At 39.8% G+C, this 57,671-nt stretch carries 48 protein-coding genes and 1 pseudogene (1 of these 49 running past the window's edge); 29 read left to right on the forward strand and 20 right to left on the reverse strand.

Annotated elements, in window-relative coordinates:
- Positions 1 to 328 precede the first annotated feature (328 nt).
- The 14 genes from leuS (at position 329) to ACTRWE_RS09715 (ending at position 13,449) form a co-directional block, all read left to right on the forward strand.
- Positions 329 to 2,917: a leucine--tRNA ligase gene (gene leuS, locus ACTRWE_RS09650; RefSeq protein ID WP_462879919.1), complete on the forward strand. Its 2,589-nt coding sequence runs from the start codon at positions 329 to 331 to the stop codon at positions 2,915 to 2,917.
- A gap of 1 nt (position 2,918) precedes the next feature.
- On the forward strand, positions 2,919 to 3,410 hold the full coding sequence (locus ACTRWE_RS09655; protein ID WP_262976810.1) for an LPS-assembly lipoprotein LptE: 492 nt from the start codon (positions 2,919 to 2,921) through the stop codon (positions 3,408 to 3,410).
- A complete protein-coding gene (gene holA / locus ACTRWE_RS09660) occupies positions 3,410 to 4,450 on the forward strand; it encodes a DNA polymerase III subunit delta (RefSeq protein ID WP_033103795.1) in 1,041 nt (346 codons plus the stop codon). The genes ACTRWE_RS09655 and holA overlap by 1 nt, the downstream gene beginning before the upstream one ends.
- A 10-nt stretch (positions 4,451 to 4,460) precedes the next feature.
- The gene (gene nadD / locus ACTRWE_RS09665; protein ID WP_128583213.1) at positions 4,461 to 5,090 is read left to right on the forward strand and encodes a nicotinate-nucleotide adenylyltransferase; all 630 of its coding nucleotides are present in this window, start codon (positions 4,461 to 4,463) and stop codon (positions 5,088 to 5,090) included.
- Between the two features lie 62 nt (positions 5,091 to 5,152).
- Positions 5,153 to 5,470 (forward strand): ribosome silencing factor, encoded by a 318-nt coding sequence (gene rsfS / locus ACTRWE_RS09670; protein ID WP_013465348.1) that lies wholly within the window; start codon positions 5,153 to 5,155, stop codon positions 5,468 to 5,470.
- 37 nt (positions 5,471 to 5,507) lie between these two features.
- The gene (gene rlmH, locus ACTRWE_RS09675) at positions 5,508 to 5,978 is read left to right on the forward strand and encodes a 23S rRNA (pseudouridine(1915)-N(3))-methyltransferase RlmH (protein ID WP_002958522.1); all 471 of its coding nucleotides are present in this window, start codon (positions 5,508 to 5,510) and stop codon (positions 5,976 to 5,978) included.
- Between the two features lie 9 nt (positions 5,979 to 5,987).
- Complete coding sequence (gene mrdA, locus ACTRWE_RS09680) at positions 5,988 to 7,868, forward strand: penicillin-binding protein 2 (protein ID WP_028834085.1); 1,881 nt, start codon at positions 5,988 to 5,990, stop codon at positions 7,866 to 7,868.
- Entirely contained in the window at positions 7,865 to 8,971 is a 1,107-nt protein-coding gene (gene rodA, locus ACTRWE_RS09685) for a rod shape-determining protein RodA (protein WP_462879920.1), read from the forward strand. Before mrdA ends, rodA begins: the two co-directional genes overlap by 4 nt.
- Complete coding sequence (locus ACTRWE_RS09690; RefSeq protein WP_028834084.1) at positions 8,971 to 9,732, forward strand: septal ring lytic transglycosylase RlpA family protein; 762 nt, start codon at positions 8,971 to 8,973, stop codon at positions 9,730 to 9,732. The genes rodA and ACTRWE_RS09690 overlap by 1 nt, the downstream gene beginning before the upstream one ends.
- A gap of 53 nt (positions 9,733 to 9,785) precedes the next feature.
- Entirely contained in the window at positions 9,786 to 10,946 is a 1,161-nt protein-coding gene (locus ACTRWE_RS09695; RefSeq protein WP_029609897.1) for a serine hydrolase, read from the forward strand.
- A 210-nt stretch (positions 10,947 to 11,156) separates the two neighbouring features.
- Positions 11,157 to 11,435 carry a DUF493 family protein YbeD gene (ybeD, locus tag ACTRWE_RS09700; RefSeq protein WP_016898950.1) on the forward strand — a complete coding sequence of 93 codons (279 nt, stop codon included), beginning with the start codon at positions 11,157 to 11,159 and terminating at the stop codon, positions 11,433 to 11,435.
- 19 nt (positions 11,436 to 11,454) lie between these two features.
- Complete coding sequence (lipB, locus tag ACTRWE_RS09705; RefSeq protein ID WP_016898951.1) at positions 11,455 to 12,108, forward strand: lipoyl(octanoyl) transferase LipB; 654 nt, start codon at positions 11,455 to 11,457, stop codon at positions 12,106 to 12,108.
- The gene (lipA, locus tag ACTRWE_RS09710) at positions 12,105 to 13,070 is read left to right on the forward strand and encodes a lipoyl synthase (protein WP_013465357.1); all 966 of its coding nucleotides are present in this window, start codon (positions 12,105 to 12,107) and stop codon (positions 13,068 to 13,070) included. The genes lipB and lipA overlap by 4 nt, the downstream gene beginning before the upstream one ends.
- Before the next feature lie 139 nt (positions 13,071 to 13,209).
- Complete coding sequence (locus tag ACTRWE_RS09715) at positions 13,210 to 13,449, forward strand: RNA recognition motif domain-containing protein (RefSeq protein ID WP_008109433.1); 240 nt, start codon at positions 13,210 to 13,212, stop codon at positions 13,447 to 13,449.
- 105 nt (positions 13,450 to 13,554) lie between these two features.
- Here ACTRWE_RS09715 and ACTRWE_RS09720 read toward each other — a convergent pair whose 3' ends face one another.
- The 5 genes from ACTRWE_RS09720 to ACTRWE_RS09740 all read right to left on the reverse strand — a co-directional run bounded on the left by ACTRWE_RS09720 (position 13,555) and on the right by ACTRWE_RS09740 (position 17,522).
- Complete coding sequence (locus ACTRWE_RS09720) at positions 13,555 to 14,628, reverse strand: phosphotransferase enzyme family protein (RefSeq protein WP_138687336.1); 1,074 nt, start codon at positions 14,626 to 14,628, stop codon at positions 13,555 to 13,557.
- A gap of 475 nt (positions 14,629 to 15,103) precedes the next feature.
- Positions 15,104 to 15,979 (reverse strand): nucleotidyltransferase family protein, encoded by an 876-nt coding sequence (locus ACTRWE_RS09725; RefSeq protein ID WP_090494292.1) that lies wholly within the window; start codon positions 15,977 to 15,979, stop codon positions 15,104 to 15,106.
- A 15-nt stretch (positions 15,980 to 15,994) separates the two neighbouring features.
- The gene (locus ACTRWE_RS09730; RefSeq protein ID WP_013465361.1) at positions 15,995 to 16,444 is read right to left on the reverse strand and encodes a flavodoxin; all 450 of its coding nucleotides are present in this window, start codon (positions 16,442 to 16,444) and stop codon (positions 15,995 to 15,997) included.
- Positions 16,445 to 17,209, reverse strand: coding sequence for a tRNA pseudouridine(65) synthase TruC (gene truC / locus ACTRWE_RS09735; RefSeq protein WP_262976816.1), 765 nt, complete (start codon positions 17,207 to 17,209; stop codon positions 16,445 to 16,447). It abuts the gene before it with no gap.
- The gene (locus ACTRWE_RS09740; protein ID WP_138562183.1) at positions 17,202 to 17,522 is read right to left on the reverse strand and encodes a YqcC family protein; all 321 of its coding nucleotides are present in this window, start codon (positions 17,520 to 17,522) and stop codon (positions 17,202 to 17,204) included. Before ACTRWE_RS09740 ends, truC begins: the two co-directional genes overlap by 8 nt.
- A 103-nt stretch (positions 17,523 to 17,625) precedes the next feature.
- Here ACTRWE_RS09740 and ACTRWE_RS09745 point away from each other — a divergent pair, with 103 nt between their 5' ends.
- Both ACTRWE_RS09745 and ACTRWE_RS09750 read left to right on the forward strand, forming a co-directional pair.
- Positions 17,626 to 18,654 carry a DUF3549 family protein gene (locus ACTRWE_RS09745; protein ID WP_262976817.1) on the forward strand — a complete coding sequence of 343 codons (1,029 nt, stop codon included), beginning with the start codon at positions 17,626 to 17,628 and terminating at the stop codon, positions 18,652 to 18,654.
- A complete protein-coding gene (locus tag ACTRWE_RS09750) occupies positions 18,655 to 18,954 on the forward strand; it encodes a DUF3301 domain-containing protein (protein ID WP_013465365.1) in 300 nt (99 codons plus the stop codon).
- Positions 18,955 to 19,551: 597 nt separating this feature from the next.
- Here the strand turns inward: ACTRWE_RS09750 and ACTRWE_RS09755 are convergent.
- The gene (locus tag ACTRWE_RS09755) at positions 19,552 to 20,208 is read right to left on the reverse strand and encodes a GNAT family N-acetyltransferase (protein ID WP_028834078.1); all 657 of its coding nucleotides are present in this window, start codon (positions 20,206 to 20,208) and stop codon (positions 19,552 to 19,554) included.
- 295 nt (positions 20,209 to 20,503) lie between these two features.
- On the opposite strand from ACTRWE_RS09755, the gene ACTRWE_RS09760 reads away from it, so the two are divergent.
- The 3 genes from ACTRWE_RS09760 (at position 20,504) to ACTRWE_RS09770 (ending at position 21,891) form a co-directional block, all read left to right on the forward strand.
- On the forward strand, positions 20,504 to 20,740 hold the full coding sequence (locus ACTRWE_RS09760; RefSeq protein WP_013465367.1) for a DUF2789 domain-containing protein: 237 nt from the start codon (positions 20,504 to 20,506) through the stop codon (positions 20,738 to 20,740).
- A 97-nt stretch (positions 20,741 to 20,837) separates the two neighbouring features.
- Positions 20,838 to 21,104, forward strand: coding sequence for a hypothetical protein (locus ACTRWE_RS09765; RefSeq protein WP_016898957.1), 267 nt, complete (start codon positions 20,838 to 20,840; stop codon positions 21,102 to 21,104).
- A 13-nt stretch (positions 21,105 to 21,117) separates the two neighbouring features.
- Positions 21,118 to 21,891 (forward strand): Zn-ribbon-containing protein, encoded by a 774-nt coding sequence (locus ACTRWE_RS09770; RefSeq protein WP_064662909.1) that lies wholly within the window; start codon positions 21,118 to 21,120, stop codon positions 21,889 to 21,891.
- A gap of 56 nt (positions 21,892 to 21,947) precedes the next feature.
- On the opposite strand, the gene syd is transcribed toward ACTRWE_RS09770, so the two are convergent.
- Positions 21,948 to 22,487, reverse strand: coding sequence for a SecY-interacting protein (gene syd, locus ACTRWE_RS09775; protein WP_350314715.1), 540 nt, complete (start codon positions 22,485 to 22,487; stop codon positions 21,948 to 21,950).
- Between the two features lie 59 nt (positions 22,488 to 22,546).
- Between syd and queF the strand changes: the two genes are divergently transcribed.
- Positions 22,547 to 23,392, forward strand: a complete 846-nt coding sequence (gene queF / locus ACTRWE_RS09780) for an NADPH-dependent 7-cyano-7-deazaguanine reductase QueF (protein ID WP_350314714.1) — start codon at positions 22,547 to 22,549, stop codon at positions 23,390 to 23,392.
- 43 nt (positions 23,393 to 23,435) lie between these two features.
- Here queF and ACTRWE_RS09785 read toward each other — a convergent pair whose 3' ends face one another.
- From ACTRWE_RS09785 to ACTRWE_RS09795, 3 genes are read right to left on the reverse strand one after another with little or no spacing between them, the layout of a single operon-like run.
- Positions 23,436 to 24,320, reverse strand: coding sequence for a peptidylprolyl isomerase (locus ACTRWE_RS09785; protein WP_350314713.1), 885 nt, complete (start codon positions 24,318 to 24,320; stop codon positions 23,436 to 23,438).
- A gap of 25 nt (positions 24,321 to 24,345) precedes the next feature.
- Entirely contained in the window at positions 24,346 to 28,032 is a 3,687-nt protein-coding gene (gene tamB / locus ACTRWE_RS09790; protein WP_350314712.1) for an autotransporter assembly complex protein TamB, read from the reverse strand.
- A complete protein-coding gene (locus ACTRWE_RS09795) occupies positions 28,032 to 29,759 on the reverse strand; it encodes an autotransporter assembly complex protein TamA (protein ID WP_262976821.1) in 1,728 nt (575 codons plus the stop codon). Before ACTRWE_RS09795 ends, tamB begins: the two co-directional genes overlap by 1 nt.
- A gap of 192 nt (positions 29,760 to 29,951) precedes the next feature.
- On the opposite strand from ACTRWE_RS09795, the gene ACTRWE_RS09800 reads away from it, so the two are divergent.
- The gene (locus tag ACTRWE_RS09800) at positions 29,952 to 30,284 is read left to right on the forward strand and encodes a ribonuclease E inhibitor RraB (RefSeq protein WP_138686877.1); all 333 of its coding nucleotides are present in this window, start codon (positions 29,952 to 29,954) and stop codon (positions 30,282 to 30,284) included.
- Between the two features lie 36 nt (positions 30,285 to 30,320).
- Here ACTRWE_RS09800 and ACTRWE_RS09805 read toward each other — a convergent pair whose 3' ends face one another.
- From ACTRWE_RS09805 to ACTRWE_RS09825, 5 genes and pseudogenes are all read right to left on the reverse strand, one after another.
- Complete coding sequence (locus ACTRWE_RS09805; RefSeq protein ID WP_462879931.1) at positions 30,321 to 32,072, reverse strand: DEAD/DEAH box helicase; 1,752 nt, start codon at positions 32,070 to 32,072, stop codon at positions 30,321 to 30,323.
- A 398-nt stretch (positions 32,073 to 32,470) separates the two neighbouring features.
- Positions 32,471 to 32,713, reverse strand: a pseudogene (locus ACTRWE_RS09810) (2OG-Fe(II) oxygenase family protein); the annotation flags it as partial.
- A 5-nt stretch (positions 32,714 to 32,718) separates the two neighbouring features.
- Complete coding sequence (locus ACTRWE_RS09815) at positions 32,719 to 33,588, reverse strand: class I SAM-dependent methyltransferase (protein WP_462879923.1); 870 nt, start codon at positions 33,586 to 33,588, stop codon at positions 32,719 to 32,721.
- Positions 33,589 to 33,647: 59 nt separating this feature from the next.
- Entirely contained in the window at positions 33,648 to 36,263 is a 2,616-nt protein-coding gene (locus ACTRWE_RS09820) for a TonB-dependent receptor domain-containing protein (RefSeq protein WP_462879924.1), read from the reverse strand.
- 417 nt (positions 36,264 to 36,680) lie between these two features.
- A complete protein-coding gene (locus ACTRWE_RS09825) occupies positions 36,681 to 39,029 on the reverse strand; it encodes a DNA polymerase II (protein WP_462879925.1) in 2,349 nt (782 codons plus the stop codon).
- A 60-nt stretch (positions 39,030 to 39,089) separates the two neighbouring features.
- Here ACTRWE_RS09825 and dinG point away from each other — a divergent pair, with 60 nt between their 5' ends.
- The 6 genes from dinG (at position 39,090) to ACTRWE_RS09855 (ending at position 44,175) form a co-directional block, all read left to right on the forward strand.
- The gene (gene dinG / locus ACTRWE_RS09830) at positions 39,090 to 41,165 is read left to right on the forward strand and encodes an ATP-dependent DNA helicase DinG (protein WP_008467466.1); all 2,076 of its coding nucleotides are present in this window, start codon (positions 39,090 to 39,092) and stop codon (positions 41,163 to 41,165) included.
- Positions 41,165 to 41,941: a TSUP family transporter gene (locus ACTRWE_RS09835; RefSeq protein ID WP_008467467.1), complete on the forward strand. Its 777-nt coding sequence runs from the start codon at positions 41,165 to 41,167 to the stop codon at positions 41,939 to 41,941. The genes dinG and ACTRWE_RS09835 overlap by 1 nt, the downstream gene beginning before the upstream one ends.
- A gap of 1 nt (position 41,942) precedes the next feature.
- Positions 41,943 to 42,551 carry a primosomal replication protein gene (locus tag ACTRWE_RS09840; protein ID WP_008467469.1) on the forward strand — a complete coding sequence of 203 codons (609 nt, stop codon included), beginning with the start codon at positions 41,943 to 41,945 and terminating at the stop codon, positions 42,549 to 42,551.
- A 349-nt stretch (positions 42,552 to 42,900) separates the two neighbouring features.
- Entirely contained in the window at positions 42,901 to 43,704 is an 804-nt protein-coding gene (locus ACTRWE_RS09845) for a histone deacetylase family protein (protein ID WP_008467470.1), read from the forward strand.
- A gap of 50 nt (positions 43,705 to 43,754) precedes the next feature.
- A complete protein-coding gene (locus tag ACTRWE_RS09850) occupies positions 43,755 to 44,027 on the forward strand; it encodes a late competence development ComFB family protein (RefSeq protein ID WP_013465384.1) in 273 nt (90 codons plus the stop codon).
- A complete protein-coding gene (locus tag ACTRWE_RS09855; protein ID WP_076916060.1) occupies positions 44,020 to 44,175 on the forward strand; it encodes a YbaM family protein in 156 nt (51 codons plus the stop codon). The genes ACTRWE_RS09850 and ACTRWE_RS09855 overlap by 8 nt, the downstream gene beginning before the upstream one ends.
- Before the next feature lie 13 nt (positions 44,176 to 44,188).
- Here ACTRWE_RS09855 and ACTRWE_RS09860 read toward each other — a convergent pair whose 3' ends face one another.
- The gene (locus ACTRWE_RS09860) at positions 44,189 to 46,354 is read right to left on the reverse strand and encodes an exonuclease domain-containing protein (protein WP_462879926.1); all 2,166 of its coding nucleotides are present in this window, start codon (positions 46,352 to 46,354) and stop codon (positions 44,189 to 44,191) included.
- A gap of 189 nt (positions 46,355 to 46,543) precedes the next feature.
- On the opposite strand from ACTRWE_RS09860, the gene ACTRWE_RS09865 reads away from it, so the two are divergent.
- Entirely contained in the window at positions 46,544 to 47,968 is a 1,425-nt protein-coding gene (locus tag ACTRWE_RS09865; protein WP_008110937.1) for a sugar porter family MFS transporter, read from the forward strand.
- Between the two features lie 156 nt (positions 47,969 to 48,124).
- Here the strand turns inward: ACTRWE_RS09865 and ACTRWE_RS09870 are convergent, their stop codons facing one another.
- The 4 genes from ACTRWE_RS09870 to ACTRWE_RS09885 all read right to left on the reverse strand — a co-directional run bounded on the left by ACTRWE_RS09870 (position 48,125) and on the right by ACTRWE_RS09885 (position 57,103).
- The gene (locus ACTRWE_RS09870) at positions 48,125 to 50,881 is read right to left on the reverse strand and encodes a response regulator (protein ID WP_008110938.1); all 2,757 of its coding nucleotides are present in this window, start codon (positions 50,879 to 50,881) and stop codon (positions 48,125 to 48,127) included.
- A 473-nt stretch (positions 50,882 to 51,354) separates the two neighbouring features.
- Positions 51,355 to 55,125, reverse strand: coding sequence for a hypothetical protein (locus ACTRWE_RS09875; protein ID WP_462879927.1), 3,771 nt, complete (start codon positions 55,123 to 55,125; stop codon positions 51,355 to 51,357).
- A gap of 701 nt (positions 55,126 to 55,826) precedes the next feature.
- Positions 55,827 to 56,414: a hypothetical protein gene (locus ACTRWE_RS09880; protein ID WP_138585164.1), complete on the reverse strand. Its 588-nt coding sequence runs from the start codon at positions 56,412 to 56,414 to the stop codon at positions 55,827 to 55,829.
- Positions 56,411 to 57,103: an AHH domain-containing protein gene (locus ACTRWE_RS09885; RefSeq protein ID WP_212747815.1), complete on the reverse strand. Its 693-nt coding sequence runs from the start codon at positions 57,101 to 57,103 to the stop codon at positions 56,411 to 56,413. Before ACTRWE_RS09885 ends, ACTRWE_RS09880 begins: the two co-directional genes overlap by 4 nt.
- 204 nt (positions 57,104 to 57,307) lie before the next feature.
- On the opposite strand from ACTRWE_RS09885, the gene ACTRWE_RS09890 reads away from it, so the two are divergent.
- Positions 57,308 to 57,671, forward strand: the 5' portion of a protein-coding gene (locus tag ACTRWE_RS09890; protein ID WP_273608825.1) for an antitoxin Xre/MbcA/ParS toxin-binding domain-containing protein. Its footprint extends 128 nt past the window's final position; 364 of the gene's 492 nt are visible here — the first part of the coding sequence; its start codon is at positions 57,308 to 57,310; its stop codon lies off the right edge, out of view.

The following is a 57,671-nucleotide window of genomic DNA, read 5'->3' on the forward strand; positions in this document are numbered from 1 at the left end:
GAAGCTTTGCTCGGTTTTTACTTAGCCCACTAGGTTACAAACCTCGCGTCGCGATTAAATCGCCCCTAGTTTGAACAAATTGTAATCCACAAAGATCAACAGACCCTAGCTTAAACCTCAAATACTTGCGTGTAAACTTAACTAAAAAGATTAACAAACGCTAAGTTAAAACTGACTCCTAACATAGATAAGTATAGGTTAACCTGCACTGAAAACTAATTTAGCGGCAAATTTATAAAAAGCGCCGCTTTGGCGCTGTGAATAACGCTTTATTTGGGGTATCCTATCGACAATTTTTTATTAGTATGCAAGAAGTTTGGAAACGTAAATGCAAGAGCAATATAACCCACAAGACATAGAGTCAAAAGTCCAACGCTACTGGGAAGAAAACCAAGTATTTAAAGTCACAGAAGACGAGAGCAAAGAAAAGTACTACTGCCTCTCAATGTTTCCTTACCCAAGTGGTCGACTGCATATGGGTCATGTGCGTAACTACACCATTGGTGACGTGGTTTCTCGCTTTCAGCGCTTGCAAGGCAAAAACGTAATGCAACCTATGGGTTGGGATGCGTTTGGTTTACCTGCAGAAAACGCGGCTATTAAAAATAAAACAGCCCCTGCAAAGTGGACTTACGAAAATATTGATTACATGCGTAACCAACTTAAGCAATTAGGGTTTGGCTACGACTGGGATCGCGAAATTGCGACATGCCACCCAGAATATTATAAATGGGAACAATGGTTCTTCACTAAGCTTTACGAAAAAGGCCTAGTGTACAAAAAAATGTCAACGGTTAACTGGGATCCTGTGGATCAAACAGTATTAGCTAACGAACAAGTAATTGATGGTCGTGGTTGGCGTTCAGGTGCGGTAGTGGAACAAAAAGAAATTCCACAGTGGTTTATAAAAATTACCGACTATGCTCAAGAGCTATTAGACGACTTAGACAAACTAGAAGATTGGCCTGAGCAAGTTAAAACCATGCAGCGCAACTGGATTGGTCGCTCTGAAGGGTTAGATATCGAGTTTACGCGTACCGACAATAACGAAAAGTTTAGTGTATACACCACTCGTCCAGATACGTTTATGGGCGTGACATACCTAGCCGTTGCCGGTGGCCACCCAATCGCGCAAGAAGCGGCTAAAAACAACGACGCGATTGCGATGTTTGTTGAAGAGTGTAAAAACACTAAAGTTGCCGAAGCGGATATGGCAACCATGGAGAAAAAAGGCATTGCAACGGGCTTTTACGCCACGCATCCATTAACGGGCGAGCAAGTGCCTATTTGGGTTGCAAACTTTGTATTGATGCATTACGGCTCAGGCGCGGTAATGGCAGTACCAGCGCACGACCAACGTGACTTTGAATTTGCCACCGCTTATGGCCTCGATATTAAACAAGTTATTGCCCCTGCTGAAGGTTCAGAGCTTGAAGTAAACCTAAGCAAAGAAGCATTCACCGAAAAAGGCGTACTGGTTAACTCAGGTGAATTTGATGGCCTTGATTTTGAAAACGCCTTTAACGCTGTTGCCGACAAATTAGAAGCATTAGGTGTAGGTGAGCGTAAAGTAAACTTCCGTCTTCGCGATTGGGGCGTAAGCCGCCAACGTTACTGGGGCTCTCCAATCCCAATGCTGAGCGATGAAAACGGGAACGAGCTTGCTGCCACTGAAGATATGCTCCCTGTGCGTTTACCAGAAGATGTGGTAATGAATGGTGTTACATCGCCAATTAAAGCCGATCCAAATTGGGCTAAAACAACTGTAAACGGTGTACCCGCTACTCACGAAACAGATACTTTTGACACCTTTATGGAATCATCGTGGTATTACGCTCGCTACTGTAGCCCACGCCATGACGAAGGCATGTTAGACCCTGCAGCCGCTAACTACTGGTTACCAGTAAACCAATACATTGGTGGTATTGAGCACGCTATATTGCACTTATTATATTCGCGCTTTTTCCACAAATTATTACGTGACTTTGGTTTAGTTAATTCAGACGAGCCATTCGACCGCTTACTTTGTCAAGGTATGGTACTTGCTGAAACATTTTATCGTAAAGATGAAAAAGGTGGCGACATTTGGATTTCGCCAAGTGATGTAAACACCGAAACCGACGACAAAGGTCGCGTAACTAAAGCATGGCATAAAGATGATGGTGAACCGGTGTTCTCATCTGGCATGAGCAAAATGTCTAAGTCGAAAAACAACGGTATAGACCCACAAGAAGTTATTGCCCAATACGGTGCAGATACAGTGCGTTTATTTATGATGTTTACAGCACCACCAGAGCAAACACTTGAATGGTCAGATTCAGGCGTTGAAGGCGCACATCGTTTCTTAAAGCGTGTGTGGAAATATGCGGTAGATGTTAAAACAGTAGGTTACCAAGCACTTGATAAATCGGCGCTTACTAACCCGCAAAAAGTACTACGTCGTGAGCTACACAAAGCAATCGCAAAAGTGAGCGATGATGTAGAACGTCGTCAAACCTTTAACACCGCTATTGCCGCAATTATGGAGCTTTCTAACAAGCTATTAAAAGCGCCATTAAGTGACATACAAGATGTTGCCATTGCTAACGAGGCACTGGAAGCATTAATAATTATGCTGGCACCTATTACACCGCATTTATCGCATCAATTATGGCAAGACCTAGGTAAAGAAGGTGATATTTTAGATGCGGCATGGCCAAAAGTTGATGAATCTGCTCTTGTTGAAGATGAAAAACTAATCATCGTACAAGTAAACGGTAAGCTGCGTGCAAAACTAACAGTGGCTGCTGATGCTACGCAAGAGCAAGTAGAAGCTTTGGCATTTGCAGAGTCTAACGTGACTAAATTTACTGATGGTGCAACGATACGCAAAGTCATTTATGTACCAGGTAAATTACTTAACGTGGTAGCTAACTAATATGGCTGCTTTAAACGCCATTAAAAACGGACTAGCCTTAGTGCTAGTCTGTTTTTTGTTATCGAGCTGTGGCTTTCATCTTAAAAAAGCATCAAGCCTACCCGATGATTTAAAACAGCTAACGCTTGTGGGGGATGATCAAAAATCTGCTTTATTTAGCTATTTGCAAACCGAACTGGCTATGAGCGATGTCACTTTAGTGCCTGCAAGTAAACAATCAGCGCAGCTTTATTTATTTAAAGAACAACTAGAGCGTCAAACCTTATCGTTGTTCCAAAATGGACAAGTAGCTGAGTACGAACTGGCATACAGCGTAAGTTATGTAGTAAAACGCCCGAAACAAAAAGCCATCGAAAAACGCTTTGAGTTATACCGTAACTACCAAGACGACCCAGATAACGCACTAGCAAAAGCAAAAGAACTTGAGCTGCTAATTAGCGAAATTCGCCAACAAGCGAGTCGTCGTATTGTTAGAGAGTTGTCGCAACTATAATGCGTTGTTATGCAAATCAGCTATCGAGTGAATTAAAAAAAGGCTTAAAACCTTTTTATTTGGTTTTTGGCGAAGAGCCTTTTCAAGAAGCGCAATGTGTACAGCTCATTCGCGACACGGCAAAGGCACAAGGATTTGATGAAGTAATTAAATTCACTTTAGCTCAGGGCTTTGATTGGCAAGAAATAATCGCGCAATACCAAAGTATGTCGTTGTTTAGCGCGCGCACTATTATTGAGCTTGATTTAAACCAGCAAAAACCGGGAACACCCGGCGCAAACACCTTTAAAAAAATAGTAGAGCTTGAAAACCCTGATACGATCTTAATCGTAAAAGGCGCTAAGGCCAGTCAAGATGTTCAGCGCGGCGCGTGGTTTAAAGCACTTGATAAGCATGGGTTATTTGTACCCTGTTACCCACTTAGCGGAAATCACTTAAAGCGTTGGCTTGATGAGCAGTGCCAACGCTTGTCACTAAATATTCAAAACGAGGCCAAACTCAGTTTAATTAATGCCACTGAAGGCAACTTACTTGCGTGTTACCAAGAGCTTGAAAAACTAGCATTAATACACGGTGACGCTCTGATCACGCAACAACTGGTGATGCAAGGACTACTAAACCAAGCTAAGTTTGATATTTTTGATTTAAGTGATGCGCTTTTAAACGGCCACACCGCTCAGGCTATAAAAGTACTTAACAAACTTGCCAGTGATAACACTGAGGTTGTGAGTATCTTATGGGCCATCAATAAAGACCTTAATACATTATTGAGTGTGCAGCAGGGATTATTGCAAGGTGAGTCATTAGCAACCTTATTTAAACAAAAAGCGATTTGGAAAAATCAACAAGCACCAGTACAAACAGCCATTAACAGGCTAAACATTCATACCCTAGAGAATATTAGCAGTGAACTGGCATTGTTTGATGCAAGTTACAAGCAAGGCGCATTGATTGCCCCTTACCAAGCATTGGCGCATATTTGCATTAAGTTCTGCCAACCGCTCGATATTCCACTTCCCTGCCATAGTAACCGTCAGTAAAGGGAAATACATGATTGCAATTTTTGGTGGTACTTTTGATCCCGTTCATTTGGGACACCTTAATATGGCGCAGCAATGCGTTGCGACCTTTAAATTACACTCACTCTATTTTATGCCCTGTGCAATACCCGCGCACAAAGCGGCACCGGGGATCAGCACCGAGCATCGTATAGCAATGCTTAAAGCCGCAATTACACCTTATGCGCAGTTCAAGCTTGATTTACGAGAACTGCAACGCAGCGGCCCGTCGTATTCTTTATTAAGTTTGCAAGAGCTAAGAGCAGAAAACCCCGATACCCCTATTTTATTTTTAATTGGCATGGACTCATTCAACAATTTCGATAAATGGTATCAATGGCAAACAATAACTCGCCTTTGCCATATAGTGGTATATCAACGCCCAGGTCAAAGCTGCCATGTACTGGGGGAACTTAAAGACTATAAACAGCAAGCTGTGACCAACGATTTTTCTCTGCTCAACAAAACAAATGCCGGACACCTTTACTTTTTAGAGGGAGAACAGCTGGACGCCGCATCCAGCGAGATCCGTCAAGCCCTTAAAAAAAGTACTAAAAAGAGTGAACTATTACCCGACGCCGTGAGTCACTATATTAAGCAGCACCAGCTTTATCAAGAGTGATTGGTATAAACCCCTCAGCGTGTTAAAATAACCGCTATTAAATTTTAAATTGAGACAAAACCTTGGATTCGAAACAACTACTCGCTTTTGCACTAGACAAAATTGACGATATGAAAGCACGTGATGTGATTCAACTTGACGTAACTGGCAGCTCAGACGTAACCGATTACATGATTGTATGTTCAGGCACATCAAGACGTCATGTATTGTCAATTGCTGATAACTTAGCAAAAGAAGCTCGCCACGCTGGTGAAGAGCCATTAGGGTATGAAGGCCAAAGCGATGGTGAATGGGCACTCGTTGATTTAGGTGATGTGATTGTTCACGTTATGCAAGATCAAGCACGTAGCTATTACGATCTAGAAAAGCTTTGGGGCTAATTGCTCCCTATTTTAGACAACGCTTGGAAGTAACGTCGTGAAAATACAAATGATTGCTGTTGGTACAAAAATGCCAGCATGGGTAGAGACAGGTTTTGCAGAGTATCAACGCCGCTTTCCCAAAGATATGGCATTGGAACTCATTGAGATCCCTGCTGGTAAACGTGGAAAAAATGCCGATATAAAGCGTATTTTGCACATTGAAGGTGAAAAAACCTTAGCCGCCATACCTAAAGGCAATCGTATTGTCACACTAGAAGTAACCGGTAAAGCACTGGATACTCATCAACTAGCAAAAAACATGGAAAAGTGGCAACTAGATGGTCGCGATGTCAGTTTATTAATTGGCGGACCTGAAGGCTTAGCCCCAGAGTGTATTGCTGCCTCTGAGCAAAAATGGTCGTTATCAAATTTAACGCTCCCACACCCTTTAGTACGCATTATTGTTGCTGAAAGCCTCTACAGAGGCTGGAGCTTAAATAACAACCATCCTTATCATCGCGAGTAGTTTCTTGCTATGCTAAAACGAAGACCCACAATTCGCGACCACTCAGCAGAAGCTAATTTATTTGCTCGGCGTGCATTCGTGGGTTTTATTTTTATATTAGTCCTTGTAGCAATATTGCTGTCTAACTTGTATAAAATCCAGGTAGATGATCATCAAGATTATCAAACTCGTTCTAATGATAACCGTATAAAAGTTATACCTATAGCCCCCAATCGCGGTTTAATTTACGACCGAAACGGTGTTTTACTGGCCGAAAATAAGCCCGTTTATAACCTTGAGGTGATCCCCGAAGAAGTTGATGATTTAACCGCCTCTTTGAAGTCTATCAGCAAAATCATTGAAATAACCGAGCAACAACAAGCTGATTTTCTTGATGATATAAAACATACTCGACGTTTTAAAAGTCAAGTCCTCAAAGCCCGTTTAAATGAAAACGAAGTAGCGATGTTTTCAGTAAACCAACATAAGTTCCCAGGCTTTAGTATTGAGGCGCGTCTAGCGAGATATTACCCCTTTGGCGATACTTTAACCCATGCATTAGGCTATGTCGCAAAGCTCAATAGAAAAGAGTTAAACAAGCTTGAACAACAAGATGAAGCCACAAACTACCGAGCCACGCATGATATTGGTAAGCTGGGTATCGAAAAGTACTACGAGCCGTTATTACATGGTCAAGTTGGCTCACAACGAGTTGAAGTTAATAACCGCGGCCGAATTATCCGCACTTTAAGTATGGATCCACCGCAAGCGGGTGACGACTTAGTACTTACTCTCGATATTGGTTTACAACAAATAGCCCAACATGCACTTAAAGATATGCGCGGCGCTATTGTGGTAATGGATGCAAAAGATGGCGGCGTTTTAGCGCTGTATTCAAACCCAAGTTATGATCCCAATTTATTTGTGCACGGTATTAGCAGTAAAGACTACAAAGCCTTACTCAACCCTGATCGTCCACTGATCAATCGCACGACTCAAGGTCGCTACGCACCAGCATCTACTGTTAAACCACACATGGCTATTTTGGCATTAGAAGAAAATATAGTGCAAGAAACCACCAGTATGTGGGATCCCGGCTTTTTTCAAATTCCCAACGTAGAGCATAGATGGCGTGATTGGCGACGTTGGGGCCATGGCCATGTGGATGTTTATAAAGCAATAGAAGAGTCATGCGATACCTACTTTTATGACGCAGCCTATCGAATGGGGATCACAAAAATAAGTAACTTTATGGCTCGCTTTGGCTTTGGTGAATTATCCGGTATTGATATTCATGAAGAAACAACCGCTATTTTACCCTCAAAAGAGTGGAAAGAAGCCCGTTTTAAAGAGTCTTGGTGGCCTGGAGATACTATTTCTGTAGGAATTGGCCAAGGTTATTGGACTGCCACCCCCATTCAAATAGCGAATGCCACTAATATTTTAGTTAACAGAGGGATAAATCACCCTCCTCATTTAGTGCAAGTTGCTAAAAAAGAAGATCAAATTACTCAGCTCAATAATGAAGAAAAACCACCGGTTGTACTTAATAACGAAGATAACTGGCGCATCGCGATTGATGCCATGCATAACACCGTTAAAAAAACTACCGGAACTGCCCATCGTGCATTTAAAGGGGCTACTTATGACCCTGCAGGTAAAACCGGTACTGCCCAAGTGGTGAGTATTGCTCAGGGCGAGCGTTACGACGCCGATGCACTCAAAGAGCGCCAACGCGACAACGCCATTTATATAGGTTTTGCCCCGTTTAATAACCCACAAATTGTTGTCTCTATTGTGGTAGAAAATACCGGTGGGGGAAGCTCAGTAGGTGCGCCCATTGCGCGCCAATTAATGGATTACTATTTTGCAGCTAACCCAATCCAATCTTCAGGGGACAAAGCACCATGACAGCTTTACATGATAAGCGCTCTATTTGGCTGCGACTGCATATTGATTTGCCACTTTTTATTGCGTTATTGCTGATGATGGCCGGTAGTATCACCATTGTATACAGCGCCTCAGGGCAAGACGCTGCCATGATGGTTCGCCATATTACGCGAATGGCTGGCGCCATTATAGGTATGTTTGTACTTGCTCAAATTCCACCAGCGACTTTAAAACGTTTAGTTATTCCCATGTATTGCCTAGGATTACTCATGCTGGTTGGGGTACTGCTATTTGGTGTAAGTTCTAAGGGAGCTCAACGCTGGTTAGATTTAGGCATTACTCGCTTTCAACCCTCAGAGCTAATGAAACTAGCGGTTCCGATGATGGTTGCTTGGTATATTGGCCGCCACCATTTGCCGCCGCGTCCGTTACATTTAGTCGTTGGCTTTGCCATTGTTATGCTGCCTACCCTACTAATTAAAGAACAACCTGATTTGGGCACCTCAATTTTGATTGCCAGTTCCGGTGTATTTGTATTGTTTTTATCAGGCTTGAGCTGGCGTTTAATCGGCTTTTTAAGCTCGGTTGTTGCTTTGGCAGCATGGCCATTTTGGCACTACGGTATGCACGATTATCAAAAGCAAAGGGTACTGACCTTTTTAGACCCTGAGAGCGATCCGCTGGGTTCTGGCTATCATATTATTCAATCAAAAATTGCCATTGGTTCAGGCGGTATCGAAGGAAAAGGCTGGCTGCAAGGCACGCAATCGCAGCTAGAGTTTTTACCTGAACGACATACTGACTTTATTTTTTCAGTACTGAGTGAAGAGTTTGGCTTATTTGGTGTGTGTGTTTTACTTAGCCTGTACTTATTCATCATTGGCCGTGGATTATTTATTGCAGTTAACGCACAAGATGCGTTTGGTAAACTATTAGCCGGCTCACTCACACTTACATTTTTTGTTTATATTTTTGTAAATATTGGCATGGTATCGGGTTTGCTGCCTGTTGTAGGTGTACCGTTACCATTAATTAGTTATGGCGGTACCTCAATGGTGACCCTGATGGCTGCATTTGGCATTATTATGTCGATTGCCACAGATAAAAGGATGCTCTTAAAATAATGCGCCTTTACAAACAACTTATAATTATTATTCTCGTTAGCCTCTTTTTAAGTGCATGCAGCAGTTCAAATAGTCGTTACAGCATGCGCCATGATGCGGCCCCGCTTCGTGCACCGACCGAATTAGAAATGCAAGATGCCATTGTTACTCAAGTTATTAAAAGTGCGAGTACCACGCGCCCCTACGAAGTGCTTGGCAAACGTTATACCCCGATGCTCGATGAAACCGGCTATTCAGAAACGGGCATTGCTTCGTGGTATGGCCGTAAATTTCATGGGTATCACACCTCTAATGGCGAAATTTACGACATGTTCGCTATGACCGCAGCCCATAAAACGTTGCCTTTACCTAGTTTTGTGCGGGTAACAAATACGGCTAATGGCAAATCAATTATTGTTCGTGTTAATGACCGTGGCCCCTTTCATGATAATAGAATTATTGACCTTTCTTATGCCGCTGCATACAAACTTGGATACCATAAGTATGGTACAGCAGAGGTTAAGCTAGAAGCCATTACTCTAGCCGATACCCATGCACGAAAAACCTACGTTCAAGTTGCCGCGGGCAGTACCTTAGCCAACATAGAAGCGTTAGCAAGTACACTGCGAGAACAGTATAAGTTACCGACAAATATCGTTGAAAAAGACGCTATTTATAGATTGCACTTAGGGCCAATAAAAGATGCCCAACATGCGCAACAAGTACTAGAAACATTAAAACAAAATCAATTTCAAAACGCGTTCTTGCTTTACACTCAGTAAGCCCTTTAGAATGGGAATACGCATATTTTTAACTTTAACCATTAATGAGTATGATGAAATCTATTAAACATAAAATTCTTACTGGTGTTTGCGGCTTAGTCTGTTCTGCCGCCGTATTTTCAGCCACCGCCCAAATTATTCCAGCGCCTCCTCAAGTTAATGCAAAAGGTTACTTTTTGGTGGACTTCACCACAGGTAAAGTCATTGCACAAGGCGAGGCTGATACCAAACTCGCACCGGCCAGCTTAACTAAAATGATGACCAGTTATGTAATTGGTACCGAAATTAATGCTGGTAATATTGCGCCTACCGATATGGTTACTGTTAGTGAAAAAGCGTGGGCAAAAAACTTCCCTGAATCATCAAAAATGTTTATTGAAGTCGGTAAACAAGTTAGTGTCGATGATCTTAACCATGGCATTATTATTCAATCAGGAAATGATGCATGTGTTGCTATGGCAGAGCATATTGCTGGTAGCGAAAGCGCGTTTGCAGATTTAATGAATGCTCACGCCGAAAAAATAGGCATGACTAATACGCATTTTGTTAATAGTCATGGCCTTGATACTGATGCGCATTATACAACGCCACGCGACATGGCAACATTAGGGGCTGCACTTATCAGAGATGTGCCTGATGAATACGCTCTATATAAACAAAAGTCTTTTACCTTCAATGGCATAAAGCAATATAACCGCAACTCTTTGTTGTGGGATGAAAGCCTAGATGTAGATGGTATTAAAACGGGTCACACATCTGATGCCGGTTACAGCTTAGTCACCTCTGCAACAAAAAACGACATGCGTTTAATTGCCGTTGTAATGGGCACCTCAAGTGAGCGCGCGCGTAAGGTAGAAAGTAAAAAACTACTAAACTACGGTTTTCGCTTTTTTGAAACAATTACCCCGTATAAAGCCGGCGACAGCTTTGCTGAGCAACGTGTTTGGATGGGCAATAAAGAGAATGTTTCTTTAGGAATTTTAGAAGATACACCTATTACTATTCCTCGTGGTCAGCATAAAAACCTTAAAGCAAACTTTGAGCTAGACGATACCCTTGAGGCACCTTTAGCTAAAGGCACAAAAGTAGGTACTTTATTTTTACAGCTTGAAGGCGAAGATATTGCACAATATCCGCTAGTTACACTTGAAGAAATACAAGAAGGTAGCTTCTTTAGTAAAATATATGACTACTTACGCTTACAGATTATGTAATTGCGAGTAAAGTAATATGAACGCCTCCACTGTGAGGCGTTTTTTTTTGCTTGAAAAGTGCTAGAATGCGCCCCATATATACCAATCGTATTGAATGACTATCATTGGCTTGGGTCAACAATAGCATCATTTCAAGATTGCCATTAGCCTGTCAGTTTTAAGCTTCGCGTTTTAGCAAAGCCTACACTTTTTGTTTGAGGAGTTCCCGTCGTGGTTGAACCTGTTAAAGACACTAAATTTGATGAGTACTTAGAGTACCCTTGCCCATTTACATTTAAAATTATGGGTCTAGCTAATGTAAACTTAACTGATCAAATTTTAGCTAAATTACAACCTATTGCTCCAGGTGATTATGCGCCAAAAGTAAAACCAAGCAGTAAAGGTAATTACGAGTCTGTAACGCTAGTAGCTACTGTAACAAGCGGCAAACACATTGAAGAAATTTACAACGTGATCAGCAACATCGATGACGTACGCCATATGCTTTAATCCATAGTTGAGATTTGTTGTGAGCGAAAACACCCTAATCGTACGCCAACTGGGTCGTCAGCGTTACATGCCGATTTGGCAAAAAATGCAAGACTTTACCGACACCCGCGATGAAAATACCCCAGATGAAATCTGGCTGGTAGAGCACGAAAGTGTATTTACCCAAGGCCAAGCCGGTAAAGATGAGCACTTGCTCGCCCCAGGTGACATTGAAGTGATTAAAGTGGACCGTGGCGGACAAGTAACTTACCACGGCCCAGGTCAGCAAATGATGTATGTATTATTTAACTTACGTCGTTTAAAGATTGGCGTACGAGAGCTAGTAACATGGCTTGAGGAATGTATTATTGAATCCCTTGCTGAGTACGGTATTGATGCATACGCAAAAGCCGATGCACCCGGTGTTTACGTGAACGACAGCAAAATTGCCTCTTTAGGCCTAAGAGTTCGTCGTGGCTGCTCATTTCATGGTTTAGCATTAAATGTTAACATGGACCTAAGTCCATTTTTACGCATTAACCCTTGTGGTTATGCGGGCATGAATATGGTGCAAACTAAAGAATTAAATGGCCCTCAAAACCTTGAAGCTGCAGGTCAAGGGCTGGTAAAACACATGATCAAAAAGCTTAATGCAACACAGGTTAAGCATACTGAAGGGTTTGAAAACGAATGAATAAACCAGTCAAAATGGAACCAGGTGTAAAACTACGCGACGCAGAAAAAATGGCGTTGATCCCCGTTAAAGTTTTACCAACTGAAAAAACCGAAATGCTCCGTAAGCCAGAGTGGCTTAAAATCCGCTTACCCAAGTCAACCGAGCGGATTGACGGCATAAAACAAGCAATGCGTAAGCATGGTCTTCACTCGGTATGTGAAGAAGCCTCGTGCCCTAACTTATCAGAATGTTTTAACCACGGTACGGCGACCTTTATGATTTTAGGCGCTATTTGTACACGTCGTTGCCCATTTTGTGATGTTGCACATGGCCGTCCATTAAAGCCCGATGCAGCAGAGCCGGAAAAGCTTGCACTGACCATTAAAGACATGAAGCTAAGCTACGTAGTGATCACTTCGGTAGACCGTGATGATTTACGTGACGGTGGCGCTCAGCACTTTGCCGATTGTATCCGTGAAATTCGCAAACATAATCCAGAAATCACCATTGAGATATTAGTCCCTGATTTTCGTGGTCGTATGGACAGAGCGTTGGAAATTTTAATTGAAACGCCGCCTGATGTATTTAACCACAACCTAGAAACAGCACCTCGTTTGTACAAATTGGCGCGTCCAGGTGCTGATTACAAATGGTCACTTGAATTATTACGCCGCTTTAAAGAAGCGCATCCTGAGGTTAAAACTAAATCGGGGTTAATGGTTGGTTTAGGTGAAGAAATTAGCGAAATTGAAGAAGTGCTGCGTGATTTACGTGAGCACAACGTTGATATGCTAACCGTAGGCCAATACCTACAACCCTCTAAGCATCACTTACCAGTAAAACGCTACGTGCCGCCTGCTGAGTTTGATGCGCTAAAAGAGTATGCTGATGAAATTGGCTTTACACACGCAGCTTCTGGCCCGTTTGTACGCTCAAGCTATCACGCCGATCAACAAGCAGCGGGTAAAGAAGTAAAATAAACCTTGCTGATAAACAAAAAGCTGCCAACGAGCAGCTTTTTTTGTTTATGGGCGTTATTTTCAGCAAATGTAAAATAAAGTTAGGTTAAAGCGGGGTTACTTGAGATAATTACCGCTGATACCCTTAATTAGGTTCATTATGAAACTATTAGTTCGCAACTTATCTCGTGCTACCACTGAGCATGAGCTTCGTACTTTATTTACAGCGCACGGAAAAGTGACCACCTGTAACTTAGTACTCGATAAAGAAACTGGCCAATCAAAAGGTTTTGCTTTTGTAGAAATGCCAAACGACATTGAAGTTAAAGGCGCTATTAAAGCCCTTAATCAAACAACCGTTGATAAAAGCAAAATCCGCGTAAAACTAGCCGATGCTTAATAACGATTGAGGGGTTGGAGGTTTATACGTATTTTCAGCGTTTAACCTCGCTTTATATTGCTCAAAGCTTAGCTTTAACACTTTGAGCAATATAACCAATTGGGCTTATATCTGAGTTAACATCGCCTTTAATACCTGCTGCTTACTTACTATATCCCTGTACAACGCAAATTGATTTTTTGCGCGATCTAAATTGTGTCTCTCATATTTAACACTAAAGTAATTATCGCCGTCTATATAGTCGGTTAAAAAGCGTAAGCCAATCATAAAAGGCATTACTTTAGCACCTAACCAAAAGCTTTGTTTTTCTGCGGCCGTTAATACTGACTTTAATGGTTCAACGTAACCTTTAACAATTGCTGCAAAAATGTCTTCACGAACACCTACTTTTTCAAGCGCTGTTGAATCTTCTTGCTCTGCAGAGCAGAATGTTCTGACCATATCGCCAAAGTCATTAAGCCAATAACCTGGCATACAGGTGTCTAAATCAATCACCGCTTTTGCATCATTTGAATCTGAACAAAATAGCATGTTGTTTATTTTAGTATCGTTATGACACACGCGAATAGGGACTTTTCCAGCTAATGCATTGAGCTCATCAATGAGTGAGAACTGCGACAAGCAAAAATCAACCTCCTCCTGACAATGAGCTACACGTTTATGAGGATCGGCATTAATAACTTGCTTAAAAACCTCTGCACGCATGCCTAAATTATGAAAGTTAGGGATAACTGCATGTAATTTGTTAGCGTCAAAATCCTCTAATGCTGCAGCAAATTGGCCAAATGCATTAGCCGCGGTTTGCGCTTGGCTAACAGTATTAACCACATCTTCGCTGTAACTGCCACCAATAAACTCAAGGGCTCGCCAAGTATCGTTATTATTATTTACTAAATAGTCATGCTGAGTTGTTGCTACATGCCGCACAATTGCTAAGTTGAACTCACCGACTTGCTGCTTTTTGCTTAAGTGTCGTTCTATTAATCTTGCATTATCAACAAGTAACTGTGGTTTTGGGAATACCACCGTATTGAGCTTTTGTACAACCAATGACCGCTTAGGTGTGCTCAATAACATGGTAGTATTGATATGCCCACTACCAATGGGTTTTATACTCGCATGCTTATCGTCAAGGCCAAAATTCTCAGATAAGTAAACTTCTATAGGAATTGAATTCATTTTCTACTTCACTCTTTTCGCCCAAGGCGACAATAATTTATATCAATTGCATTAGGGTCTATTGACCTTTCAAGGTTAAATTTGCAGCAGCCTGTTTGGTATTTAGGCAAGGCAGAGCCTATGTGGTGTGGTTATTCCCCATAAATAGGCGATAACGCAGCATCAATGCCAAACAGGCGCTGCCCGAAGGATTCTGCCTAGGAGCGATTTACTCTTTGTTGCTCGGTTTTTACTTAGCCCACTAGGTTACAAACCTCGCGCCGCAATTAAACCGCCCCTAGTTTGAACAAATTGTAATCCGCAAAGGTCAACAGACCCTAAATTAGTGAACGATTACAGCGACAAGGAAATAACGCGATAGCAAGGCGAAAATTATGATACATAGTTGTTCTATATAAATAATTTTTAACGCAGGAAGCGGGTTATTTAATACGCTAGATTGATCATATTTTTAATAAAATTGGTATTAACACCTTTACGCTTGACGCAATGCGCACAAAGTAGCCGCAATGCTTGTCAGTTCTGATTTATAGGTAACACCAAACCAAGGCTCTTTTGCAGTGTATACAAATACAGGCTGTGCTTTTACATTAATCGCTTGCTGGATTTGATCAGGTAAGTAATATTCTTGCTGAGTATTAGCGTTATATTGCTGTAAAAACGTCTCAAAACCTTGTTGCAAATAATCAAAAAAGCACGGCGTGATCCCCCAAAAACTCATAGATCCTAGCGCATCTCGGCTAATTTTTTCACGCAAGCCCTGCGGATTATTTCCAACAATATGTGCAGACTCTTTTTGAATATTTAAATATTCCGTCACTGCAACAAGCCTTCCATCAGCAATACTACATACTCCGCGATTAACCCCACCGTGCTCAGAGAGGGTGTTGATAATCGGGTACCCCACCATTGCCCATTCGGGGCTATTTTTAAAATGCTCACTAAGCAATAAAAATGAAGACGCACCATAATAGTCATCTGCGGTAATAACAATTGCAGGGTTGTTAATATATGCTTTGGCACACAGTAACGCATGCCCTGTGCCCCATGGTTTTATACGTTGCTGTGATAGTGCTTTGTATGCATCAGGAACAAGCGCGTTATGTTGCTCTACTAATACCACGTCAAGGGCTTTAGGTAAGCGAGGTAAAATAGTGTGTTCTATCTCACTGCGAACGGCTTGATTGATGATCAGTACAACCTGTGTCACACCGGCGCGATACGCATCAGTAATGCTTAACTCCATAATCGTGCAATTTAGCCCAGGTATTTCTGCTATTTGTTTATTGCCACCAAAGCGACTACCTAAGCCACCCGCAAGCACAACCAAACTCAGTTTATGTTTTTTCATTTAGAGTCTGCGCATTTATGAGGGTAATTTACCAAGCCAAGCTTGCAACCAAGGCTCAGTTACCGGCCATGGCTCAAAGTCTTCACAGGCATCGATTTCTAGTCGGTTACCAACAGGTTTAGCTTGTAAATCACGTAGTAGCTCATCAAAGCTGCGCCCGGCCCCACAAAACGTATCACCGTAACTTCTATCACCCATGGCAACAATACCAAAAGGCTTGTCTGTTAGCATTGGAAAAGTACTATTTAATTGATGATAAAGATCCGCTAAATTATCAGGAATATCGCCTTGCCCAGTGGTCGAGGTAACAATTAAAATATGCGAAGCATTTTTTATATCATCTAAAGTAGGCTGCTCGAAGACACTAACCTGATGACCAGCTTGCTCTAGCGTGTCGCTAACTTGCTCACTTAATCGCTCTGCACCGCCATACACGCTGCCAACAAAAATACTAATATGTGCCATTTAATAATCCTCTTCTTGTTCTGGCCACCCCAGCTGTTTGCAAATGTTTAACATTGCATCACCCAGCGGCGCTTTAATTGTTATGGGTTCATTATTATAAGGGTGCACAAAGCTAAGCTCTGATGCAAACAACATTAGACGGCGAAGCGAAAAATGCTCCCTAAAAAACTGATTATGCTGGTTATCGCCATGATTTACATCACCAATAATAGGTAAAGACAAGTGCTTTAAATGCCGGCGTATTTGATGTTTGCGACCCGTTTTAGGAAAACACTCTACCAAAGAATAACGAACCGTTGGGTATTTTCCTATTGGGATAGGCAGCGCAGCTTGATGCAAACAATTAAATTGGGTTTGTGCTTCTTGCGCGGCTTTGTCTTGATCAGCAAACTTATCGGCTATTTTGTCGAGTTCTTCTTTTAACGGTTTATCTAAAAAAACAGATTCAGGCGCAAACCCGCGTACCAACGCTAAATAACGTTTTGTTATTGTGCCCTCAATAAATAATTGATTCATATCACGCGCCGCCTCTGAGCTTAATGCAAACAGTAATACACCCGCAGTAGGCCTATCAAGACGGTGAACAGGAAACACATGTTGCCCTATTTGATCGCGCAGCATTTGCATTGCAAATTGAGTTTCATGTTTATCTAAAAATGAGCGATGAACAAGTAGCCCAGAGGGTTTATCTATTGCTACATAATTTTCATCTTGATAAAGAATCGACAGTTCGCCGTATTCAATAGGCTCTGGGCGCTCACTCATTAGGCTCTCCTAAATATGAATCTAATTGGGTCAGTAAAGCGATAATGTATTCGCTGCCTGATTTATCAGTGAGTGTCATTTGCGCCATCGGGGCGACTGCAAAATTGCGCGGTAACGGCTGCTTGTTGTCAATTAGCCGCTGTAACTTTTCAATAAATACAAACTGCAACCATTGTTCAAATGCCAGTGTATCGTGACAAAACGGTACGCTAGAATCTAATAAATCGGGATTCAGTGGCTCAACCTGCCACAGTTGATGCTTTTTAAGTAGCGCCGCTAATTGCTGTAAATATATGTGGGTTTGCTGGTACATAATCACCCTTTGGTCTGTGTATTATGCAATTATACCCTGTTCCCACAACAGTCGCTATGGCGTATAATTAAGGTAATTTTGTAGTAAAAACAGTTGGAAATCCATGAGTGAACATATAGCTACGTTAGGCCAGCTTTTAGATGGTGCAGGCACTCAATGGCGTGCTTTTGATATTGGCAGGCACATTACCAAGCTTGATAAACAACAATTTTTAGCCGTTGAACAAGCGCAAATTCCTTACCCTTACCCATTAGCAGGTCATGCATGGTTAGCGATTCAGTTTTGGGATAGCAAAGCCAGTAAAGAACCCTATGTGTGGTTCTTAAAATTCCCACTTGATGAGCAAAGTAAGTTAGTAAGCGCGAGCCGTGATCACTTTGCAGATATGGTTATTCAGGCACTAGGAACAGAAATTACCGGCGAGCAAGCCGATGGCACACTCGATAACAACCCTTATGTATTTACTCCGAACGCGAATAAATTAGCGGCGTTTAATGCACAAGTTAAAGTGTTGCTAAAGCAACCAGCGTCGCAATACTACGAGCACGCCCAACTCTACTTTAGTGGCCAAATTGGCTTTGATAATTGGCAAAATGTCGCGTTACAAGGCATTGCCGATTTTGCTTATCGTCTTCATAGTGCTGATAACTTGAAGCACTTACAAGCAGCGTGGCCTAAATTACCAGTTGAAGTATTACAGCCATTAAGTGCAATGCTTGAACACATCGAAATACCGCCCTCGTTAAGTGAGTTATTGTTAAGTTATGGGCAAACCGCCCTTACTAATTATGATGTTGTTGCGGCCTCTGCCGCGCTGCGTGCAATATCATCAGGGCAAGCAGCAGGGCTTAGCGCACAACTTGTTGACTGCGCGCTTAACTCACCTTTAGGGCAAGATTCTGATATTTTGTTGACCATTGCTGGTCGCTGCTTTAAACAGTTAGAACAACCACAGCGTTTACATGTGTTTATGGATAACTGTGCGCATCATGAGAAAATAGCTGAATTATTTCCTAGCGTTTTTGCAGATTTAGTTGCAATTGCGACTATTCGCCCTCACTTATTAGCTTTATTACGTGAAGAAAACAGAAGCGAGACATTAGCTCGCGCAATTGGAAGGTTATTCTCTTAAATGGCTAGTTTATGGACGTTCATACTTATTGGTGCTGTAATTTATTTTTTTTGGCTAAATCGTAAAATAGCCGAAGCAGCGAACGTTCATGCCAAACGCCAAAGCGAGCAATTGCAAGTGCAACTTATGAGTGTAGCTTGCAACAAGCGTCGATTTGGCATTTTAAAAAGTGGCAAACCGGGCATGAAAAGCGAATTTATTTTTGAATTTTCAAGTGACGGTGAAAACGCCTACCAAGGGGTATTAATCATGGAAGATGAAAAACTAAAAAGTGTGGTTGTGCCACCACATAGAATATAATTTCTTAGCACAAAAAACTAAGGCGTAACCTCAGTTACGCCCCAATTGCAAACATCCTGTAAGGTATCCTTTACCTATTCCCTGTTTATCATCCTCTGAACGAGCAAACTACCGTGTTTACTCTCCATTGCATCCTGCAATATCCACTTGCCGCCTTGGCTATCCTGCGTAAACTAACGCTCCTGCAATTTCCTATCGCATCATCCTTGGTGTCCTTTAAATAGCTCCCAGCTATTTTAGTACTCCGTGTACTTCCTGTTTCATCCCTGCATCCGTGTTAACTTGTCCTTTGTGCTTCCTGCTAGTAACTACTTAGTTGCCTGATTCCTTATCCGTGGCAGTAGCTCAATCATTGGGCTATGTCGTCTTGACAAAGTAAAGTTTAAAGCAAACGGCTTCGTATGATAGTGAGGAAAACAAAAAAAATTATGGTCATAAAATTGAAAAATAAAAATAACTTTAAATAACAATGACTTGATGTTTTTAAGAAGATAAAATACGGAGTTGAACTGACAAGGCGCACGTTAATGTAAGATATATCTCACGTAAGTGCGCCCTATTTGGAACATTGGCTTACATAATCACAATTCTAAACACCTAGCCTTGTACAGATAGAGCTGTTTTAAAAAGTAATTCACCTTTAACTCGGTTAAATGTGAGCTGCTTAAAGTGTTCAAAGCCTTGTGATTTAAAAAATTGCGTATGTTCGTCACGAGTCACAAATACCGCTATACCAGAGGACTCAGGATTGTCATGTAATAAACCATCTAAGCCTTTAAGTAATTGGCGGCCAAACCCTTGACCATGAAAATGTGGGTCAACGGCTATAAACGCTAAAAAGTAGTAATTGCCTTGCGGCTTTAGTGCATCACGAATAGTTTTTTCTTTTTCAATTAATTGATTCGTTTGCAAATAACCGGCACTTAACATCAACTTTAATCGCCAATGCCAATAACGCTCTGCTTGAAGTTGGCTACTTGACTCAAATACACAAGCAACTGCTTTTAACTTATCGTTACGGTAAAGGCCAATTAAAGGCTGTTTTTCTTGCCAAAAGCTACTGAGCTCTTCGCGAATAAGCGCACGGAGTTTTTTTTCATAGTCCAGAGGGCTTTTTTCGTTATACCCTAGCAGAGTTTGTAAAATAGGGTCATTTTGGTAGGCCTGATATATAAGGCTTGCAGCGGTACTGATATCTTCTGGTGCAATATGTTGCACGCTAAACGTGTCTGTGGATTCTGCTGTGGCTGTCATTTTATTTCCTTTATTATTTTATACCCTTTGTCATTACGCCGCGTAACTTGTTTGGGATTAATTTTGAACTACAACGATGACCAAATGCTCATATAACTATATACCTAAGTGGGACAAATAAGCGAATTTACATTTTAGTTATTACACTTATTCTCTGTATTGAGTCAGATCATGCTTTAGCGACTTACTACTGAGTAAATAAAGCGTAAATTCAGTAAGGGTTAAACTGGCTAGATATATCATTCCCCCCTAGAGTTAATAAGTATTAAGTATTAATTCATTAAGGAGCACGATTATGGATACGACTAAGCACGACATAAATACATTGTTCGCACAATTAGGTTTACCTAATACAGAAGCAGAAATAGATGCATTTATTGCATCGCATGCCATTTCGGATACCACATTATTGCAAGATGCTCCCTTTTGGGATGAAGCCCAACAACACTTTATTGCTGAATCGCTGGCGGTTGATGGCGATTGGAGTGAGGTAATTGACGAACTCGACTCTCGCCTTCGTCAAAATAATTAAATCGCACATTTTAATGTGTCTGAGCCACTTTATTGTTACCATACCTGCTCGCAACTTCCATGTTGCGAGCTTACTTTATTAAAGAGTTATAAATCGAATGAATGCTGCTGTATTTGAAGCTATTAAAGTCCTTCTTGATGAAGGCAAAGTCCCCACTGTTGCACTAACTAAAAGCCGTTTAGTAAAACCACTTCCTATGCCGGTTATTATTGCGGCAGTGAGTCAATATAAAAATAATCCCGATTCAATTTATAATTTAATGAAAACACCCGAGCAAGCAAGTAACTCAAATCCTAAAAACACTCAGTTAGATAGAATTGAGCAAAAACTTGATCGATTACTTGCTTTGCTAGAGCAAAAATAATTTGAGACTATAAATGTTTGTTGTTGATTTAACATTTGATTGCTACCAAGACACAACCCTAGAGCAAGCCGAGCAGGCAATAAACCGCTTAGTGAATGCATTACGCTTTAATGGCCAAATCATTGGAGAGGAATTTCCAACGGTTTTAAAAGATGGCTATTTTATTACTCGTGTAATGTGCCCGACCGAAGACGCCATGCACCCACTTAATAACAGTGCGTTTGTTAAACACAGTGTTGAAAAGCTTCATGGCGCTGGTTTGCTTGCTCCCAAAGTAAAGGTCATCGGCCAAGATATTCACTCCAATGGTGCCGATGGCTGTAAAGAGCCATCAAGCTATATTTTATATACCACCTATGTGCATACATGTAGCCCACTGTATTGTGGCGATGACTTTTTACCCGTGCCGCTATTTAATATTCCTGCGATTGCTAATGGTGACTATAAAACACTAATTAAATGGCAAGAAGATTGGCAAGCGTGCGATCAAATTCAAATTAATGGTGCAACACGCTGTGAATTTCCAGCGCTTGAAGAAATAGCCAGCACCCAAAGTGATTTATACCGCCGTGGTAAAGATATAACTAAACGGATTAGTTTTTTAACTAAAAAGCCTGTTTACTATTATTTATACCGTGTAGGGGGGGTTGATAAAGCCTCTGAACTTGAGCGTAAATGCCCGAGTTGCCATGGTGAATGGAAATTACCCGAGCCATGGTTTGGCTTGTTTGATTTTAGGTGTGAACCGTGTGGTTTAGTCTCTAATATTTCGTGGGATTTTCAATAAATCCCACACTTAAGGTGCTATGTCTAAAAACATCATACCTTAAAACTACCTTATAATTATACTGTCAACGATGCTATAAATTCACTGAGGTTTTTGGCAAGTACATGATGTGGCTTTTTACCTACATACTCTAGACACACCTCACCTGTTTCTACTAATACGGTAACAAGCAAATCGTCTTGGTCGGTTAACCCAATAAATACACTTGGCGCTTGTTTGAGTTTACGTTTCATTAAAACATGACCGGTGATATTTTGTTGCAGTAGCTCAAAATCACCTTCATTCCATGCTTGTAATAATTCCACTTGATGTCCGTCAATATTGGCTACAACACTGCCAGCAAACATATGGCCATAAAATTGACTCAGCGCCTCTGGAAACTCAAGCTCCAATGCGTTAGCTAGATCGGTTAATGAACCTGTAGGCTCTCTAACTATCGCTTGCCATTGGATCATGCCATGTTCATCGGCGCTACCTATTTCACATGGGCTTGGCCATTGCTCATCGTGGACGATTAATGGGCGCTTTTGTGTATTAGTAATCGTTTGTTCGCTAAATTTTTCGTGAAGTTGAGCTAATTGCATTGCAACAGACATACTGTGAAACTCATTTAATTTATATATAATGCATCCATTGTAACTATTTAAGAGCAAACATGACAGATTACAGCAATTCTCCCGATCTTAAAGGCAGCTTACTTGGTCAATCTACTGAGTATGTCGATCAATACACGCCCAGCTTGCTTTTTCCTATTGCTCGCAAGCTTAATCGTGATTCATTAAGTATTGATGAAACTGCGCTGCCGTTTAAAGGCCAAGACATATGGACAGGTTACGAACTGTCTTGGTTAAATACTAAAGGTAAGCCTCAAGTTGCGGTGGCATTGTTTACTTTCGAATGTCAAAGTAGTCATATTATTGAATCAAAGTCGTTTAAGCTTTATTTAAACAGCTTTAATCAAAGCCGTTTTGGGAGTATTGAAATTGTTAAACAACATTTAATTGACGACTTATCCAATGCGGTAAACAGCCCTGTAAAGGTAACCTTATACAGCGCCGATGACTACAATTGTATTCCTTGCACACCGCTTCCAGGTGAGTGTATAGATGAGTTAGATATTGAGATAGATAACTACCATATTGATGCCCATTCACTTAAATCACAAAGCAATAAAATAGTCACCGAAACTTTGCATAGCCACTTGCTAAAGTCTAACTGTTTAATTACTTCACAACCGGATTGGGCGAGTATTATTATTCGCTATACCGGTGAGCAAGTTTGTCGTGAGTCATTATTACGCTATTTAATTTCATTTAGAACTCACAATGAGTTTCATGAGCAATGTGTGGAACGTATTTACAGCGACTTAACCACTCAACTCCATATTAAAGAACTTGAAGTATACGCTCGTTATACGCGCCGTGGTGGGCTTGATATAAACCCATATCGCTCAACACATTATAACGAAACCCCATTTTCGGTAAAAATAAACCGTCAATAAGTGTCGCGTTACCTTAGCAAAAAAGGAGCCTGAGGCTCCTTTTTTAGTCATTAAGTTGCTTAGTTGGCACCGCCATGCCACACACATCAATATAGTTATGGCTGTACGCAAACCATTCCTCACTGCGGTTACCCCGAGCAATAATTAATTGTTTGAATGAATCAGAGTCTGTTTTCATTACTTTAAATTGGCTGCTATCGTCTGCTACATCCGCTAATACTTGTAGATCAGTAATGGGGTTAAACTCGGTATTTTCAGTTGGCGTTCGCGCTAGCTGATGAAAATGTGCCATGCCTTTAAGCACCCGACCAAACACGGTAATATTTTTGTCTAAATAACGCGGCCCTTGACCTATGGTGACAAAAAACTCACTGCTGGCACTGTTTATATTGTTATCGCGCGCCATTGCAAATATGCCATGACAATGGACTTGCCACGTTTGTGTATGCGCTTGGTTTTGTGCAACCGCAAAGCCACCTAAAAACCCCGTTACGGGTGCATAACCATCACTGCCCATCTCGGTTATTAAAAGTGGCTCAGTGGTGGTTAAATAAAATTCCGCTGGCACCGTGTTATCTTTAGTTTTGGCTAACTTTTTACCCGTACTATCGCCACCTTGAGCTACAAACCCTTCAACAAAACGGTAAATGTGAGTACCTTGATAAAAGCCTTGTCTTGCCAGTTTTTTAATATTCGCAGTGTGTTTAGGCGCAAGTTTGGGGTTAAGCTCAATATATGCGGCGCCTGTGGGCAGGGTTAACTTCAGAATATTCTCTGATTCGACCCATCGCCATTCATCATCTTTAGCCGCCGCAATAATCTCACTGCTTGTTAGCTTTTTAGCCGATGAGGCTGGTGATTGAGTACTGTGCTGGGCACACCCACCTAACAAGGCCGACACTAAAAGGGTCACTACACACTTTTTCATACCTTTCCTTTTTTATAGTTATCTATTAGTCCCAATCAAACTTATACAGTATATCTACGTTTTGGTATAAGCCACTGGTTATTTCTATGTATAGTTTAGAGAGTAACTGGTAGCGCACAGCCACTTCACTGAGTGAGTCGAACACCCCGACACTGTACTTAACCTGTAAGCTTGGGGCTATATAACCCGATATCTCTACTTTTGTTTGTTCACCACTGCCTTTAGAGCTTAAGCTTACATCAGATAAACCAAAGGTTTCACCCACCTTAGAAACCACTCCCTCACTGCGACTCACGCCTTGAGAAAGTAATAATTGAGTTAACATAGCATCTGTAGAGCTGTCGCCCTCTCCTAATGGTTGCCCATTGAGTAAATAGGCTAAGGCTTGGGCTTGATCCATCGCAGGCTCAGAAAATACTTTTAACATAGGTTGCTCAACACTGCCGGTTAAAGTCACCCCGGCAATCACACCATCAGCGGTATTATCTGGGTTACGAATCGCTTTAATGTTGAGATACGGTTTGTCGATTGCGCCACTAAAACCTACTTGCCCTGTTCTAATTATCAAGTCTTGCCCGAAGGCTAAATACGTCCCTTCTATTAAATTAAGCTCTCCGGTTGCAATAATTGGCGTACCTTGGCTCATTTTAAGCGCTAAATCACCAGTTACTTTAGACTTGAGTCCAAACGATTCGACTTTTACATCATTTTTTACTGTTACTTTTAAGTCTACATCATAATCAAAAGGGACTTTTTTAGCCGCTTGTGTTTTTTGATCAATAATTATTTCATCATCGCTTACTTGCACCGCGCCCTCGGGCAACTCTTCAATTTCTATACGCCCATAAGGTACAACCACTTCACCAACAAGGTTAAGCGCGTTATCTGCTATGCCGATTTTTAGATCGGGTGATACTTTAAATATCACACCCTGCTGCGCTCTAACAAAAAACTCATTGCCAACAACTGCAACATTAACCGCGGGTTGCTCACCTTGCCAATCAACATCACCGGTAAGTTTAACTTGCCCGCCTTGAGGATCACTTAAGTTACCTTTAATCGTTGCCGTGGTTTTATTAAATAAAATATGTATATTAGAGTCTTTAAGTGCAACGGGTAATTGCTCTCCCTCTAAATTAATGTCTGCTATATTAAGCTCACCATCTAACTGAGGATCTTTGAGCGTTCCTGCTAATGTAACCTGTCCGCTGATTGCCCCTTTAAGTTGCTCAAGCGTATCTAAAAATGGCTGAATGTCTGAGAGTAAAATTTTATCTATATTAACGTTACCAGAGAGTGTTTGTGTGTTTTGAATGTCGTCAATATTTATATCGGTAGCTATTTTACCTAGCACACTGGATGCCAAGTTAGCTTTAATTTTACCAACTTGCGAATCTGAAAAAGCACGAATACTGAGTGTTTCTATTGGGAGTTTAAATCGATCCTCTTCTGAGGTTAGCACTGCATTTAATCCATTAGAATTTACATTAGCTCTGAGTGTTTTAAGTGCACCTGACTGCCAATTAGCAGCAAAATCACCTGTTAAGTCTCCGCGTGTGCGAATATTATCTGGTAATAAGTGCTTAAGCTCTGCAAGTGAGAGGTTAGCAAGCTTTGCATTAAACTGCCCTAGCGCTTTTGTTTGCGACAAGGTATCTATACACAACTTACTTTGAGCTGATTGCCAACAATGAGCACTCACATCAAAATCCCCGTTTTGTGTATTCACCATAACGGATATTTTTTTAGTATTATTAAAACTCAGCTTTTTATCACTAAGGGTTATGTCACTTAGCTCACCATTCCAAATGGCATTTTTCATTTTGCCATTAAGCTCAAGTTCCACCGCGCCTTTTTCGGCATCAATCGACGCGCTAAGTTGATGATCTGTTTTATCACCACTGGCAGCTATGTTTATATTATTAATTTGCTGCCCAGCGACCAGTGCAGATGCAACATTAACACTGAGATCAGTTTGCCAATCAGCGGCCGTATCTAGTTGAGATTTTATAGCAAGTTTATTAATGTTTATCTCATTAAAAATAAAACGCTCTAGTATGACGGCTAAGTTAACCGAAGGGGTTAATCTGTTGCCGCGTACTTTTAAATCCGCTTTACCGTTAGTAATAAAAGGAAGGTTAGCCTGCTCATCACTATTAAGCGTGATATCACCGTCAACTTGCCATGTATCATCTACCTGCCCATTCAAAGTTAACTTGTTAGCACCACTACTTAAATAAAAACTATCGATATCCGCTTTTAATTGATTATCTAACTTAAAGTTTGCAGCAAACTCTAAGGGAACGTTGTTTAAAAAGCCAGCTAGCTTAGTATTGTTCATTTGTAGCTGCCAGGTATCGGCTTGAGCGTTAAATACGCCTTTAAACGTCCCTGAAACATCACTGGTTAGGGCATCGGTTAAGTATTGCGCTTTTAAATTTGATAAAACGCCGGTAAAGTCCGCTTTAATTCCCTGTTGCCAATCAAGCTGTGCTTGAATATTCGCAGCGCTATCGTTAGTTTTTAAAGCAAGCGTTTCAAGCGTTGCCTTGGTTAGTGTGCCTTTTAGCTGAGCATTTAAATCTACACTTGGATAAGCATCTAGCTGAGTATTACCCGTTAAACTTAATTGATAGTCGTTAGCATTACCTTGGGCACTTAAATTGATGTTTTTAACCTTTAGCTCATTATTTTGTGTATTAATAAGCCATTGATTAATTTTGCCATTAACACTAAAGGGATAATTTTTCTGTTTGAGGTTGGCTGTTGCTCTCAAATTTAAAGGAAATAATCCTGTGGTATCAAGCGCAATGTTAAGCTTGGCTAGATCACCATTTATATCAAGAGTAGCTCTGTGTTCATTCCCTTTTAAGCTAATGTTGCCGTTAATAGGCATAGCCCCTTCCAGTGTTGCATCAAGCTGAGTATTTAACTGCCACTGCTGATAACCTGCCGATAGTGACTGTACCTTAATAGTGGCATCTTCTACGCTCATTTGCAGGGCAATATCATCAATTGAATAGTGTTGCTCGCCCTGATTTATTGTCACGTTGGTGATATTGAACTGCTCAACATTGATGTTAAGTGGCGAGATAAAATCGATATTGGGTAAAGCTGGTAATTCCTTAATAGCCATTGTTGTTTGTTGATTAGCCGCTGCTTGTTGAGCTGCGGTTTGCTCTTTTAATACCACATTAATACGAGGAATGGTTAAGCGTTTAATTGTAACATCAGACCCTTCAGCCTTTGCCGACAATTGCAGAGTGTTAAGTGTTACGTTTGCACTTGAATGATTTAAAATAAATTCATCAATAGCTAGATTTTTTAATGCAATATTAAAGGGTAAGGTTATTTTTTTTAATGCTTCGGTTGGCGTATCGTCTTTATTCTCAGCGCTTTTTGGCAAGGTTAATTTAATCGACTTAGCGCTTAAATTATCAATACAAATACCATCACATTGCCACCAAAATAAATCTATCTTTAGTTGCTGTGCATTAACGCTTACGCCATTTTGGTCAAACTGTAAGTTAAACGTGTCATTGTATAAAAATCGGCCATTTTTTATTTCAATGGTTAAGCCATCAACCAATTTATTCGCTGTATAAGCAAGCAATTGATTACCTGGGGCGGTAAACAAAACGCAAAACAGTGTAACTAACAGCGTTGCTAAAACGGCGCTAATTATCGCCGTTACTTTTTTAAATACTGACATTAAATTTCAGGCCCTATGGTAATACTTAAACGGGTACTTTTACTTTCTTTTGTGAGCCCCCACGCGTGATCAACTCTTATCGGACCAACCGGTGTTAAATAACGAAAACCAAATCCTGCACCTACTTCAAATTGTTCTGAAAAATCATTGGTTGCGGTCCCCCCATCAACAAACAGCGCAGCTCGCCAATTTTTAGCAAATTGGTAGTTGTATTCAACGGTACTCGCTAATAAATATTTACCACCAATACGCTCACCCTGCTCGTTTTGCGGAGAAATCGACTGATAAGCAAAACCCCTGACACTTTGATCGCCACCGGCATAAAATCGCAAAGAAAATGGCACGTTATTTATATCATTAACAATCATTGCGCCCACGTTTGCTTTTAAAAAGATCAGATGGCGGTCAAGGTAAGTACGTAACCAAGCATGCTGTAATTGAACTCTAACCAAATTGGTACTTGAGAGTACGCTATCGAGTCCAAACTCAGCTGAAATAGACCACTGCTCCCCCCAATAAGGTGTGGTGCCACCCTTTGATTGTTTACGCGCATAACTGATCCCAGGCATTAACATTTCACTTGTTTTTTCTTCGTCATCCCCTATGCGGTAGGTTTCTTGCTCACGCCTTAAAAAAGCCGTTCGTACCCATTTATGCTCAGTTAACCACTGGCGCTGTAACTGACCTGTTAGTATTTCACTGTAGGTTTCATTGGTTAATTCATCTTCCAACTTATAACCGACAGAAAAGCGCCATAAATCATCGTTCGGATCATTCACCGGCACGGTGTAAGCCATGGAAATATCTTGCTGTTTTTGAGAAACATTTAAATTGCTTTCAAGATAGTGCCCGTTATCGGTGATCCATGGTTTACTCCATTTAAAACGTACTTTCGGCCCTAAATCTGTACTAAAGCCACCACCAATTTCATAACTATTTTCTGGTTTATGTAACACATCGACTTTTATAGGAACTTGCTTGTTTTTTCTCGCTGTAATATCGGCGTAAACACGCACGCTCTTAAAATAAGGGGTACTTGATAAATCAAGATTATAATCGGCAATATAGGATGCTTTGTACGACTGACCCATTTTAAATGGCGCCAAAGAGCGGATATATTTTTCGGCTGGAGTATTTCTGGCAATTAAAATATCACCAAATTGATAACGAACACCGCTATCAATAGTAAAAGTAATGGTTGCGCTGTGTTTTTTGAGTGATACTTCAAATTTTCTAACAGGCCATTTTGCATCGAAATATCCATACTCTAGCAACACTGACTCTATTTTTTTATGCGCGCTGCTATAAACCCCATGATTTAAAATATCACCTTGTTTTAAATTAAGATCTTCAATCGTTTTTTGAACGAACGGATCCTGTTTTGCTTCACCATTAACCGTTATATTAAGTGACTCAATACGTGTGGCTGGGCCTCGCTCTATATTTACAACAAGTTCGCGCTCGTCTTTATCAAAATCAATATTTACTACTGGACTATAATAACCTAAGGCTTTGATACTGTTCTCAACTTGCGTTTTTGCATACCGACGAAGTGTACGGGTTGGTTTTTCACCAACAAGTTGTTTTAAATAAAGTGCAACGTTATTTTCTAAGTCACCACTGATCCCTTTAATTTCATAATCTTCAATTATATTTTCAGAGGCAATAGAAGACAGGCTTACTAATAAGCAAAAAAAACAAAAAAACTTTAAAAGCTGATTGAACAAGTAAATATCCTTACTGTGGTATCCATAAAATAAACCGCTAGACAGAGATATACTACCATAGCCACAATGAGCCTAACATTAACTTAATCGCAATTAACACTCAAAGATGCAGTCAAAATTTAGTACGCGTTAACGGTTTATTTTGGTTACAATAGCTATAACGAGTACAAAATAAAATTAATGAGTTTTTTAATGCAATTCCCTGATGATGACAATGGCCAGCTACTTGCTGAAATTTCCGCCGCTGGTGTAGATTTAAGTAAAATGCAACAAATTGATTTTTACATTTTATTTGAACAACAGGTTGATGCCGAAAAATTTGCAACTGAGATTGTAAATGATGCATTAGTGCAAACTGCTGATGTGGAAAAATGCAACGATACCGGCGTTTGGGAAGTAATTGCCCATGTACAAATGGTGCCTGAACATGCACTGTTAGGCCAAGCAGAACAATACATTGAAAGCATAGCGAACAGCTTTAATGGCTATGGTGATGGCTGGGGATTAGACGCAGAAGAGGCATAATCCCTAATTTAAATGATGAATGATATCCAGCTTAGTCTATCGACTTAGCTGGTTTGCTTTTCTAAAGCAGCCTTTATAATCAAAAAGTTTATCTGCTACTTTCCAGCCATATTTTTTACTTTTTCGCGCAATCACAAAATCCGGTGGTATTAAATCAAACTGCGCTTTTATAACTTGCTCTGCACTGGTAAATTCAATGGGTGATTGGCCCTGACCTACACGCTTACCAAACTGCTGATTAAAATAATACCGAGCCCCTTTGTTTGATAAATCAAAAATTTCATCACAACTGGCTCCGTCTTCATCAAAATAAGTGATTTTTAATAACTGCTCTTTTATTTTGCTTACACTCAAGCCGCTACAACGTAGAACTAATGCGTCTTTAAGATTCAATGCATTGCGCAGCTTATCATCAGGGTCGGCCATCACAGCGTCACAATCATGGCATTTTCGAGCAGCAATATCATTTTGTGCGCCGCACTGCTCACACTCTTTAAAACGAAAGCGGTAATCGCATTGCTCGCTTAAACCGTTATCATCTTCTAGCAAACCTTTACAACGCCTACCAAAGTGCTCGATTACTTTGCCATCAGCATCTGTTTTTCCCCAAAATATATTGGCAAAGCCACACCCAGGACACAGCACTTGCACGGGTTCATTATCGCTATCGCCTTTTTTATCTCCCACTTCTGGGTAGAACAAGTCAAAGCCATTACCCGCATAGTCAATCACTAAACAATCATCTTTACCCTCAGCTAACCTCAAGCCTCTCCCTACAATTTGCTGGTATAAACTTACCGACTCCGTGGGGCGTAAAATAGCAATAAAATCAACATGGGGTGCATCAAAACCCGTTGTAAGAACCGATATATTTACTAAATATTTTAACTGTTTAGCTTTGAACTGCTTTATTATTTTATCGCGTTCGCTATTCGGCGTATCCCCCGTGATCAGCGCACTGTAATCCTCTGGTAGATAAGTCATTATCTCTTGTGCATGCATAACCGTAGCGGCAAAAATCATCACGCCGTAACGATTTTCACTGTATTGTATAACCTGTTGTAAAATTGTTTGAGTTGCACGAGTCGATTTTTTTAACAGCGCATTCATATCCTCATTGCTATATTGCCCAAATGCATTACTACTTAAAGATGAAAAGTCATAATGGCTAATCGCAGCATCAACCTCTTTAGGGGGAGTTAAGTAGTTATGCTTAATCATATAGCGCAAAGGTAATTCAAAAATACAGCGTTTGAATGGGCTTTCCTTATTACCACGCACAAACCCATGGTAATGATGCTGATAAATCCAGCCTAACCCAAGGCGGTAAGGCGTTGCTGTTAAGCCTAATACTTTTAATTCAGGGTTGTGAGATTTAAGTGCATTAATAACCTTACCATATTGGCTTTTCTTTTCGCCATTCACTCTGTGGCACTCATCAATAATGAGTAATGAGTAGTGCTCATTAAGTTTGTCTAAATTACGCGATAACGACTGCACACTCGCAAAAGTGACCTGATGGGTTAACGACTTCTCTTTGAGTCCTGCGGAAAATATACTCGCCTCAAGACCAAAGCTTTTATATTTTTGAGCATTTTGCTCAACCAATTCTTTTACGTGCGCCAACACCAATATTTTTTGTTTAGCGATACGCGCAAGTTCAGCTATCACTAAACTTTTACCCGCACCTGTAGGCAGCACAATGACAGCAGGATCATTGGTTTTTCTAAAGTGTAAAACGGTGCGTTCAACCGCCTCGCTCTGGTAGGGTCTAAGGGTGTAGGTCATCAAAGGTAAGAATTCTTAATCTAATTAATGGTTAATTTTTAGAAAGACAGCTTTATTTCACATTCGTTTTAATATTTATATTCATAAATAATCAGCTAACTTTGAAACTATTTATAAATTTAGAGCACTATATTATGTATAAATATAAAAAATACCCTTAATCAAAATGATTAAGGGTATTTAATTACATACTTAACTTATCTGCAATTCTAAGGAACTTTATTAGTATAAAATTTTTATACTAATAAATAGTAGCTTTAGAATCTGTAAGTAGCTTGTAGGTAGGCAAAACGACCGATATTGTCATAAATCGCTGAGCCTGCGCCCGTACCGGTTGAGCCCGGTAATCCACGATTGAATAAGTTATCAACACCTAACTTAGCACCGCTTAAATAATATTATTTTAAGTTAAACCAGCCAGTAATTGAGTATCTTGCAGCACGAGCAAATGGAGTTACATAAGAAACAGAATGTGGTAATTGCACATCAAAAAGAGATAAAACATTACTTTTAGGCATAAACGTCTCTGTCAGCTTTCCATCCATTTCATAAAAATGTAACAAACCACCCCAGTCTGGGTGCCACTGTGGTGTAAAACCAAAAAAAAAAGCGATTGCTCTTTGCTTTGTAGGGAGTACATCAAATGCTATTTTTTATAACCCTTATATAAACAGCCTATCTTTTCTTTGTTAGAGTCAATTAAATCAACTTTTTCAATTTCGCACAATTCTGATAATAAAGAGTAAACAGTCGAGTTTTTATCTGCAGCACTTTTTAAATCTTCCAGTCTATAAATTAGTCCATCTAACTCTGATTTAAACAGGGAAAAAGCTTTATTCAAATCTATAGAGCGATTTTTTAAAATGAATTCATAAAAGTTAATTAATAGTGTTGCATTAATAGCATGCGGATTAATTTTTTTATCATCATTAATCAGTTTATTTAAAGACGCTGAAAGTATAACCTCGTTATCAGAATTTTTTTGAATAGCATTTATAATATCTGAAAGAATCGGAACCATTGTTTTTTTTACTCTTCTTGCTGAGTCTAAAATTATAATATTTGGAACAACAATGTCTGAGTCTATATTGTGACATATAATCTGCACAAGACCATTTGGTTTTAGTACCCTTAGCATTTCAATAACGCTGACATTTATATCACTATATTCTAATGCAAATTGTGATATAACGGCATCAAAGTGTTCATTTTCAAAAGGAAGTGCTTCAGCATAAACACCCGATAAAAAATCTCCTTTAATATATTTTGTAGTATTTAAGTTTATAGTTGCAGGATCAATACCTGTAAACTTTATATCCATGCTTACATTTTTTTGAATAAGATCTATCAATGCCCCATTGCCGCTGCCTATATCTAAGACTTTAGAGTTCTCTTTTAATTTTTCACTAAACTCTAACCAGCAATTTTTAAGCTTACCCGTGTAGTTACCTTTAATATCTTGGCCAAAAGAAGTTATGTAACCTTGTTTCCAATAATCACTCCAATAAGCTTTCATATTATCTCCAAATAAAAAAAGGGCTGAAGATCAGCCCTTTTTAAAATTTAAATAAAAGTTTAGAAACTAATTGTGTAGTTTACACGGTAGTCACGACCAAAGTTATTATAAAGATCTTGGTTATCCCAAGTTCCTGCTGAAGAGAATACAGGGTCTTCATCAGTAAGGTTATTAACAGTAAATGTCACTGCGCCTAAATCACCTGCATTGTAAGTATAAGTTAGGTTATGAATTAACCAACTATCTAACCTACCATCTTGCTCATAGAAACCATCACCATCGCTATCTAACTCTGTTTCAGATGTGCTATCGGTGTAAGTAGAGTTCCAAGAAACTGAATGATCTTCATATGACCATGAAACCGTAGCAACTGATTTTAATTTTGGTTGACCAGACCAACCAGTTGTATTTTGCACTACGCCGCCAACTTCAGAATCGTATGTAAGTACAAAACTATTAACGTTGCTGAAACGTAAATCACCGAAATCAGTTTCTAAGTTAGCGTTAATTGTAAAGTCAATACCTTCAATTTCAAAACCTGCGCCGTTAAAATAAGATGTACCTGCCTCAATTAAAGTACCTGAAGCAGCACGTTTCAGATAAAAAGTTTCATTTGATGTATCTGCATCTGGTGAAACTGCAGTAATTAAGCCTGCAGCTTCATCACTAATAAGGCTTTGTAATGACTTAGATTGAATTACGTTGTCAACTGAAAGCATAAAGTAGTCGAGTTTAAAACTTAAATTGTCATTTACATCCCATGCAACACCAAGGTTAGTGTAATCAGACGTTTCTGCATCTAACTCGGAGTTTTGTGTGTAATAGGTATCATACTGACGAGAAGTCGTTGAGCCATTATTATAATCGATTGCTGCTTCCGCAGAAAAAGTACGTGCTGCATTTAACAAATCGAGACCTGGTGCACGGAAAGATTCTGAGTAAGAGCCACGAATAACTACACCTTCAGCAACGTCCCAACGAGCAGATATTGCAGGTGCTATGTTGTCACCGAAATCAGAATAATCATCATAACGGGCTTTTAAATTTACTTCAATTGTTTCGGTTACAGGCAAAACAGTTTCGAAGAACAATGCCGTAACGTCACGTAGACCTTCAGAAGAATTACCTGCTGAGCCACCGATACGACCCGCTTCTGATTGACCATCGTAGATGTCAGCATAAGTTTGTTCAAAGTACTCAGCGCCTACATAATGAGATATAGTACCTCCGGGAAGCTCACCTAAGTCAAACCCAATACCTGCAAAGTACTGATCAAATGTAGATGAAGACTCCTGAAGAGTTGTTGCTTTCATGTTTGCAACACCTTCGTCAGAACCAAGGTCGATATCATTTTGCTGGTTGTAAGCAAGTCCAGAGTATGACAGGTAATACTGACCTACTGACTTATTATCAGCTTTATTGCGGTGGTAATAAACTTCCCAAGAAGCATTGTTCCAGTCTAAATATCCACGAAGGCCGGCTGTTAGATCTAGGTTATAATCATCAACATTACCATCACGAGTACCAATACCGACCCAGCGGAAGTAACCTGTTGTTTCCTCACCGTAAGGGTTATGCTCATTATCTGCAGCCATATTATTCCATGGAGCAGCTGGTGGAGCATAACGGCCAAACGAAGAATTTTGTACAAACATTGCTTGACTGAAGAACTCTACATCTTCAGATAAATCATAGTTAGAACTTACATACAATGTACTGCGATCTATTGATGCTGTGTTGTAAGAAACATTACCAAATGCATACATACAATACTCTGAGCCAGGGCCCCAATCTTCATTAGCATCTACTCTACGGAACGTATCTTCGCCGTATTCAGCAATTAAGTCATCACATTTTAAAGAAGCTGAAGCTGTTGCAAAATCAGGAGAAACAACTGTCGCACCATAAATAGACCAACCTACTGTGTCTGCTGTATAAGCTTCGATGTCGCCATCGCCATCTAAATCACCAATTTTTGCTTTGGTATAATCACGAGCGGCGTCACTGATACCTTTACGTTTTTGATGATCGAATGAAAAAGTAATATTACCTTTATCATTCGATATACCACCAACAACAGAAAACTCAGTTGAGGTAGTTCCTTCATCTTGATCACGTTGACCAGCACCAATATTAAAAGTTAAGCCTTCGAAATTATCTTTTAAAATTACGTTTACAACACCTGCCATCGCATCAGAACCGTAAATAGAAGAAGCACCTTCAGTCATAATATCAATACGCTCTACAGCTGCCATTGGGATAGCATTAAGGTTAGCTGATGCACCGCCTAATGTAGGAGAACCTGGAAAACGGCGACCATTTAGAAGCACTAGAGTTCGACGTGAGCCAGCGCCGCGCAAGTTGATCGTCGCTTGAGACTGTGCAGAACTACCTGAACGTTCTGAGAATGAGCCGAATGAGTTCAATGAACTTGAACGGAGAGCATCCGCAACAGTGAAGTCACCTTCCATTTTTATATCAGCGGCAGTTATTGAAATTACTGGTGAAGCACCTTCAAGATCAGTACGCTTGATACGTGAACCTGTAACCTGGATACGTTCAACTTTTTCTGCGCCTTCTTCTGCAGCAAATGAACTTGCTGAGAAAGCAGCAGTAGAAGCTGCACCAAAAGCGATCGCTAAGCGAACTGCTTTTGAAACTTTGTTATTTAACATTTGATTCTCCCTAGAATACTATTTGTTTTTGTATTTTTTTGATCACACCTTGTTAATTAATTTGTGATCACGCTTCAGATGATAATACTATGAACACAAGGTGGTCAACATTAAATTAACTTTAAAAGCACTTTGCATGACTTTTCATTATCATTTTTGGCGGTATTTTATTAGTTTTTTAAATTAATTTATGGATACGATTTAGAAACAAACTTGAGAATTAGAAACAACATCATGGTAACCAATTGATTTTTATGAGTTTGAATAAATGATTTTTTTAAATTACGCTTTGTATTCTTTTTAGATAAAATTGTAACCAAGGCCACAATTGTTAATTTATCTTTAAATTTTTTATTCACCTTTGAAGTTTATAGGCGAATAATTAACTATAAAAGACTTTTTAAGCTCATAGTTAAGCTAAAACAACGAGGCTTGTGTAGATTCAGATGTTGTGTTTAATGCGCTTAATATCATTTGCGCAACAGGGTCGAGCTGTCTTTGAATGTACAGTGGGTAGTTCAGTATGTTTTTACCGTTATAAAGCTCAGCGCCGGTTACTGCGTAAACATATTCAATCACCTGCCCGCGTTTTATTTCAAACTCAGGATGATTCGCTTTATATTTTTTAACAGCTTGAACATGAGGAGGAATATTTTTGATGTAATCGTTAAGGTGCTGCCCTAACCGCTTTCTATATACTAATTTACGGTCGAACTCACCATTATAAAGTTTTTGAGTGTAGCTATTTATAATATCGTGCAGTTGTTGTATTTCGAAGTTGTCAGTAAATAACGTCTCAAATAATTCGGTTTGAAACTCTTGTGCAAACTCAGTCCAATCACTGCGAACGGTTTCCATACCTTTAAAGACTAACTTTTTTTCATTATTTTTGGTTACTTGCCCTACATATCGCTTTTTAGAGCCTGTTTTTTTACCTCGTATAGTTGGCATAAAAAACGGACTGTAATGAGTTTCAAATTCAATTTCTAAATAACTATGTAAATCATAGCGTTGTTTTAAATCAGCTTGCCACATCGTATTAATATGATGAACAAGTTGGCAGCCAATTTCGTTGCATTGCTCAGGGCTTTTATCTTCACAAAGTTTTACAAACGTAGAGTCGGTATCACCATATATCACCTCAAAGCCTTGCGCTTCTATCCATTTACGGGTTGTTTGCATTATCTCATGACCACGTAACGTGATAGAACTCGATAAACGGGGGTCGTAAAACCGACAACCCTTAGAGCCGAGTACGCCATATAAACTATTCATAATAATTTTAATCGCTTGTGAGAGCATAGGTTGATTAGACTCTTTTGCCTCTTGGCGAGTTTGTGTCAGGTGTGCAATTAATTTTGGCAAGTGGTGCTGCGTTCTTGAAAATAATGCCTGATTAAATCCTTCAACCGCATGCTCTGGTGCGTTTAACCCTGCGATTAAACCTAACGGGTCAATACAAAACGTACGCATAATTGAAGGGTATAGGCTTTTAAAATCAAGTACCAAAACGTTTTTATACAGCCCTGGGGCCGACTCCATCACATAGCCACCAGGGCTCTCAAATGAGAGCCCATGATCGCCTAAATTGGGAGCAACATAACCACTGCGATGTAACAGAGGTAAGTATAAGTTTGTAAATGCGGCAACCGAGCCCCCCATGCGCTCCAGCTCAAGCCCTGTTATTTTGGTTCTGACAATGGCAAATTCAAATAGCTTTAATTTTTCGAAAATTTGATTAACCAAAATACAATCTTGACGATTATAAGCCGCTAGAGAAAGCTTATCTTCGTTAAATTGACGAACAATTTCAGTTAGTCGGTTATCGGTTTTTATTAATTTAGATTCGTTAAGCACACGCTCTGCAACATTGGCTAATGAAAAGCTGTCAAATCGGTAAGTGGCATTTTTTAATGTATCAATGCCATCAATGACGCACCGCCCTGGGAGCGTTAATCGGGTGTAATGGCCTTTATTAATATATAAAGGTTGATTATCTCGGCCAAAGTTTAGAGTAAGCCCTAACGCCTCTGCGCGTTCTTGCAATAAACTAAAATCAAAATCAATGACATTCCAACCAATAATAACATCGGGGTCATTATTTATAATGTACTGCTGCAGCTTGGTAAGTAGGTTAATTTCGTCATAGCACCAGTCTATTTCAAATGTCGAGTCGCTCTGCAGCTGCGGCTCACCTATCATCAATACGCAATCTAGACCATTTCCCACCAGTGCAACACTAAATAACACCCCGTCCCCATTACATTCTATATCCAAAGAAACAGACGTAAGCGTTGGCGTATAATCGGTGTTTGCTTTTAACTTTGCGTCACTAATTTCAATAAAGCCGTTTTGAGCTTTGGCGTTACCCGCTACCCACACACCTCCTTTAATAAAGCGCTCCATTAAAAAGCGGTCGCTGTGGCGTACATCGGCCTCATAAATTGGCATTGCTTGTTCTAGTAGAGTTCGCGCAGTATATAAACTATGTATGTCGTTGAAGTAACAAGCCACACACTCGCTGCCACTAAAATGGCACAACTCAACCTTATTAAATTGCGCTTTTATATTTGCCTGTGCGAGTAAAGTATTTGCAGTATGTTGCGCTGACAATGGGATGAAAAACACTGCCTGCTGGTTTTCAATAATAACTTTAAGTGGGCCCTGATCAGAGCTTAGCCAATAGCACAAAGTAATACCTTGTGCATTTTTAGCCGCGTATTGTTGCCTTGATAAAATAAAGCCCTGATAGATTGCTTGTGTCAATGTTCGATCCCACTTAATATATACACTGTAATTATATACATATTTTAGGTTAATCATCACATGCTATCGAGCTCACTTAAAAAAACAATTAGACAAGTACACCAGCATGTTGCAAATAACCTAACCGATTACCGCCCTCGCAGTAGTCAAAACTATTTAGTTGCTGAAATCGCCAAAACATTAGCCGGTGAATACCATAAAAAACAACGTATTTGTGTTATTGAAGCAGGCACAGGCACCGGAAAGTCATTAGCTTACTGCCTAGGCGCTCTACCACTGGCATTAGCACAAAAAAAGAAATTGGTTATTTCCACAGCTACTGTGGCTTTGCAAGAGCAATTAATCGCTAAAGAGCTGCCGTTTTTTAAAAAACACTCAGGGCTCGATTTTAAATTTGATTTAGTCAAAGGTCGCCAACGTTATATTTGCGCTCACAAACTTCATAATGCGCTAAACAGCGATAGCCAAACTCAAATGGAGTTTATGCCTACCCTTACATCGCCATTAAGTGATATGGAAACTAAATGCTTAAAGCAACTTTACGATGCCTATGTAAACAAAAAATGGCAAGGCGATAGAGACAGCTGGGCCGATACCATTCCTGATAGAGTATGGGGGCTCATTGCTTGCGATAAGCATGCTTGCCAACGCCAGATGAAAGCACACCAAACATGTCCTTTTCAACTCGCCCGCCAACAGTTAATGCAAATGGATGTATTGGTTATAAACCATTCGTTACTGTTAGCCGATTTAGACTTAGGGGGCGGAAAAATTTTACCCGAGCCCGACAACACCATTTATGTAATCGATGAAGCGCACCACCTTGCACATATTACCCGCGACTTTTCATCTGCTGCAGCTACGATAAAAGGCACGATAGATTGGCTCGACAAACTTACTAAATTCAGTGGCAAAATGGCCAAAGTGTCAGTGGGTCAAAAAGGTATTGGGCAAAACTTTAAGTTATGCGATAGCGTTAACGATGCTAACAAAGATTTAAAAGTGGTGCGGGATATACTCGACAACGCCGATTTTGAATATTCAAAAGACGATACCTATCGCTTTGAACATGGTGAAATCCCTAAATCGTTACACGCTAAGGCAAAAGACATTAGCGAAGCCACGCTTGATGCATTACGGTGTTTAAATAAAATGCACGACACCCTCACACAAGATGTAAGCGATGGTGATATTAAACCTTATGTTGCCGACCCCATTCTGGCTGAAAGTGGGCAATACATAAACCGGTTAGAACAACTTAATAAATTATGGTTTAGTTACGCTACTAAAGGCGAAGGCACGCCGCATGCGCGTTGGATAAAACGACTTGAATATAAAAGCCATCATGATCACCTGCTTAGCGATTGTCCTATTGAAGTCGGTTATTATTTAAAAGATAAGCTGTGGAACGAATGTGCTGGAGCCGTGTTATGTTCAGCTACCTTGAGCGCCTTGGGTTCATTTGATCATTTTGCCTATGAAAGCGGTCTTGCTAAAGAAGAAGGCGTTAAATTTATTAAAGTCCCCTCTCCGTTTGACTACCCAAAACAAGCCACTTTACGCATTCCGGCCTCAAGTATAGAGCCAACAGATAAAGAGTTTAGCGATCATATTGCTAAAACACTACCCGAGTATCTAAACACTAAAAAAGCCAATTTAGTGTTGTTTGCCTCTTACTGGCAAATGGATCATGTAAGTAAGTTTCTTAGAACAAAAGGATTTAACTTATTAGTACAAGGTGAAATGTCACGAGAAGCTTTACTCAAATTACATACTAAAAATATTGATGAAGGCAAGGGCAGTATTTTATTTGGTACCCAAAGTCTTTCTGAAGGGCTTGATTTACCTGGGAAGTATTTAGAAAACCTGATTATTACCAAAATTCCATTTGCGGTGCCCACCTCGCCTATCGAAGAAGCGCAAGCAGAGTTTGTGCAAAGTAAAGGCGGTAATCCGTTTTTATCGATAACCGTGCCAGACGCAGCAAAGAAATTGGTACAAAGCTGTGGTAGACTGCTGCGTAAAGAAAGTGATGCAGGCACAATAACTATTTTAGATAGACGCCTAGTCACCAAACGATATGGCAAAGCCATGCTTGACACCTTACCACCTTTTAAAAGACAAATAGATTACTGATGTTTGAACTTGCACTCGACCCAACAACTTGGGCTATTTTATGTGGCGTTGCACTTTTAGCTGGCTTTATTGATGCTATTGCTGGCGGCGGTGGATTACTCACTGTACCAGCACTGTTAACGGCAGGATTACCTCCTCATTTAACGCTTGGCACTAATAAATTGGCCGCCAGTTTTGGCTCGTTAACGGCCAGTATCACCTATTATAAAAAACAACTATTTAACCCACGATTTTGGTTTGCTTCTATTATGGCTACCGCCATAGGTGCTTTGTTAGGCACACTTATTGTTGATCATTTAAGTATCGAGTTTTTAAATAAGCTCTTACCCATTATTATTATTTTAGTGGCTTGCTACAGCTTGTTTGGTAATTTAAGTACCACACAAAGTGATGATCTGCCTAAATTAACCCGCACAATAAAAGTAAAACAGTGGCTACAAGGATTAAGCCTAGGTTTTTTTGATGGTTTAGCTGGGCCTGGAACGGGAACTTTTTGGACTGCCTCAAACGGTATGTTTTATAAAATGAGTTTGCTACTCAATTGTGGTTTGGCGCGTTCAATGAATTTTGTTTCTAACTTCATCTCTCTGATCACCTTTGTTGCACTTGGCCATGTTAACTTTTTACTGGGAATTACAATGGGCTTCTTTATCATGCTTGGTGCATGGTTTGGCGCACATTCAGCTATTCGTTTTGGCAGTAAATTTATTCGCCCAGTATTTAATACGATGGTTATACTTTTAGCGTTAAAACTAATTTACGAGGCATACTTTTAATATGCAATCTGCTGCTTTAGACAAACTACGCCAACAAGTTGCTACGCTTAAGCAACAAGCTGAGCAATTTGATAAAGCAAAATTATTTGCTAAAAACCGTTATATGCAGGCACAGCCAAGCTTATTTGACAGAGCCGTATTTAGCACCAAAAGCATGAACTTGGTTGATTACGTAGTAGAAATAGAAGATGAAATAGCCAGCCTACCACCGAGCGATCACCGCCATGCCTACACTTACGCACTTGAGCGTATTGCCAGTCAGGTACAAGCGGTATTTAATGTTATTAAATCGACCCCTATTTGGGTGAAAGAAAATAAAAGTCATTATAAGCCTCGTGCTAAACAGCCTGTTTATAAACAAGCGGTGCAAAAAATCATGCAATCATCCCACGAGTTATATGACGAACTTAAACAAAACCATGAATTTGAACGCCGCCTGGTATTAATGATTGAAGAGCGTAAATTGCAAATGGAAAAAGCATCGCCTGCGCAAGCACAAAAGCTTAACCAGGAAATTTTAACCACTCATGCACGACTCGGCCGTTGTAGAAAAGCGATTTCTGCCACCGAAGACAAAATTCAACAAGTAGAAAAACAACAGCTACGCTAATGCAGCTTTATTACCACGAACTGTACTCGCAGCTAGAATTACCTGACCGCCATCGATTTCCAATTAAAAAGTATCAGCAGCTTAAGCATGAAGTTGAATGTCTAGGGTCTGTTGACCTTTGCAGATTAAAATTTGTTCAAACTAGGGGCGATTTAATCGCGGCGCGAGGTTTGTAACCTAGTGGGCTAAGTAAAAACCGAGCAACAAAGAGTAAATCGCCCCTAGGCAGAACCCGAAGGGCAGCGCCTGTTTGGCATTAATGCTGCGTTATCACCTATTTATGGGGAATAACCACACCACATAGGCTCTGCCTTGCCTAAATACCAAACAGACTGCTGCAAATTCAACCTTGAAAGGTCAACAGACCCTGGGCTACACCCAATTTATATCGCCTTCGCCTGCAACTACAGCGCAGTTAAGCTTATGCCATAGCTCAGATTATATTGCTGACTTTTTAAACGGGTCGTTGACTGACAAAGCGGTGAAGAAAATGGGATTTCCGCACTCACCTGAACTAGTCGAGCGAACACTTTACTCTGTTGGTGCCAGCATTCAAGCCGCTGAAAGTGCAATTAAAAGTGGTTTAGCGGCTAATTTAAGTGGCGGTTATCATCATGCTTACAGCAATTACGGCAGTGGCTTTTGTATTTTTAATGATTTAGCCATTGCTGCAGCCCACCTTATTGCAACGGAGCAAGCCGACACCGTATTAATATTTGATTGTGACGTACACCAAGGTGACGGCACAGCGCAAATAACCCAGCACCATGAGCAGATAATTAGCTGCTCAATTCACTGTGAACAAAACTTTCCTCGGCAAAAACAGCACTCAAACTACGACTTTGCCTTGCCAGCAAACACCATAGATGCAGAGTACTTAACAACACTAGAGCAAGCTCTCGAGTTATGTGTTCGTCTCCACCAGCCCGATATTATTTTATATAATGCCGGCGCCGATATTTACACCAAAGACGAACTTGGCTTATTTGATGTTTCTTTGGCTGGCGTATACGCGCGTGACTTTGCCGTTCTTAACTTTTGTAAGCAGCGAAACATCCCGCTTATGTGCGCTTTAGGTGGTGGTTATCAGCGTAACATCAATGATTTAGTCAGTGTCCATAAACAACTATTTAAAGCGGCTCTCGATTTATAACAGTCCTTGGTATAGACTCATTAAAGACAATAACAAAGAGTGACTGGAATATGCGATTAGATGACGACATACACAATTTTTACGAAAAACTTGTGTTAGAAGAAATAGAAAAACGTAAACTTAATGAGCGTTACAACGACGATGTAATGGCTGACTTTTGCTGTACCGTACTCAATCAGTTACCCCCACGTTATATTCGATACGATGTAGATATGGCGTTTTATTTAACTCAAACAGATCGCTTAGATATGCAGCAACGCGTTGAACTTGCTATTAATTTTGCGATTGATCAGATTGCTAAAAAGAAAGATATTAATGAGTAAACCGCTAGAAGACGCCCCTACACACATAAAACTGGCTGTTGATTTAATTATGATATTAGAGCAACACGATGTAGAGCCCGAAGAAGTATTAAAAGCGCTCGATATCGTAAAAAGTGACTTTGAAAATAAAGTAACAAAGCGCACTTAGCGCTTTTTACTTCCTAAACGCAAACCCTATTTGTAGATTGTTGTACCAGTAACAATAACTGCGCGGCCGCTTTAGCATCATCTAATGCACGGTGATGGTTAGTTAAATCTAAATTAAAGTGTGCAGATAAATTCCCCAGTGAGTACGACTTTAATCCCTTAAATGCTTTACGTGATTCAACAACGGTACATAGTTTTGGCATTTTAAAGTTGATTCCCAGCCCCTCAAGCTCTTTTTTAATAAATCCATAATCAAAATTAACATTATGCGCCACAAAAATACTGCCTGATAATTGATTCAGTAACGGCGCTGCAATCTCGCTAAATATGGGTGCATTGCTTACCATGGCATCGTTAATGCCTGTAAGCGAGGTAATAAAACGCGGGATGGGACGCTCTGGGTTTATCAATGTGGTCCATGTATCAACTATTTCGCCCTGCTTTATTTTAACAATACCAATTTCGGTAATACGGTTACCGCCTTTGAGGCCTCCTGTAGTTTCAATATCAACTACACTATAAATACGGTTAGGGTCTACATACCACTTCACCGCTGCAATATTGACTTTAAAACCACTGTTTTTTAAATTATCGATGCTCACTAGCTGGTTTCTTTTAAGCTTGTCTCCGGGCGCTTTTACCTCCTCAAAATGAACTGCGCTGTTATCAACAATCATTAAATCGGGGTAACCATCTTTTAATTGTCGGTAGTTTTTTGCCATATTTTTTAAATGGCTTAATAGCGCATTTATCGGGCTGTTTAAAATAAGCATCTCTAATGGCTTTAATACATCTTTGTGCCATCTAAATAAGCCATTTGGTTGCTCATAATACTTCGCTGCATAGTTACACACTAAACGCAGCAATTTTTGGGTACTATTACACGCAGCCAGCCGCGCTTCTATTTGTGAGGATTGATTTAAATAAAATGTATCTGTTTTTAAGGCTTGCGGGTAAATATCAAACTCATTGCAGGGTGGGGTTGGGGTTTCAATAAAAAGTTCCTGCCAAAAAACCAGCGCAAATAAGCTTTGCCACAAGGTATTCTCAGTATAAAAAACGTGTTTACCTTGGCGAGTGTAGTGATCACTTACACCTAACTCAACATCGCCACGGTAAAGTTCATCAACTTCTATAATACAGCGTGTACTGGCTAACATTTCACTAAGCCGTGAGCGTGTTTGCTTGTTAAATTTGCGCATTAAAAAGTCATCCGCAAAGTACAGTAACTCATCGGTGAGTGGATTTTCTATAATTTTCTCAAGTTGCGCCTTTACCCATTCTTTATTGCCTAAACGGTATTGCTCTCTTATTTGAATTTCTAGTGCGTGCGCATCGTCTTCGCAAGCATTAAGTACATCAAACGCAAGTGTTGGGTTAGTTGCTTTTAGTTGCTTATAAAGTATAACCAGTAACTTGTTTTTTAACTCTTGTGCAATAACCCCCAACGCTACTTCATTTATTAGCTGCTTTGCTAGTACCTCTCTTTCATTGTCATCTTTTGTATTTTTAAGCGTTAGTCGCAAACGGTTTAATGCATAGTTAGACTGCGCTTCCTCTATTGAATCAAAGCGCGACAAGCTTTCACTATGCTCTTGCCTAACAGGTGTTACGCCTAAATCTCGCAGTACAAATCGATTTTGATGATTAATATCGCCTGCACTGAGCCTGCCGATATATAAAAATTCAAAATACTCGTAATACTCTTCTCTATTATTTATCACGTACTGATTATATAAGTGTGCAAGACACTCTGGCTTAGATTCAAAGAATGAACTAGCTATTTCAACTAAGTTACTTTTAGCAGCGCTTTTTTTAAATAATGGTGGTTGTTCTTGCTTTTCTAGCAGCTCTATTAAGGCCGGTTTTGTTAGGTGACTTAGTAGTTGCCTATGATCTTTATTAGAGGGTTCTACAATTAACTTTGCCGCTTTTAATTTAAAAAGTGCTTGGTATGGCGAACTAATTTCTTCGTAGTTTAATGATTGGGTTTGAACTAAATAAGGCTTACGAGAATAAATGCGCGCCAACATACACTGGCTCTGCTCGTCGAGCGTATTTATTTTACTAATAAATGAAATATGCTTTTGCTCGAGTAAATGCATGCATTTCTCGCTCACAAACGTTAATAGCTCTCTAAAATGTGCCAAATAATATTTCGCTGGTAACTCTTTTTTCATAAAACCGCCCACACTGTATATAAAAACAGTATCTAGTATCTCGTTATTTTTATCAACCCAATAAATTTTTATGCATACGTATTACTATTGAAATATCTTTTTTAGCGTGATCACTCTGTGCTAAGGTTGCCAGCAAATTTAGTGCTACTTTAACTTCATTACACATAATAAAAATTAGGATTGAACAACATGACGACACAGCATGCAACTAAAGGTGAGCATAGCGCACAGACTAAGTGCTCGCTTTTATATGTTATTTTTATATCGGCCATTGCCGCTATTGGTGGCTTTTTATTTGGTTTCGATTCGGGCGTTATAAACGGCACCGTATCGGCATTAGGTAATACATTTAACTCAAGCAGTGTTGCAACTGGTTTTAATGTTGCATCTGTATTATTAGGTTGTGCGCTGGGGGCTTTAGCTGCTGGCCCATTAGCTGACAAATTTGGCCGTCGCGCTATTATGATTGTCACTGCCATTATATTTGCAGTCAGCGCTTTTGGCTCTGGGGTTGCCGATAGTTCTGCTGAGTTTATTTTTTACCGCTTATTTGGCGGATTAGGCATAGGGGCAGCCTCTGTTTTAGCACCTGCTTATATTGCAGAAGTAGCACCAGCAAGTTTACGTGGTCGTTTAGCGACATTACAACAACTCGCTATCGTACTTGGTTTATTCGCAGCCTTTTTAAGTAATTACCTAATTGCTAACGCCGCTGGCGGTGCCGAAGGTATTTTAATGTTAGATTTAGCCGCATGGCGCTGGATGTTTTGGGCTGAACTTGTTCCTGCAGGGTTATTTTTAATTGGCGTACTTTTTATTCCTGAGTCACCGCGTTACCTAGTCGCACAAGGTAAACTTAAACACGCTAAAACTGTATTTAATAAAATCTCAAATGACGATGCTGATACGCAAATCAATGACGTGAAGCAGTCTCTGCAAAGTGATAAAAAACCAAGTATTCGCGACTTATTTATTGATGGCAGTAAAAAAGTACATCCTATTGTTTGGGTGGGTGTGGCTTTATCAGTTTTCCAACAATTTGTTGGTATTAACGTGGTATTTTATTACGGCTCAGAGCTTTGGCAAGCCGCTGGTTTTGACGAATCACAATCACTGTTTATTAATGTGCTTGCCGGCACCACCAATATTTTATCTACCTTTATAGCTATTGCCTTAGTCGATAAAGTAGGCCGTAAGCCACTACTATTGGTAGGTAGCATAGGTATGTTTATTAGTTTAAGTGCACTTACCTACACCTTTGGAAGTGCAGGCCTTGATGAAGCGGGCAAATTAGCACTTAGCGAAAATATGGGTACCTTTGCATTAATAATGGCTAATTTGTTTGTGGTATTTTTTGGCTTAAGTTGGGGCCCTATAGTGTGGGTGCTACTTGGCGAAATGTTTAATAACCGTATTCGCGGTGCGGCCCTTGCTGTTGCAGCTAGCGCGCAATGGATAGCTAACTTTGCTATTACTATGACCTTCCCGATTATGCTCGGCAGTATTGGTTTAGCTGGCGCTTATGGCTTTTATGCCTTATCGGCATTTATTAGTGTATTTTTTGTGGTCAAATACATCAAAGAAACACGCGGTATGAAATTAGAGTCAATGTAATTACTTAGCCTGAGTAGCATCGACTTGCCATTAGTTTACTCAGGCTAATCCTCCGTCCTATTATCTTTCTGCTCATAAAACTAATTAGATACATTTAACCATTTGGCAAGCGAATACTCTCTGGCACGGTGTAAGCTTTTGCCTGTTGAACCATTATCAACTGAGTATATTACCAATCACAGTGTATAAATCATCACTATTAATTGGTTTGGCAATAAAGTCATCCATACCGGCTATTAAGCATCGCTGTTTATCTTCTTCATAGGCATTAGCCGTAATCGCTACTATAGGCACTCGCCAACCTGTTTTAAGTTCCATAACTCTAATCGTACGTGTGCATTCATAACCATCCATGTTAGGCATTTGGCAATCCATTAAAATCAAATCAAACGATTGCTCTTTTAATACATCAAGAGCCTTAATACCATCCTCGGCCATAACAACCACAGCTTTAGTCGGCTCCAACATTTTTGAAATAACCTGCCGATTTATCGCATTATCTTCTACCAACAGTATGTGCTTACCCAGCAGATTTGGTTGCAAAGCTGCTTTTTTAGGTAAGGTTGAGGGAGCGTCTGCTGACTCTGGTGCACTAATACTAAACGCAAACGTACTACCTTTACCCTCTTCGCTGTTTAACTGAATTTCACCGCCCATCATTTTTATCAGCTTTTGAGAAATAGCCAACCCGAGCCCTGTTCCCCCATATTTACGAGCAACGCCCACATCAGCTTGAGTAAATTCGCTAAATAACAGTGATTGCTGTGCCTTCGCAATACCAATGCCACTATCTTCAACGCTAACTTGAAGCTTATTATCGTGATAATCAAACGACAAATTCACAAAGCCTTGCTGCGTAAATTTATACGCATTAGAGAGTAAATTAATGATCACCTGATTTAAGCGTAATTCATCAACACTAATGCACAGTGGCAAATTCTTAGATTGAATAACCGTAAATTCTACCTCTTTGGCAGCAACAATAGAGGAAAATAAAGAACGTATATTTTCGATAAATGGAGTTAGCTGCGTAGGCTTAATATTTAACTCCATGGCATTTGCTTCAATTTTAGAAAAATCTAAAATATCGTTAAGAATATTAAGCAAGTTTTTTGCACTTTTTTGTTGTGTGATTAACAACTCCTTTTGTTCGGTACTTAAGGACTGATCTCGAAGCAAAACCTCTCCCATACCTAATATGCCATTCATAGGTGTTCGAAGTTCGTGACTCATGTTTGCTAAAAATTGTGACTTAGCAATATTTGCTTCATTGGCGAGTTTAACTGCTTGTGTTAATTCAGTTGTTTGCTCTGCGACTTTCTCTTCTAATTGCTGATTAAAATGACTAAGCTGTTTATTGAGATCTTCATTTTTTACATTAGAAGTTTGCAAACTTTTAATTGAGTGTTGTAGTGCATTGCCCAACATTTCAAATTGTTGCTGTAGTTGCAGCACTTCATACCAACTAGAATCTGTATTAAATACGTGTTTTTTAGTTTTACTAAAGCTATTAATTAAATGAGTGAGCTCTATGATGGGTTTAACCAACAAATGGGTAAATTTATGAATAAATAAAACCACTAGTGCAATAGAGCATAATCCTAATAACATAGTAGGCAACCATGCAGCCACTACCACCATAGTTAAATGTTTACGATTATATAACGATATAACCTGCCAACCTGTGTTGTCGTCAACATACTGATTTGTATGGTACATCTCGTTATCATTTGAGCGAAAAAGTTGATTGCCACTGAGGCTTTGAAGACTAAGTTCCTGCTGCTTAAAATCACTGAGCGCAGCAAACTGGCTTAACGAACTAAATACCACTTTTTTATCTGCATCTAGAACAAGTAAATCCCCATTATATTCAAATAAATTTGGTATAAACCGCTCTAATTGATCTAGCTTAAGTGATCCCTCAACGACCCCATAAAACTCATCATTTTTATAAATCGGGGCGGAAAGCGCTACAATGGGTTGATCGCCTAATCCTCTGCCTTGAAAAACACCACTGATGTAGCCCAACGGGAACTGCTGAGCTTGAGCAAAATAAGGACGATCATTAATATAACGCTGACTCTGACTCAAACCACTGAGTAATTCACTCGGCATACTTTTCTCGACATAACCTTCAGAGCTGGCATATAGACTAGTTACAAAGCCAGGATATAATTCCATTAGCCGCTCTAACTGCTGTTGTATTGATACCCCAGCACTTATTGCATCACTGGTTATTACCATGGCACTTTTATGAAACAATAAATAATCACTCAGCTGGGCACTGATCGAACGAGATTTTTCTTTAAGTTGAGTGTTTACTTCGTATTCTAAGCGCGAATAATGCTGATTAACCAAAAAGGCACTGGTGATCAAAACCACTAAAGCAATAATTATACTTACAACATAGCTTAATATTCGGGCCAGAGGCTGCCCTTGATAAGCTCGGCTTGCATGGGGGACAAATATACTCACCAAGTCAACCAAAGCCAACGCTATCATAGCATTGATTAAGTATTTTGAGGCAGCCACAACAAGTGTGAGCCAAGGCAGGCCTATAACAAAGTGACCCAAAACCCACACCAGTGGTAAGCCCACTAAAAACCAAAATACGGCGCCTAAAGGAAGTATTGGCTTAGAACGCTTTAAACAAAAGACATAAAGCCAAAATAGCTCAAGTACATAAACAACACTGGTCCAGCTATGCCCCCAGCGATAAAATAAAAAACCAGTTACAATCGCTAAACTAAGAAGAGAATAACGAAGCCCTGCAAACACTAGGCTAAGTATTACAAACGTCTGACCAAATAAAAATTCAGAGCTATCAAAAAAATACAGAGGTAGAAGGTTAGCGCAACCTCCAATAAGCCCGAGTAATATTGCCAGCGCCCATTTATTCCTCTGAGATGCCATATTGACCCTTTATAGCTTTATTGAACACCTGCGGTGTATAGTATAATCACGAGTTTTAATTATTACTTACCCGTTAGCTATTGTCTATAATGACAAAAAATTAGCTAAGTGCGTAAAAGCTAGAATTAGCGTACGAATAACAAAATAAAATATTAGAAAATAGATAAATGGAATTTTAATACACCCAATGTTGTTTGAAGTATAAGTTGGCATAATCACATTCGATTTCATTGAGCTACAACGGCACAAGTGAAGTGTAAGTTGGCATAATATTGAAGCTTATAATGGCATAAAGTTACCATATACGAGCTCTTTAAAACCAACACCACAAGAATACTGCCAAGTTTAGTTTACTGCTATGTACCATTTCCAGACGTACGCAAATGCGCTTGTTATACAGCACTTAGATTCTTGTCGCTCGTCACCTAGTGGAAGCATAGAAAATAGTAATTAAGTATCTACCGAAATTTTAGCTAATTTAAATCTACTGTTTGATCATGCCGATTGGCATCTGAACGATAATAATCTGCAAGTTCCCTTAATATTTTAGCTGTGCGCGGGTATATCAACTGTACAGACTCTGAGTCCGTTTGATACCCTCCAGCCAAAGACCTCTCTTGTTCTCCACCAGCATACGGATGCCTTGTGGTAACCCCCCTGGAATTTAGTTTTCCATTCACTATGCCGTCTTTAAAAGACTCACTTTTTAGAAACTCGATAACACCTCTAACAGATTTTTTAGGCCATATACCATCTTCTTCATCTGGCTGACATTTGGAGAGGTATTTCCCGATGTATAGGTCACCAATATCTAACCTGTCACATTCAACTAACTGCTCCCTAGCCAATAAAACCCACTCACCAATAAAGTCATCTTCTGGCAAAAGGTGCAAAGTATCAAGTATATCCGACGCTGCACTAGCAACTTGTTTTGCCTGTTCCTTAGGCATTGTTTCCTCCTCTTCAACACCATCTTTTCTTACAAAGACCCACTTTATTAATTGCACAAAGTTCGATGGATCTTTTGCAATTGACTTATGAATAAAAGTTGGTGAGAAATCATGATGACGAAAGGCTTTTACATACAGCCATTCAACCTGCAATACCTCTTCGTCACTACACTGGCCAGAATCCTGAATAAACTTTATCGCCTGAGTGATATCATGACTTACAGTCTGTATTGAAATCCTATCTATATCTTCAGGGTTAGTAGCGACTTTTATAAGTATTTGATGAGCAAGCTTGGCATCCAGATCTCCCGCACTTTTTCCACGGTGGAGAGATTGGGCAAATGCATCAATGGCAGCTAGAGGCCTGCCATTCTTCAATAGGTTACTAGAAATATACTCTACCAAGGAGGAATCTTTATCTTGAACAAAGTAATATGTGATCTTGTGCCAATAACTCTCTTGTACGGACTCGTCACACGCTTCAATAATATCGAATGTTTCTTGGGTAACAGGGAAATTCGCTAACATTTGGCTTTTAATGCTTTCATCAACCAAATGATGTTCGCTAATTATTTTCTTGGCACTAGTAAAATCGGAATGTGCCATTGCTGAAAAATATCCATTTGAGCACTCTTTATAGCTGTCATCTTGTCCTAACCAGACAACCAAATCATCAACGAATAAATCTTTTAGTTTAGACTTATATAATGAAGAACCTACCAGCCGAGGAAGCTTACAGTTTTCTAACAGGTCTTTAAAGTCATCAACCCCAGACCCATCAACTAATACTTCTAGTTTTTCAACTCGCAAAGATTCTAAGTATTCCTGCCTTTCATCATAGGGCACTTTTCTTCTTTTTACAGGATCAATCAGATCAGGCCAATGATCATCAAAAAGATACTTCGCATTGAGTGCGGGGCTATCAAAATCAAGGCGTAGATAAACCTCTTCCAATTTGGTTATCACTTCATCTGACCATGCCCAATCGGCATCTGAGAACTCTCTATGCCTAGAGATTAAATCCCTTAAACGCTTAAGTAATTTTTTACGAGAATCTTCAGACAACTTATTGATATCAACTGATAGCAATTTATCAATGATTATTTCGCGCTGAGCAACGGTATAGGAATCGAAGTTACTCGCTAAATCGATGTATCTGTTATCTGGGTCTTTGTCGGCTTCAGCGATCATTATATCAACAATTTTTCCGACATATGAAAAGTAGTCGCTTTGCTTAGTAGTTTTATCAACCCCCTCAGCCCAATCTTGATAATCTGGACTAGCTAACCCACTTGTCGTTCTCGTATTACCAACCAATAATTCACGCATCAATCTCCACGCAACTTCGGGATACTGTTTTAAGAGGACTTCTTTAATAAGGTTAGCCCGCTCATCATGCGTAGCGGAGCTATATGTAACCCACCCAATAAATATGTTGACTAACGAAGAAAATGGCCTATTACCGTATCTGCCGCCAGGATCTATTTCCGAAAGCCTTGCTAAAGCCTGACAGACTCTAGTGAGATAGTTTTTATTCCAGGATATTGTTTCTAAAGCCCATAAAAGATCAGAATGGTAACACCCACCAGTAAAACTATCTTCGGCTTCCGAATTAAATAGACCAAGTAATGGTGAATTTTCACCTAGCGAGGAACTATCTACCGCGTCTAGAAAAACCTCTGGCGCAGCTTCCGCTAAAGGTGATGTGGATCTACCAAGTGAATACCAAAACTCCGTCGTATTATTATCTTTGAAAAGATGACTCAACCAGGCATCAATCTTATTCTTAACCGACACCCCACCGAGCTGAGATGCATAATCATCACTATAAGTTGACAGCAAGGCTAAAGTATCAGCTATATCTCTTTTTAATAGGCCAGAGTATTTTGGTGCATTTCCCTTAACAGAAGCCATCCACCTTTCGTCTGGATCTAGATTATACGATGGATCAATATCTCCTAATACTTTGCCACAAATATCACCAAGCTTTTCGATATGGGAAATGGACATTAAACTTTTAATGTTCAACCAAAAGTCAATTTTAGATATCACCTGCCAAACCTTACCAACTCTACGGATAGGCGTATCAGAATAAGTTGAAAGCTTGTCTAGTTGCTTTTCAAGCTGATCGTAATCCATTCCAGATAGAGCGGACAAAATATCTTTGTCATTATCATTATTTGAACTCCATTCTGTAGCAAAAAAAGCTGCGAACAATACATCTACATCGATTTCTGTTGGCCACTTTGGCGCAATATATTCTCTGGGCCTTAATATTTCATGTCTCAGCAGAGGTTCCAAATAGCCTTTAGTATCAGAATATAACTTAGAGGCCTGGCTATCATTAAAGCCGAGCTTTTGTATCGCCTCCTGCTGAATCAATCGAGGCCGCTTATCTAAACGGATAAGAGGGGTTTGCTGGCTTGATTCATCTGTAGGCAATATCACAGTGTGCCCATTACTGACTGCATCGCCGACCCCGTTTGGCTTGAAATTGATTGGCATTAATATGAGCGGAGACTTAGATGATGCAATATCATCCCAAGCAGACTGGTCGAGCACTGTTAGAAATTTAGAGCTTAGTGAATCATCATTTAAAATGACCGAAAGAATAAACCCTTGAGATTCATTGATAGACTTGGCGCATGCTGTATAACTGGCGGGGCCGCCCATTAAAGAACCTTTTAAGCGATCAGCTTTCTCATCCCTGTTGTAAAGGAAAAAATCACCAGTGAGTGAGATCTCTGTGATATTGGAAAACTTTGACCAGCTCTGTTCAATATCCCATAAATTAGGACACCGTTTACCTATTAACTCTGCAAACCAACGATGTACCGCCGGGCACTGCTCCAGCCAGTCACACAGAACTTTTGCATTGATTGCTTTTACGCCACTCCACTCTTCTTCAAGGTTCTTGTCGGCCTCCCACTTGGATCTATCTTTCCAATGCCTCGATGTTACAAAAACGTAGGTAGTATTCTTTTTATCAAATGGGCTAGGGCCCTTTGTTCGCTTTTCATAATCATCATTTGCTTTTGAGTTGACGCTTTTATCGGTTCCAAACTCCCAAGCCGACACTCCCGATGGCACAAATAAATTACCTTGATCAACTTCAAGCTCGCCATCCCAACCACCGGTGGATACAGAGTCCCCAAATGGAAAATCAATTTTTCTTGGATTGGATGAAGCCCGTATAAGTTTATATAAAAGCTGAGGAAGTAACTCTTCTGACCTGCGCTTATCTGTCGCAGTCCAGTTCTTTATATCGTTCTCCGTGACATGCCAACCAGACATAGTTACTCCTTTATAGTGATCGATAATCATGAATTCATGATTATTTAATTTGTTTAGCCCGCACAAGTTGAAAGTTGACGCGATATCAAGCCAACTTTACTGGCGTGTCTATCGTATCTAAGCTACCCCTGCGTTACTCAGCGTTTATTATGAACTTATTAAACCTAATGTTTCACCGTTAAGCAATGATCTTTTTTTCATGCACAATCGCGACTAGCCTGAGCAGTTAAGCAGGTTAACTCATTGATTTCATGCAGCAAGCAAGGCTGCTAACTCGTTCGCGTTATTTTATTTGTCACCACACTTAAATTATTCATCATACCAGTAAATGCAGATACCAATTAACAGTGAGGGCTATGGATAAATCAAAGGTGATGTCGTGAGTCACCGTTTTTTGACTGACCGGTTATCGCTCATTAGGGACTGTCAGATAAAATCAAAACACTCTTTTCAAACTGAGATGTGGGCTACTACAAATTTGTTATTAAATTTTTATGCAAGAGAAATTGGTAAAAAACAACCAACAGATAAGCTGTTAAAGTTCATTGGCATATAGCATCCGATTTATTTCAGGCATTAAAATACCCACATCCATGTGGGTATTGAAATTACTAAAATATAATAGGTGGTTTTTAAAAGGTAGTTTTGATTTTCGTTTTATATAACACTGCCTAAATAATGTTTTCTTTATCTAAATTAACTTAATTAGAAAAAATATTATCCAGATCTTCGTCAATATAAACACCCGTTAATCCATTATCTTCTACAGCAGATTTAAACTTATCTGTACAATACAAACGAGAACCACCTGTCAATTTACTCTTAAAAACAGGCTTATTTTTTACATCATCATTTATGAAAGCAATCTTGATACAATCTAAAGGATAACCGTCTAAATATTCGCGTTCACATTTTGCTTCATCTTCTTGTCCAAATGTACGCAAGTTAAAGATTACAATAGGTTCACCATCAGCTTTTGTTTCAATAAACTCACCTAAAGGCGCTAATAAATCTTTTAAAGCCTCATAAGCATTCATCCGAAGAGCGATAAACCCATCCATGATACTTATATCGTAGTTATCTTTTAGATAACCAGGTAAAAAAGACAACTCATAACCTTCAGGCCAATACTCTAATAAAGAGTCATTATTCATATGGATATCAAGTAGAAACATGCAAGCATCTTGATTAGATGGCAACATTGGTTGTATTTTTTCAGCGAATGAAAGTATGTCCCACTCAACCATGTCGTAAGAATTAGTAACAGGCTTTAACGAGAACAACTTCATGATTTACCATCCCAATTAGCATTTTTACGCATCATTACGCTGGCTGGCATCATATGGTTTTTAATTTTTATTTTCACGCCACGTAATGCATTTATGAAATCGAGCTTATTTACTTTGGTTCTTAAACTAGTAGACACCCAAACTTCATAATTATGGCGATGCAGCCTTCTGTGAGAAACAGTGTCAGGCGTAGCCCAATCATCTGACTTATTTTTTTCAAAGTTTCTTAGCCATACCCCATTCGTTGGATCATTAATACCAATACCAAACGAATGCATTCTTAAACGCGCAGCATATGTAAGGCGTTGTCTATAACGTCCCTTACCACAAACAATATGATGTGCTTCATGATATGAAGTCGGTTTTGGCTCGCCTGCCGCTCGTAAAAACTTAGCAAGTTTTTCCGTAGGATGATGTTCTTCTTCTGCTAGCTCCTTAACAGAACTCCCTTCACTTTCTGCGCGGTAAGACTCTAAGCTTTGCTGCGCGATAAGCAAGTGCTCTAAACGCTTGCGTTCTTTTTGTAAGTGGTTGTAATCTCTTTGTAGCTTTTCCTTAGATGCAGCAGATTTACGGCGCTTATCGTCGTAGTGTTTTTTGGCTAGTAATTCATAATTATAAATAGCCATTTCTAAAGGGCTGGGGTTACTTGGTCGATCTGGCATTGGGTAGCGCTGTAGTTGAATCATCCTTAAATCCTTAAAATTTCCTTTTATTAACGCGTAAAATAGCAAATAGACTATTGAGGTGCAATTATAAACGTTACACACCTAATAATTGCGATCATTTTATTGCTTACAATGAATTACATAGCGGTCAAATTTCCTCTTCATACAACACAATTTTTGACTGACTGGTTATCGCTTTAAGCAACTATCAGCAGGGTAACAGAAGTGCTATTATTAAATATAACTTTTTCTGGCTTTGAGGTATGTATGCCTAGTGATATTCAACCTAGTGCTAATCATAAATTTGTAGATATACTCAGCAATGGAAAAGTTAATTTAAGCTTAAACCCGTTAGATGAAATTGAATTAATTCAGCGCGGTTTAGATATAAAAAGTGTTGAGAAGTTTAGGCTTCAGTTAGGTTGGGATATTCAACCCTTTGCTAAAGCAATTGGTACAAATACTAGAACTTTCGAAAGTCATAAAAAAGAGCATAAACGTTTAAATGCAACTTTGAGTGAAAATACCTTCGAGCTGGCTCATTTAGCATCAACTTGTATTGATTACTTTGAAAGTATTGAACGATGGA

The sequence above is a fragment of the Pseudoalteromonas sp. G5_S1_54_S4 genome (genome assembly GCF_054968565.1).

What these genes read in the sequence shown, in the direction of transcription:
- leuS (WP_462879919.1), top strand. Translation starts at nt 329, where the DNA reads ATGCAAGAGCAATATAACCCACAAGACATAGAGTCAAAAGTCCAACGC.
- ACTRWE_RS09655 (WP_262976810.1), top strand. Translation starts at nt 2,919, where the DNA reads ATGGCTGCTTTAAACGCCATTAAAAACGGACTAGCCTTAGTGCTAGTC.
- holA (WP_033103795.1), top strand. Translation starts at nt 3,410, where the DNA reads ATGCGTTGTTATGCAAATCAGCTATCGAGTGAATTAAAAAAAGGCTTA.
- nadD (WP_128583213.1), top strand. Translation starts at nt 4,461, where the DNA reads ATGATTGCAATTTTTGGTGGTACTTTTGATCCCGTTCATTTGGGACAC.
- mrdA (WP_028834085.1), top strand. Translation starts at nt 5,988, where the DNA reads ATGCTAAAACGAAGACCCACAATTCGCGACCACTCAGCAGAAGCTAAT.
- rodA (WP_462879920.1), top strand. Translation starts at nt 7,865, where the DNA reads ATGACAGCTTTACATGATAAGCGCTCTATTTGGCTGCGACTGCATATT.
- ACTRWE_RS09690 (WP_028834084.1), top strand. Translation starts at nt 8,971, where the DNA reads ATGCGCCTTTACAAACAACTTATAATTATTATTCTCGTTAGCCTCTTT.
- ACTRWE_RS09695 (WP_029609897.1), top strand. Translation starts at nt 9,786, where the DNA reads ATGAAATCTATTAAACATAAAATTCTTACTGGTGTTTGCGGCTTAGTC.
- lipA (WP_013465357.1), top strand. Translation starts at nt 12,105, where the DNA reads ATGAATAAACCAGTCAAAATGGAACCAGGTGTAAAACTACGCGACGCA.
- ACTRWE_RS09715 (WP_008109433.1), top strand. Translation starts at nt 13,210, where the DNA reads ATGAAACTATTAGTTCGCAACTTATCTCGTGCTACCACTGAGCATGAG.
- ACTRWE_RS09720 (WP_138687336.1), bottom strand. Translation starts at nt 14,628, where the DNA reads ATGAATTCAATTCCTATAGAAGTTTACTTATCTGAGAATTTTGGCCTT.
- ACTRWE_RS09725 (WP_090494292.1), bottom strand. Translation starts at nt 15,979, where the DNA reads ATGAAAAAACATAAACTGAGTTTGGTTGTGCTTGCGGGTGGCTTAGGT.
- ACTRWE_RS09730 (WP_013465361.1), bottom strand. Translation starts at nt 16,444, where the DNA reads ATGGCACATATTAGTATTTTTGTTGGCAGCGTGTATGGCGGTGCAGAG.
- truC (WP_262976816.1), bottom strand. Translation starts at nt 17,209, where the DNA reads ATGAGTGAGCGCCCAGAGCCTATTGAATACGGCGAACTGTCGATTCTT.
- ACTRWE_RS09740 (WP_138562183.1), bottom strand. Translation starts at nt 17,522, where the DNA reads ATGTACCAGCAAACCCACATATATTTACAGCAATTAGCGGCGCTACTT.
- ACTRWE_RS09745 (WP_262976817.1), top strand. Translation starts at nt 17,626, where the DNA reads ATGAGTGAACATATAGCTACGTTAGGCCAGCTTTTAGATGGTGCAGGC.
- ACTRWE_RS09750 (WP_013465365.1), top strand. Translation starts at nt 18,655, where the DNA reads ATGGCTAGTTTATGGACGTTCATACTTATTGGTGCTGTAATTTATTTT.
- ACTRWE_RS09755 (WP_028834078.1), bottom strand. Translation starts at nt 20,208, where the DNA reads ATGACAGCCACAGCAGAATCCACAGACACGTTTAGCGTGCAACATATT.
- ACTRWE_RS09760 (WP_013465367.1), top strand. Translation starts at nt 20,504, where the DNA reads ATGGATACGACTAAGCACGACATAAATACATTGTTCGCACAATTAGGT.
- ACTRWE_RS09765 (WP_016898957.1), top strand. Translation starts at nt 20,838, where the DNA reads ATGAATGCTGCTGTATTTGAAGCTATTAAAGTCCTTCTTGATGAAGGC.
- ACTRWE_RS09770 (WP_064662909.1), top strand. Translation starts at nt 21,118, where the DNA reads ATGTTTGTTGTTGATTTAACATTTGATTGCTACCAAGACACAACCCTA.
- syd (WP_350314715.1), bottom strand. Translation starts at nt 22,487, where the DNA reads ATGTCTGTTGCAATGCAATTAGCTCAACTTCACGAAAAATTTAGCGAA.
- queF (WP_350314714.1), top strand. Translation starts at nt 22,547, where the DNA reads ATGACAGATTACAGCAATTCTCCCGATCTTAAAGGCAGCTTACTTGGT.
- ACTRWE_RS09785 (WP_350314713.1), bottom strand. Translation starts at nt 24,320, where the DNA reads ATGAAAAAGTGTGTAGTGACCCTTTTAGTGTCGGCCTTGTTAGGTGGG.
- tamB (WP_350314712.1), bottom strand. Translation starts at nt 28,032, where the DNA reads ATGTCAGTATTTAAAAAAGTAACGGCGATAATTAGCGCCGTTTTAGCA.
- ACTRWE_RS09800 (WP_138686877.1), top strand. Translation starts at nt 29,952, where the DNA reads ATGCAATTCCCTGATGATGACAATGGCCAGCTACTTGCTGAAATTTCC.
- ACTRWE_RS09805 (WP_462879931.1), bottom strand. Translation starts at nt 32,072, where the DNA reads ATGACCTACACCCTTAGACCCTACCAGAGCGAGGCGGTTGAACGCACC.
- ACTRWE_RS09815 (WP_462879923.1), bottom strand. Translation starts at nt 33,588, where the DNA reads ATGAAAGCTTATTGGAGTGATTATTGGAAACAAGGTTACATAACTTCT.
- ACTRWE_RS09820 (WP_462879924.1), bottom strand. Translation starts at nt 36,263, where the DNA reads ATGTTAAATAACAAAGTTTCAAAAGCAGTTCGCTTAGCGATCGCTTTT.
- dinG (WP_008467466.1), top strand. Translation starts at nt 39,090, where the DNA reads ATGCTATCGAGCTCACTTAAAAAAACAATTAGACAAGTACACCAGCAT.
- ACTRWE_RS09835 (WP_008467467.1), top strand. Translation starts at nt 41,165, where the DNA reads ATGTTTGAACTTGCACTCGACCCAACAACTTGGGCTATTTTATGTGGC.
- ACTRWE_RS09840 (WP_008467469.1), top strand. Translation starts at nt 41,943, where the DNA reads ATGCAATCTGCTGCTTTAGACAAACTACGCCAACAAGTTGCTACGCTT.
- ACTRWE_RS09850 (WP_013465384.1), top strand. Translation starts at nt 43,755, where the DNA reads ATGCGATTAGATGACGACATACACAATTTTTACGAAAAACTTGTGTTA.
- ACTRWE_RS09855 (WP_076916060.1), top strand. Translation starts at nt 44,020, where the DNA reads ATGAGTAAACCGCTAGAAGACGCCCCTACACACATAAAACTGGCTGTT.
- ACTRWE_RS09860 (WP_462879926.1), bottom strand. Translation starts at nt 46,354, where the DNA reads ATGAAAAAAGAGTTACCAGCGAAATATTATTTGGCACATTTTAGAGAG.
- ACTRWE_RS09865 (WP_008110937.1), top strand. Translation starts at nt 46,544, where the DNA reads ATGACGACACAGCATGCAACTAAAGGTGAGCATAGCGCACAGACTAAG.
- ACTRWE_RS09870 (WP_008110938.1), bottom strand. Translation starts at nt 50,881, where the DNA reads ATGGCATCTCAGAGGAATAAATGGGCGCTGGCAATATTACTCGGGCTT.
- ACTRWE_RS09875 (WP_462879927.1), bottom strand. Translation starts at nt 55,125, where the DNA reads ATGTCTGGTTGGCATGTCACGGAGAACGATATAAAGAACTGGACTGCG.
- ACTRWE_RS09880 (WP_138585164.1), bottom strand. Translation starts at nt 56,414, where the DNA reads ATGAAGTTGTTCTCGTTAAAGCCTGTTACTAATTCTTACGACATGGTT.
- ACTRWE_RS09885 (WP_212747815.1), bottom strand. Translation starts at nt 57,103, where the DNA reads ATGATTCAACTACAGCGCTACCCAATGCCAGATCGACCAAGTAACCCC.